Source organism: Micromonospora sp. Mcm103, assembly GCF_024519755.1.
GTDB lineage: Bacteria > Actinomycetota > Actinomycetes > Mycobacteriales > Micromonosporaceae > Micromonospora > Micromonospora aurantiaca.
In genome coordinates this window covers 1-57,671 of record NZ_JALJRJ010000031.1, presented here as the reverse complement: position 1 = coordinate 57,671, position 57,671 = coordinate 1, and the positions used below count along the sequence as shown (strand labels likewise).

Sequence of the window (57,671 nt, the reverse complement as noted above, 5' to 3'; positions counted from 1 at the left end):
GGACCATGTACTCCGGCAGTACCCGGGAGATGGTCTCCCGGATCACCCGCGGATCGAGACGCTGACCCTGCACCGGCACCAGGTAGCCGACCAGACGACCGTCCTCGGCCAACACCGTGACCGCCTCACGCACCCCGGCACAACCGGACAACGCCACGTTGATCTCACCGAGCTCGATCCGGAAACCACGAATCTTCACCTGGTCATCGGCCCGGCCCAGGAACTCCAGCGTCCCGTCAGGACGCCGAAGAGCCAAATCACCACTGCGATACATACGACTACCCGCCGCACCGAACGGATCCGGCACGAACCGCTGCGCCGTCAACCCCGCCCGACCCAGATACCCACGAGCCACACCCGGCCCCGCCACATAGATCTCACCGGTCACCCCGAACGGCACCGCACGCCCACCGGCGTCGAGCAGGTACACCGCCAGATCCGACAACGGCCGACCAATCGCGTTCCCCGCCCCAGGCTCCAGATCCCGCCTGGTCAACCGGTGGTAGGTGGTATGCACCGTCGTCTCGGTGATCCCATACATGTTCACCAACGCGACCCGACCCAACCCGACCCGGTCAACCCACGGCTTGAGCCCGGCCACCTCCAACCGCTCACCCGCGAAGATCACCGCGCGCAGACCCAGCCGCCGCACCCGAGGATCACCCTCAGCCGCCGCGGCCACCACCGAACGAAACGCCGTCGGCGTCTGCGACAACACCGTCACCTGCTGATCAACCAACAAGTCCAGGAAATCCCCCGGCGAACGCGCCACATCCCGCGGCACCACCACCAGACGACCACCGAACGCCAACGCCCCCCACATCTCGAACACCGACACGTCGAACCCATACGAATGAGCCATCGACCACACATCCGACTCGTCGAACGCATAATGCTCCTGCGCCGCGTCCAACAACCGGGTCACATTCCGATGCGTCAACACCACACCCTTGGGCCGACCCGTCGAACCAGACGTGTAAATCGTGTAAACCACATTCTCCGGCGTCGACACCCGCGGCGGATCATCCACCCGACCCTCAACACCCAACTCGTCCAACACAATCAACCGACCATCGAACACCTCCGCCAAACCCGCAGCCAACCCCGCCGACGTCACCACCACCCGAACACCCGCATCACCCACCACAAAACCCAGACGCCCCAACGGCTGCGCCGGATCCAACGGCAAATAACCCGCCCCCGACTTCAACACACCCAACAACGCCGGAACCAAATCAACACCACGCTCCAAATGCACCCCCACCAAATCCTCCGAACCCACCCCCACACCACGCAACAACCACGCCAAACGATTCGCCCGCGCATTCACCTCCCCATACGAAAGCTCCACCCCACCCGCCACCACCGCAACCACATCAGGACTCTCCACCACCCGCGCCTCAAACAACTCGTGCACCAGCACGTCGGTACCGGCCCGCACGACCGGAGGCGCCACCAGCGCGGCCCGATCGGCCGCCGACAGGTACACCGCGCGCGCGTCGCCCTGCTCACCCTCGGCGGCCATGCTCTGCAGCACCGCGCGGTACATCGCGGCGAGGCTGTCCGCGGCCGCGGTCGTCAGGTAGCGCCGGTTGGCAGTCAGAATCAGATAGCCGGCACGGGAGGCGACGGTCAGCGGAAACTCGGTCGGGCTGTCATCCATGCCCGAGCTGGCGTCGACCACCTCGGTGTCAAGCTGCCGGAAGTCCTGGTAGTTGAAGTACACGTCCATGAGCCGGCCGCTGCCCGACCACTCGCGCAGCACGGCCGGCAACGGGAAGCGGCGGTGTCCCCAGAGGTCCACCTCCGCCGCGAACACGTCCCGGACCAGCCGGCCCCAGGTGTCGGCACCCCGGGTGTACGGAAACGGCAGCGTGTTGAGGAACATGCCGTACACCCGGTCGGCGCCGGTCACCTCGGGCCGGACGTCGCAGACCAGGCCGGTATGGAAGACGTCCTCGTCGGTGAGCTGGCTCATCACCTTGAGGTGGGCGGACAGCATGATCGCCTTCATCGAGGTGTCGGTCGCCGCGGCCAGCGCCCGCAGCCCGGACTCCAGGTCGCGCCAGGAGAAGCCGGTCTTGTACGGAGCGGTGACACCCGCCTCCGGGTCGCCCCAGCTCGCCGGCAGCACCAGCGGCGCGTGCGAGTTAACCAGATCGCGCCAGTACTCCCGGTCGCTCTCCGACTCTAGCGCGGCCAGCTCGCCCGCGATCGCGTCGGCGAACCGGACGGGCGGCGGCTCGACGGCGTCCGGCGTCTGCCCGGCGCGCAGCGTCAGGTACGTGGTGACGAACTCCATCAGCAACGAGTGGTAGCTCCACCCCTCGAGGATCGGGTGGCACTCGACGAGGGAGATCCACCAACCGCCGAGGTCGGTGGTGTGCGCATGGAAGCGCATCAGCGCGGGCACGGCGAGGTCGAACGGGTGCGCGCGCTCCCGTACGCCGAACGCCTCCACCTCGGCGCGTACCTCGTCGGCGGCCAGCCCGGTGCAGTCCCAGACGTCGGTGGTCATCTCGGCGCGGGCGTGCACGATCTGCATGGGACGCGAGTACGCGGTCAGTTCGATCGACGTCCGCAGCGCCTCGTGCCGGGCCACGACGAGCCGCCCGGCCTCGGCGAAACTGCCGGGCGAGAACGGCTGGTCGTCGTGGATCCAGTACGCCGACACGTTGTGGTAGTTGTTCTGCTCGTTGTCGGCCAACATCTCGATGGCCATGCCGAGCTGGTTCTGGCCGAGCGGGTAGGCGTCGACGACGCCGTCCGGCAGCAGGGCCCGGTCGGCCTCGTCGATCAGCTCGAACGGCTGGACGGGACGGTCGACCGCGTCCCCGCCCGCCTCGCCGGCGAACTCGACCAGCCGGGCCACCGTCCGGTGCTCGAACACGTCGCGGACGCTGACCTGGTAGCCCGCCTCGCGCAGGGCGCCGACCAGCGCGACCGCGCGCATCGAGTCGCCGCCCAGGTCGAAGAAGCTGTCGGTGATGCCGACCCGCTCGACGCCGAGCACGCTGCGCCACACCGCGGCGACGGCGTCCTCGGTGGCGTCGCGCGGCGCGACGTACTCGCCGGCGGTGCGTAGGTGGGTGCCGTCGGGGGCGGGTAGGGCGCGCTTGTCGAGTTTGCCGTTGGCGGTGACCGGGATCGCGTCGATCTCGACCAGCGCCGCGGGGACCATGTAGTCGGGCAGCGTGCGGGCCAACTGGTCACGGACCACCCGCGAGTCGGGACGGTGACCGGCCATCGGCACGAGGTAACCGACGATGCGTTTGTCGCCAGGGGTGTCCTCGCGGAGCACGGCGACCGCGTCGCGGACCCCCGCGCAGGCGGACAGGGCCGCGCTGATCTCACCGAGCTCGATCCGGAAACCACGGACCTTGACCTGATCATCGGCACGGCCGAGGAATTCCAGCGTGCCGTGCACGGTCCACCGGGCCAGATCACCGCTGCGATACATACGGGTACCGGCCGCACCGAACGGATCCGGCACGAACCGCTGCGCGGTCAACGCCGCCCGACCCAGATACCCACGAGCCACACCCGGACCCGCCACATAGATCTCCCCCGGCACACCCACCGGAACCGGCTCACCACACGGATCGAGCAGATAGACGGCAAGATCCGGCAAAGCCACCCCGGCCGGACTCACCCCCGGCGCCGCCAGATCACCCATCGTCAACCCACGGACCGTCACATGAACCGTGGTCTCGGTGATCCCGTACATGTTCACCAGAGCAACCCGATCCAGAGCCACCCGATCAACCCACGGCCTCAACTCGGCGATCTCCAACTTCTCACCACCGAAGACCACCGAACGCAACGCCAACCGATCGACCCGCTCATCCCCGCCCGCCGCCGCCGAAACCAACGCGCGAAACGCCGTCGGCGTCTGCGACAGGAACGTGACCCGCTCATCAACCAACAACTGCAGGAAATCCTCCGGCGAACGAGCAACCGACCGCGGAACCACCACCACCCGGCCACCGAACGCCAACGCACCCCACATCTCGAAGACCGAGAAATCGAACGCGAACGAATGAGCCATCGACCAGACACCCGACGCGTCGATCCCCAACTCGCCAGCACAGACCCGCATCAAACGCACCACATTCGCATGCGTCACGACACAACCCTTGGGACGACCGGTCGACCCCGACGTGTAAATCGTGTAGAGAACACTATCCGGCGTCGCCACCCGCGGCGGATCATCCACCCGACCCTCAACACCCAACTCGTCCAACACAATCAACCGACCATCGAACACACCCGCCAAACCCGCAGCCAACCCCGCCGACGTCACCACCACCCGAACACCCGCATCACCCACCACAAAACCCAACCGCTCCACCGGATTCGCCGGATCCAACGGCAGATAACCAGCCCCCGACTTCACCACACCCAACAACGCCGGAACCAACTCCGGACCACGCTCCAAATACACACCAACCAAATCCTCAGGACCCACACCAACATCCCGCAACAACCACGCCAAACGATTCGCCCGCGCATTCACCTCCCCATACGACAACCGACTCTCCCCCGCCACCACCGCAACCACATCAGGACTCTCCACCACCCGCGCCTCAAACAACTCATGCGCAAGAACATCCACCTCCGCACCCAACACCGGCGGCACCACCACCACCGCCCGCTCGGCCGCGCTGAGGATCTCGATGCGCGACAGCCGAACCTCCGGGTCGGTCACCGCGGCGGCGAGGACCCGCTGGAACGCCGTGGCGAGCCGCTCCGCGGTCGACCGCTCGAACAGCGCGGTCGCGTACTGCAGGCGGCCGTGGATCGTGCCGTCCGGGCGCTCCTGCATCTGCAGGGTGAGGTCGTACTTCGCGATGCCCTCGTCGTCACCGAACGGCTCGACGGTCAGCTCGGAGAACTGCAGCGTGTCGAGGCGGTACTCGTGCAGGGTGAAGGCGGTCTGGAAGATCGGCGTGCGGGACTGGTCGCGGTCCGGCTGGAGTTCGTCGACCAGCTGGGCGAATGGCACCGCGTGGTGGTCGAACGCGTCCAGTACGGTGGCGCGCCCGCGGCGCAGCAGTTCGGCGAACGTGCTGTCACCCTCGCACCGGGCCCGGATCACCAACGTGTTGATGCAGTAGCCGAACACGCGCTGCAGGTCCGCGTGGGTACGGCCGGAAACCACCGTGCCGACCGCGACGTCGGCGGTGCCGCTGAACCGGGACAGCATCGCCTGGTAGGCGCTGAGCAGCACGGTGAAGGGGGTGGTATCGAACTCGCGGGCCCGCTCGCGAACCCGCTCGGCTAGCTCAGCCGGCACGTCGAACACCACGTCGGCGCCGTCGTGGCCGCGCACCGGCGGACGCGGTCGGTCGATCGGCAGTGCGATCGGCTCCAGGCCGGCGAGCCGGTCCCGCCAGTAGGTGAGCTCCTTCTCGCCGCGCTCGCCGGCCAGCTCACGTCGCTGCCACTGGGCGAAGTCGGCGTACTGCACCGACACCTCGGGCAGGAACGGCGCGGCGCCGCGCAGCAGGGCGTTGTAGGCGGCGCCCAACTCGGCGCCGAACATCCGGGTGGACCACGCGTCGCAGGCGACGTGGTGGAAGACGACCGCGAGCACGTGGTCGTCGTCGCCGAGCCGCAGCAGCGCGCCACGCACCGGCCACTCGGCGGCCAGATCGAACGGCGCCTGCAGCTCGCGGCGGATCAGTGCGAGCGCCTCGTCGTCGCGCAGCTCGGCGGGAACGGCGCGCAGGTCGGTGTCGGGCAGGCCGACCGGCCGCGGCGCGTCGATGACCTGGACCGGCTCGACCCCGCGCAGTTCGATCCGGGTACGCAGCACCTCGTGCCGGGCGCACACGTGCTCCCAGGCGCGGCGCAGCACGTCGGTGTCGAGCGGCCCGCGCAGCCGCATCACCAGCGGCACGAGGTACTCGATGCTGTCCGGCTCCAGCCGGCTGAGGAACCACATCTGCTGCTGACCGTGGCTCAGCGGCAGGGCGGCTTTCCGGTCCGCCCGGGGAATCGCGTTCCGTGGGGCCGTTCCGGGCTGCCCGGCGAGCCGCTTGCGCAGCAGCGCCGCGCGGAGGTCGGCGACATTCGTGGCGGACTGCTCGGTCATGCCTGCGGCTCCTCGGTCATGGTAAGTTCCGCGACGACCTCCGAGTCGGACATCTGGTCGATCTCGTCACGGATCAGGTTTTCGATCAACTGGGCCATCTCGACGACGGTCGGCCCCTCGAACACGGCGCGGACGGGCAGCGTGACGCCGAACTCATCCTGGATGGCGGCGATCAGGCGGATCGCGGTGATCGAGTTGCCGCCGGCGTGGAAGAAGTTCTCCCCGGGGCGGGCCACGATCCCGCACTTCTCCCGCCAGAGCTGCTGGACGAACTCGGCGACCGGCGACAGCGGCTCCTCGTCCGTGCCCGGGGCCGGTGGGGTGGGATCGGGCAGCGCGGTCCGGTCGACCTTGCCGTTGGCGTTGAGCGGGATCGCCGGAATCGCGATGAACGACGCGGGGACCATGAAGTCCGGCAGCAGGCCGGCGCAGTGCTCGCGCAGAACCTCGTCGGCGACCGGGTCCGAGCCGACCGGCACCCAGTACGCGATCAGCCGCTTCGCGCCGCTTCGCTCGTCGACCACGACTCGCGCGTCGGTGATGCCGTCGTGCTCGCGCAGGACCGTCTCGATCTCGCCTGTCTCGACCCGGTAGCCGCGGATCTTGACTTGGTCGTCGACCCGGCCGAGGAATTCGACCACGCCGTCGCCCCGCCAGCGAACGACGTCACCCGAGCGGTACAGGCGGGAACCCCCCGGGCCGCAGGGGTCGGGGACGAACCGGGACGCGGTCAGCGCCGGCCGGTCCACATAGCCGCGGGCGACGCCGACGCCGCCGACGCAGAGTTCACCGAGCGCGCCGACCGGCACCTGGTCCAACCGCTCATCGAGGACCCGCATCACCATGCCCGGCAGCGGGGAGCCGATCGGCACCACGCCCGGGCCCGGGTCGGCCGGGACCTGGTAGGTACTGGTACCCACGCTTGCCTCGGTCGGGCCGTACTCGTTGACCAGACGGCCCGAATCCGAGTAGCGGCCCGCCAGTGCGCCCGGCAGCGCCTCGCCCGCGACGACCGTCACGCCGGCCAGATCCCGTACCTCGTCGACGGAGAGCTGATGGGACAGCACCTCCAGGTGGCCCGGCGTCAGCTTCAGGAACGCGAACGGTCCGGCGGCGGCCAGCCGCGAGCCCAGCTCGGCCAGGTCCAGATCCTGCGGGAGCAGGTGCACCGGCTGCCCGGCCAGCAGTGGCGCCCACACGTTTGGCAGCACCAGGTCGAAGGCGACCGACGAGAACACCGCCCCGCCCGTACCGCCGGCCGTTGTGAGTTCCCGGACCGCCCAGCTCAGATGGTTCGCCAGCCCTCGATGGGTCACCCCGACGCCCTTGGGCCGGCCGGTCGAGCCGGAGGTGTAGATGACGCACGCGAGTTCGTCTGGGTCCAGCTCGACCGGCGCGGCAACCGCCGGCTTCAAGTCGTCGACCACCGTCACCGGGCCGTCGAAGACACCGGCCTGCGACGCGTTGGTCACCAGCGCGGCGGCACCGACCAGCATCGACTGCACGCGTCCCACCGGGAAGCCCGGGTCCACCGGCACGAACGCCGCCCCGGACAGCCACACGCCCAGGAACGCGGCGTGCAGCCACGGGCCGCGCTCGATCAGCACGCCGACCCGGTCACCGCGAGCCACGCCTGCGGCGCGCAGCGACTGGGCCACCGCACCGGCCCGGCTCAGCAGCTCGCCAAAGGTCAGCGCGAAGCCGTCGCCGCGCACGGCGACCGCGTCCGGTGTCCGGGCGCCCTGCTCGACCAGCCGGACGGGCACGATCGCGCCCTCGACCGGCGGCCCGCCGTGGCTCCACCACTCGAGGTCGGCGGCGTCCTTCCCGGTCAACGCCCGCAACGACGCCAGCGGGGTGTCCGGCGCCGCGGCGGCCGCTGCCAGCGCGTGCTCGAAGGTCCTGGCCATCCGCTCGGCGGTGTCCTCGTCGAACAGGCTGCTGGCGTACTCCAGGCCGCCGACCAGCCCGCCGTCGCCGGTCGGGCGCAGCAGCAGGGTCAGGTCGGTGTGGGTGACCCGCCACATCCGTCGGACCGTGTCCAGGTCGTCGTCGACGGTCTCGTTGAAATCCTCGCCATGCAGGTCGAAGGCGGCCTGGTAGAGCGGGGTACGGGACAGGTCGCGGTCCGGGACCAGATGGTCCACCAGCAGATCGAACGGCAGCTCCTGGTGGGCGAAGGCGTCCCGGGTGACGGTCGCGAGCCGGGCCACCGTCTCGGTCACGGTCGACGCGGGGTCGAGCTTGCAGCGCAGCACGAGGTTGTTGAGGAAGAACCCGACCACGCCGTCCAGTTCGGCGCGACCGCGGCCGGCGACCACCGTACCGATCGGGATGTCCCACTGGCCGCTGTAGCGGGCGAGCACCATCGCGTAGACGCCGAGGATCGCGGTGAACCGGGTCGCGCCGATGCCGGCGGCGAGTTCGTCCAGCTTGTGTAGCAGCGCGGCGGGCACGGTGACCCGGACGATTGAGCCCTTGCCGTCTCGAACCGGCGGGCGGGGGTGGTCGGTGGCCAGCGTGAGCGGCTGGTGTCCGTCGAGTACACCCGCCCAGTGGCCCAACTCCGCCTCGACGACCTCGTCGGTGAGCCGGCCGCGCTGCCAGGCGGCGAAGTCGGCGTACTGGACCGGAAGCGCCGGCAGGTCCGGCGCACGACCGGCCATCAGCGCGTCGGCAACCTGCGCGAACTCGCGCTCCAGCACGGCCGCCGACCAGCCGTCGGTGGTGATGTGGTGCATGGCGACCGCCAGCAGCCGCCGTCCGTCGGAGACGTGGAGCACGACCGCGCGCAGCAGCGGCTCGTCTCCGCTCAACGCGATCCCGTGGCCCAGCAGCCCGGCCAGCCGGTCGGGCAGGTCGACCGGCGTGGTGTGCTGCTCGCCGACTTCGATCGTGAGCGCGGGCCGGACGAACTGGCGCGGCTCACCGTCCACCTCACGGTATCGGGTGCGCAGCGCCTCGTGCCGCGCCACCAGGATGTTCAGGGCCTGCTCGGCGAGCGTGCGGCCGGCCCCGGCGGGCAGCCGGAACAGCAGCCCGGCCATCCACTCGGGGCTGGCCGGGTTGAGCCGGTCCATGAACCACAGACGCCGCTGGCCACTGGACAGCGGCACCCCGCCCTCGCGCGCGGCGCGGGGCAACCCGTGGTCGGCCTGCGCGGCGTCGAGCAGCCGGGCCTGGGCGCGCAGGGTCGGGGCGTACAGCAGGGAGCGCAGGTTGAGGTCGGCCCCGGTCCGCGCGCGAAGCTCGGACAGCAGCTTCGTCAGCTGCAGCGAGGTGCCGCCGAGTCGGAAGAAGTCGTCCTCGAGAGTCAGCTCGTGACCGTCCCCGGCGGAGCCGAGCAGGCCCTGCCAGGCGCGCTGGACGAGCCGTTCGGACGGGGTCGTGGGGGCGGTGGCGGTGCGCGACTCGTCCGACCCGATCTCGTCGGGATGCGGCAGCGCACGGCGGTCGACCTTGCCGCTGGCGACCTGCGGGAGCGCGTCGAGGTAAACGAACCGGCCGGGTACGTGCGACTGCGGCAGCCTGTCGAGCAGGTGCGTCCGCAGCGAGGCGTCGAGGTCCTGGTCGGCACCGGTGCGGGGAACGACGTAAGCGACCAGCCGGGCCGCGCCGTCCGCCAGCCGGTACGAGGTGACCGCTGCGGCCACGACGTCCGGGTTGGCGGCGATCGCCGCCTCGATCTCGGCGGGCTCGAGCCGGACCCCGTTGACCTTCACCTGGTCATCGAGCCGGCCCAGGTACTCCAGCATTCCGTCGGGGCGCCACCGTACGCAGTCGCCGGTGCGGTAGACGCGGCCGCCGTCGCCGGCCAGCGCGTCCGGAACGAACTTTTCAGCGGTCAGTGCCGGCTGGCCGAGGTAGCCGCGGGCCAGGCCGACGCCGCCGATCAGCAGCTCGCCCGCGACGCCGACCCCGACGACCCGGCCGCGCTCGTCGACGACCTGGACCCGGGTGCGCGGCAGCGGTCGCCCGATCGGGATCGGCCCGGTCCGCTGCGCCGGGTCGACCCGGGTGGCGAGCGAGTTGATGGTGGTCTCGGTGGGGCCGTAGACGTTCCACACCGCGACGTCGGCGAGCGCGCGCAGTCGCTCGACCGGCTCGGCGTGCAGCTGTTCACCGCCGGAGACGACGAGGCGCAGCGCCGAGCAGTGCTGCCAGCCGTCCTCCTCGACCAGCGTGTGCAGGATCGACGGGACGACCTGCATGACGGTGACCGCGTGCGCGGCGATGACCGTCAGCAGCGTGGCCGGGGCGGTGTCGTTCGCCGGGGCGAGCACGAGCGTGCCACCGCACACCAGCGGGGAGAATGCCTCGAAGGCGTGCGCGTCGTAGACCAGCGAGGTGCGCTGCAGCACCCGGTCGGTCCCGGTGATCCCGACGTCGCGCACCGCCCAGTCGATGAGGTTGGCCAGGCCGCCGTGGGTCACCACCACGCCCTTGGGCATGCCGGTGGAGCCGGAGGTGTGCTCGACGTACGCGGCGTGGTCCGCGCTCAGGTCGACCACCGGCGGCGTGGCCGGGCGCGCCGCCAGCTCGGCGGCGAGTTCCGCCTGGTGGATCGGCTCGGCACCGGCCGTGGTCACCCTGTCCGCGTCGGCGACGTCGCAGAGCACGAGCCGGCAGCCCGACGCGGCGATGATCCCGTCCACCCGGCCCTGCGGGTGGGCCGGGTCGAGCGGCAGGTACGCGGCGCCGGCGCGCCAGATCCCGAGCAGCCCCGAAATCAGGTCGAGGCCCCGGCCGAGCAGCACACCGACGTAGGTGCCGGGCCCGGCGCCCCGCTCCCGCAGGTAGTGGGCGAGCTGGGCGGAGCGGACATCCAGTTCCCGGTAGGTCAGCCGCCGGACGCCGTCGATGACGGCTACGGCGTCCGGCGTGCGCACTGCCTGGGAGCCGATGAGGTCAGGCGTGAGTGCCGTGACGGCCTGGATGCTGTTCGGCGGGATCGCGGGCATGGCAGTGCTGTCTCCTCGGCGGCTGGCTCGGATGTCAGGCGGCGTTGGCCTGCTCGGCCATGCGGCGGCGCAGGCTGGCCGGGCGCATGTCGGTCCACACCGTGTCGATGTGCGCCAGGCATTCCTCCTCGCTGCCGGTGAAGCCCTCGGCGTGCCAGCCCGCGGGTAGGGGACGATCGACCCACCAGATCGAGTACTGCTCCTCGTCGTTGAGCACGACGCGGTGGGTGGCGGGGGTCTGCTCGGACATGTGCAACTCCTTGTTCGACGGATCGCGGAACAGCGGGAAAGTAGGTCGGGTCAGCCCGTCATCGCGACGAGGATGCGGCGGGCGCCGGTGAACGGCCGGCGGCCGTGCGCGACCAGCAGGTTGTCGAAGACCATGACGTCGCCGACCCGCCAGTCGACGTCGATCGCGTTCTCCAGGCCACGGTCGCGCACCTGGATGACGTACTCGTCGGGGATCGTGCTGCCGTCGCCGAACGTGACGTACTGCGGCAGCTCCTCGGGCGGCAGGATCTGGGCCAGCGCCTTGGCGGTCTCGTCGCCCAGCGCCGCCGGGTGCCACTGGTCGGACTGGTTGAACCAGACCTCGGTGCCGGTCGCCGGGTGCCGGGTGGTGGACGGCCGCGGCTGCTCGACGTGCAGGCTGTTGTCCGCCCGCCAGGTCCACTCCGCGCCGGCCGCCTCGAGGTAGTCGTCGACCACCGCCCGGTCGTCGGTCTCGAACGTCTGCTGCCAGCTCTTGCCGAGGCCCTGGCCGCCGTGCAGATTCTGGGTGTAGCGCACCCCGCCGGCGAACGCCTCGCGCACCTCGGGGTCGAGCGATTCGAGCCAGAGCGCGGCGTCCACCAGCGGGGTCGCGCCGCCGGTCGCCGCGGCGATCTGGCAGAAGAACGCGAGCCTGCTGGGCCAGCGGGATGCGTACGACATCTCGTTGTGCATCGAGATCGTGAACTCGGGTGGGTACTCGGTCGAGGTGTAGACGTTCGAGCCCACCTTGGTACGCGGCGAGTTGCCGTTGACGTACGCGAGCCGGTGCGGCAGCAGCCGGTCGAGGACGGCGTCGAATTTCTCGGGCGTCACGCCGAAGCCCCGGAACACCAGGGCCTTCTCTCGGACGAGGAGATCGTCGAGTTCGCCGCCGAGGTCGTCGAGATGGCCGATGAGCGCCTCGGGTGTGGCCGCGACACCGATGTCTTGCGCCGTGATGTCCAGCGGCTTCCAGCTCTGCCCGGCCATCGGAACGGTCCTTCCCCTGTGGTTACTGAGGTCTGGCGCAGCATGCCGACGGCAGCCATACCCGCCCTATACGCGTGACGGGACCCGCCCGGCGGGTCCCGTCACGTGCCTCGGCCGTGCCGATGCGCGAGCGGTTCAGCTCGGGGCGCGGGCCAGGTCGATGGCGAGCAACCGCATCAGCCCGGTCATCCGGAACTGGCTGCCGCCGAGGTCGTCAACGGCGACCTCCTCCACCAACCGGGCCTCGACGAGCATGTCGAGGACCTGCTCGGCTTCCGCCTCGGGGATGCTGCCGGGCAGCCGCAACGAGGTCGCGGTGAAGGCGTCCGGGCCGACGTCCTCGAACATCGACAGGCTGCGCCGGGCGGTGTCCGGCAGCGATCGAAAAGCCGACAGCAGGCGCCCGCGCAGCAGCTCGTCGCCGAGCGACAGTTCGTCGAGACGGCGAGCCGGGTCGGCGAGGCGATGCGCGAGCCGGCGGACCGGCCACAGCGGATGGGCGGCGAGCCGGGTACCGCACACCCGCAGCGCGGCCGGCAGCCCGTCGCAGAACTCGACGACGGCCCGGGCCGCGACCAGGTCGGCGAGGATGCGCTCCTCCCCGCCGATCGCGGCGAGCAGCACGATGCCCTCAGCCAACCCCATCGGCTTGAGGAAGATCGTGTCCCGCCAGCCGGTGACCACCAGATGCGAGCGGCTGATCAGCAACACCGTCGCGGACGCATGGTTGGGCGTGACCGCCGTGAGGTCGGAGTCCGCCCGGACGTCGTCGAGGATTATCAGCACTGGCCGGCGCGCGCTGGCGGCGCGGAACCGCAGGGCCAGTTCCTCGTCGCTCCACGCCGGATCGACCCTCTCCCTCAGCCCGTACAGTAGGCGCTTCAGCACCGCGGAGGCGGGCAGCGAGGCGCCGTTCGCGTCGGTGAGCGAGGCGTAGGCGGTGCCACCGGCGAAGGCGTGGGCGCATCGGTGGGCGGCCCGCACTGCGAGCGCCGTCTTGCCGGTGCCGACCGCACCGGTGAGCACGATCTGCCGGGGTCCGTTGGTCGCGGTCCGGTCGCCGGTAAGCATCTTCTCCAGCGCGGCGAGTTCGTTCGCCCGGCCCACGAAGTAGGCCTCGTCCGGCGGCAGCGTCACCTGGGCGGCCTCGGCGACGACAGCCGACGGCTCCGGCCGCGCCGGGGCCGGGGCCTCTGGCGTGTCGCTGACCAGGACCTCGTCGTAGGCCTGGGCGAGCGCCTCGCCCGGGCTCACTCCGAGCTGGTCTGCGAGCGCGCGTCGTGCCTGGTCGTAGGCCACCAGGGCCTCGGAGCGGCGGCCGGCGCGGTGCAGTGCGAGAACCAGTTGGGCCCGGAACTGCTCGCGCAGCGGGTAACGCGCCACCAGCTCGGTGAGCTCCGGGATGAGCTCGAGGTTGATCCCCAGGCCCAACTCGGCCTCGAACTTGCGCTCGCAAGCCAGCGCGTACGCCTCATCCAGCCAGGGCAGATGCCGCCTGGCCAGCGGCTCGGTCACATTCGCCAGCGCCGGCCCGCGCCAGAGCGACAAGGCACTCTCGAGGTCGTTCGCCGCAGCCGCCCGATGCCCCTCGGCCAGTCTCTCGGCACCCTGTGCGGCCAGGTCCTCGAACGCGAAGAGGTCAACGAACGAGTTGCCGATGTGGAGCGTGTAGCCTGCGTGCTCACGCACGATCTTGACTTCGAAGTCAAGTCTCTTGCGCAACCGCGACACGTAGGTGTAGATCTGCGCGTCGACGGTCGCGGGAGGGTCCCATCCCCACAGCAGAGAACTCAGCTCCACATGTGGGACGACCTTACCCCGCGCCAGCAGAAGCGCGGCGAGGACAGTCGTGATCTTGGAGCCGGGCAACATGACGCGACGTCCGTCACGCCACACCTCCACCGGCCCTAGGACACGAAACTCCAGTTCACTCAAGGTTCCACCTCCGCACTCGGCGTAACGCCGAGGCATAGCCCCCGTATGGCTTTGAGTAGATCCATCCCGACTGCAGGGTCGAGCTCCGACAGATTCGATTCAAACAGCTTCAGAATTACGGATCCGCGTCAAATCACCGACGCATTTCTCGCGCACTCACCCCCGTCTATAACCGCCGGCCAGTAGCGGCGGTCAGCGTCGCCCGTCGATCGATTCGCGTCGCCGAAGAGGCGTTATTCAGCCGGCCTGAGCTGGCCCTTCGACACCTCGCCCGTTCAGCGCCCACACCACCGGTGAAGCCGCATGGTAACTCCTTGTAACCGAACGCCACCATACACCGAGCCGATGTGGTGTAACAGTCCGGAAGGCGATTACCCGAACCGCAGGTCTACAGTGGATGGAACAATCCGGACAGGTCGGGCTGGGCTATCACGGTCACCGGCGGACTGCTTCCCGCTCCTACCTGGGCAGCATGCGCCGGGCAGCGAAGCGACATAGAAAAAATATCGCTACCTGCCACACGATTCCGTCGGTCTGGCCGACCGGCGCCCGCGCGCCCCGAGGACACTTCGGTAGGACCCTATGACCAGCCCTGCCCGCGCTCCGATACGGCTGCTCATGCGCTACATGCGGCCGCACACCGGCGGTCTTCTGGTCGGTGCCGGCCTGATGTTTCTCGGCGGCCTGGTCAACCTTGCCCAGCCGCTCGCGGTCAAGCATCTGCTGGACGGGCTGACCGGCGACGCGTCGTTCGCCGGCCCGGTGATCCTGCTGACCACGCTCCTGGTGGCCGGCGCACTGGTCGGTGCCGGCGGCATGTACCTGCTGGAGGCCACCGCCGAGAGCGTGGTGCTCGACGCCCGCCGCCGCCTGATCGACCGGCTGCTCCACCTCCGCGTCGGCGTGATGGATCGGGCCGAGTCCGGTGACCTGCTGTCCCGGGTCACCGGCGACACCACCCAGCTACGCTCCGCCGCCACCACGAACGTCGTCGATCTCGTCACCGGCGTGTTCCAGATCGGCGGCGCGGTCGTGCTGATGGCCCGCCTCGACCTGGTGCTGCTCGGCGTGGTGACCCTGGTCCTGGTGCTGCTGCTCGGCGTCACCGCGCTGCTCGCCGCGCGGATCCGCGACGTCAGCGAGCGGACCCAGGCGGCGGTGGGTGGGCTCGGCGCGGTGCTGGCCCGCGCGCTCGGCGCGTTTCGGACGGTCAAGGCCAACGGCGCCGAACGGCAGCAGACCGCGGCGGCGCACAGCGCGGCGGTCCAGGCGTGGCGACGCGGTCGGCAGGCGGCGCGCTGGGTCTCCGCGGCAGGGGTCACCACCGGCCTCGCCGTGCAACTGGCGTTCGTCGTCGTGCTCGGCGTCGGCGGGGCCCGAGTCGCCGCCGAGGACCTGACCGTGTCGTCGCTGGTCGCCTTCCTGCTGTACCTGTTCTACCTGGCCGGGCCGGTGTCCCAACTGGCCGGTGGGGTGACCGGACTACAGGCCGGGCTGGCCGCGGTGGCCCGGATCGACGCGGTCGTGCGGATGCCCGCCGAGGACCCGGGCGGGCGCGCCGCGCCGAGCACCGAGGCGATCGGGCCGATGTCGGTGGCGTTCCACGGTGTCTCGTTGCGCCACCGCCCGCAGGACCCGGAGGTGCTGACCGACGTGACCCTGCGGATCCCGGCCACCGGCCTGACCGCCCTGGTCGGCCCGTCCGGGGCCGGCAAGAGCACCCTGCTCTCGCTCGTCGAGCGGTTCCAGGACCCGACTTCCGGTCACCTCGAGGTCGGCGACCGGGACGTACGGCAGTGGCCGCTGCGTGAGCTGCGGGCCCGGATCGGATACGTCGAGCAGGAGGCGCCGGTGCTCTCCGGAACCCTGCGCGACAACCTGCTGCTCGGTGCCGCGGACGCCCCGGACGGCCGGATCGACGAGGTCCTCGAGCAAGCCATGCTGGTTTCCCTCGTCCGCCGGCTGCCCCAGGGCCTCGACACGCGGATCGGCCAGCGCGGGGCGACGCTGTCCGGCGGCGAACGCCAACGCATCGCGATCGCCCGGGCGCTGCTGCGCCGGCCGGGCCTGCTGCTGCTCGACGAGCCGACCGCACACCTGGACGCGGTGAACGAGCAGGCACTGCGCGACCTGGTCGCCGGGGTGGCCCGGACCACGACCGTGCTGATGGCCGCCCACCGGTTGTCCACCGTCCTCGGTGCCGACCGCGTCGTGGTGCTGGAAGCCGGGCGGGTACGCGCGGTCGGCACGCACGAGAGCCTGATCGACCGTGACGACCTGTACCGGCGCCTGGCCGAGACCCAGTTGCTCGTCGGACCTGACGTCCCGCCTGTCGCGGTATCGAGTGGATATAGAGAGCGCCCCGAGACTTGAGCCTCAGGCCCAGGCTCGCCCGATGACCCGCGGTAGGAGCGGCCTGGACCGGTCCGAGTTACCCACCGGGAAGGAGTGCATCGAGATGGCCAAGAAGTCGTACCAGCGCCCGACGCTGACCAGGGGTGGCGCGTTCGCCCAGAAGACCGCCGGCAGCCTCTTCACCAACTGCCGCGAGTCGTACGTCACCCAGAAGCCGAGGGCCATCTGCAGCTGACCCTGCGGACCCGCTGAGCCGAAGGGACGATCATGACGCAGTTGCCAGACCCGGCGTCACAAGTGTCGTGGTTCGTGGTGCTACCGGACAGCGACGCCGGAAAGCCCTTGGCGCGACGTCTGGAGCAGCTCACTGGCGTGCTGCAGACGATCGGCCACGCGTCCGGTCGCCCCTGGCTGGTGGGTCGCTGGCAGCCCGGCGAGGCGGTGACGGCCGAACTCGGCCCGAACCGTCTCGCCGTGCTCGGCGAGCACCGGCTCTCCGCCGAGGACCTGCTCCGGCTCGCGCGTGGCGCGCAGGACCCCGAGCGGCTCTGCGCGAGCGTGCAGGACGAACCGGGCAGCTTCCACGCGATCGCCTCGGCGCCCGGCGGTGTCGCCGTACAGGGGAGCCTCTCCGGCTACCGGCGCGTCTACCACCACCGCGCCGGCGGACCGGCCCTGGTCTCGGACCGCGCCGACGTGCTGGCCGCCCTGACCGGGGCCGAGGTGGACGACGAGGCGCTGGCACTGCGGCTGCTCACCCCGTTCTCGCCGTGGCCGATGTTCTGGCAGCCGGTATGGCGGGGCATTCGCGCCGTGCGGCCGGACGAACGGCTCGTCCTCGACCTCGCGGGAACGCCGCGCGCCCGGCGACGGTGGCAGCCGCCCGAGCCGTCGCTCGACCTCGAGACCGCAGCCGTCGGCCTGCACCAGGCACTCTCCGAGGCCGTCGCGGTCCGGGGCGGCCCCGGCGATGTGATCTCCAGCGACCTGAGCGGCATGGACTCGACCTCGCTCTGCGCGCTCGCCGTGCGGCAAGGCCGCAACGTGGTCGGCCTGACCTGCGTCAGCCCGGACCCGCTCGACGACGACCTGCCCTGGGCCGAGCTGGCCGCGCGCGAACTCGGCAAGGTGACCCATGAGGTGGTCGCCGGCGACGCGAACCCGCTGCCCTACACCGATCTGCACGAGCCCGCCGATCGGTTCGACGAGCCCACCGCGGCGGTCATCTACCGCGCCGGGTTCCTGGCCACCTCACGCCGGGCCGCCGACCACGGCGCCCGGGTACGCCTCACCGGCTTCGGCGGCGACGAACTGCTCACGGCCGACCCGGCCCTGCAGCTCACCCTCCTGCGTACGCATCCCCGCCTCGCCCTTCGCCACCTGCGACTCCTGCGCGCGGCCTATCGCTGGAAGCGTGGCGCCACCCTGCGGGCGGTGCTCGACCGGCGTTCGTACGGCGGCTGGTTCGACTCACTCGCCGACGGGCTCGCCACCGAGGAGGCCGGCTTCAACGGTCCGATGCTGAGCTGGGGGCCACCGGTCGGCCTGGCCCCCTGGACCGCACCCGACGCCCGCGCCACCGTACGCCGGATCCTGCGCGACCACGCCTCGGCGGCGACCCCCCTGCAGGACGACCGCGGGCTGCACGGCCGGCTGGCCGGGCTGTACGCCGGCGCAGCCGCCGGCCGGCATCTGGCCCAGGCGTCCCGGCGGGTCGGGATGACCGCCGCGCTGCCCTACCTGGACGATCAGGTGGTCAAGGTGGCCCTGAGCGTACGCACCGCCGACATCGCCCTACCGCAGCAGTACAAGCCCTTGATCGTCCGGGCGATGCGTGACGTCCTGCCGGAAGCGCTGCGCAGCCGGTCGACCAAGGCCGACACCTCTATCGCCGCGCTGCGGGGTGCCGACCGTCACCGCGCCGCGCTGCTCGACCTGGCGGAACGATCGCGGCTGGCCGAGCGTGGCCTGATCGACGGCGCGGCCCTGCGCGCCGCGCTCGAGACGCCCGGTGATCGCACCTTCTACGACCTCGACCAGACGCTGGCCGCCGAAACCTGGTTGCGCGTCCACGAGAGACCGATTCCCGGAAACGGAGAGCACAATCGATGAGCTGGACCCTGCCCGCCCACGTCTCCTGGACGCCGACCGAGTACGGCGGCGTGCTCCTGGACTCCGCCTCCGGCGAGTACTGGACCTTGAACGCGACCGCCACGACCGCGCTCGCCTCGATCCTGGAGGACGCGCCGATGGCGCAGGTGACCGACCGACTCGCGGCCGAGTTCGACGGCGACCCGGAGGCGATGGCCGCCGACGTACCGGCGTTCCTCGCCGAACTGCAGTCCGCCGGTCTGGTGGTCGCGACATGACCACCGAGCAGGTTCTCGCCCACCGGCCGGGCCGGCTGGGGCAACGGCTCGGGGTGCTGAGCGTGGTGGCCTTCGCGCGGGTGCTGGCCCGGCGCCCGCCGGCGCAGATCTGCTGGGTGTTGCGTCAGGCGAGCCGCGGTGCCCGGCCCGCGACCTTCGCCGAGGCCGCTGCCGCCCGCCGGCACACGGTGGCGAACAGTGCCTTCTGCGCGGGCCCGCTGGGCTGCCTGCCCCGGTCGATCACCACCGCGCTGCTCTGCCGCATGCGCGGCGGTTGGCCGACCTGGGTCGCCGGGGTCCGCCGGCACCCGCCGTTCGGCGCGCATGCATGGGTGGAGGCCCAGGGCACCGCCGTGGACGAGCCGTACCCGCCCGACTTCCACATCCCGCTGTTGACCGTCCCGCCGGCCGAGCGAGGAAGCGCGGGATGACCACCACGCTGCTGTACCTCTCCTGGATCTGCCGTGGCACGCTCGCCATGGTGTTCGCGGTATCGGTGACCGCCAAGACCCGCGGCGCCCCCGCCTTTGCGCGGTTCCGGCACGCCACCCGCACGCTGACCGGCCTACAGGATCGCCGCGCCGACGTGCTCGCGGTACTGGTCGTCGCCGGCGAGACCGCGGTGGCCGCCGGCTCGATTCCGGCGCGGACGGCCCCGTGGGCGGCCGCTACGGCGATCGTGCTGCTGTCGCTGTTCTCCCGGCGGCTGGCCCGGATGCCGGACGCCGGCCCGGTCGTCGCGTGCGGGTGTTTCGGCTCGGCGGCCACCACCCGCCGGGTCGGCCTGGTGCGCAACGCGCTGCTGCTGGTCGTGGCCGCCGTGGGCGCGGGCAGCACGCTCGGGGTCGCCGGAACCGGGGGCACGGACCTGGCCGGGGTGCTGGTCTGCCTCGTCGCGGCGGTGCTGCTCGCGGCGTTCCTGGTCCGGCTGAACGACATCACGTCCCTGTTCCCGGCACGCCTGTGAGGTCCGATGAGCGTACTCGTCACCGTCGTCGTCCTGCTCGCGCTGGTCTGCGCGTTCAACACCGCGCTGAACGTGGCGCTCGTCCGGCGGCTGCGCTACCACGCCGAACTGCTCACCGAGGTGGAGGAGCGTGGGGTGCCCGCGCAGGCGCTGCCGCGCGGCGAGGTCGTGCACGACTTCGTCGGGCCCGACGGGGACACGCTGGTCGCGTTCTTCTCGCCCACTTGCACCCGGTGCCGCAAGGAACGCAAGGGGTTCGGCCGGGTCGCCGCCCGGTGGCCGGGCGGGCCGGACCGGGCCGTCGCCGTGATCTCCGGGCCGACCGCCTCCGCCGACTTCCTGACCGGGCTGGCCCCGGCCGCGCGGGTCGTCGTGGACAGCGACGAGTCGTTACGGCGTGCGTTCGGGATCCGGAGCTTCCCGGCGCTGTTCGTGGTGGCTCCGGACGGGCGACTGGCGTGGACCGGCGTGCACGCCGACGCGGTTCCCGGACTCGCCGAGCCGTGACCCATCCGACCACCTCCCGGCCTGGCCGGCGAAGAGATCTGTAGAGAAATGTGAGAAGAAGATGCCAGGCGAAAGCATTCGTTTCCTGAACCGCGCCGCCGTCGCGGCGTGTCTGTCCAAGCTGGACGCCGCCGAGGTGGTGGCGCGCACCCTGCGTGAGCACGCCCTCGGCCGCACCGAGCTTCCGGCCGAGGGCTACCTCAGCTGGTCCAACAGCGTGGGCGCGTACAGCCGGGCGATCGCGATGCTGGGCGCGGTGCCGTCGGGCGACGCGATGGCCTACGGCATGAAACTGATCAACGCCTCGGTCAGCAACCCCCAGCGCGGCCTGGAACGCGCCGGCGGTCTCAGCTTCGCCTTCGACTCCGAGACCGCACGCCCCAGCGTGGTCGCCGAAGCCGGGCTGCTCAGTGCGGTCCGTACGGCCGCCTACACCGTGGTCAGCCTGCGCCATCTCGGCCCGGAGTCGTTCGACGCGGTCAGCCTGATCGGCGCCGGCACGCTGGCGCGGGTGCACCTGGAGGCGATCGCCGAGGCGTTCCCGGCGGTCCGGCAGGCGTACGTCTTCGACCTCGAACCCGCTCGGGCCCGGGCGTTCCGCGAGGATTTCCGGACCCGACGGCCCGACCTGGAGGTCAGCGTCGTAGCCGGTGCCCGGCAGGCGGCCGGCGCCGCCCCGGTCCTGATCACCGCGACCACCAGCAACGACCCCTACATCCCGGCCGGATGGCCAGCCGCCGGTTCGTTCGTGGCGCACGTGTCGCTCGACGACCTGACCGAGGATGCGTTCCGGTCCGCGGAGGCGATCTTCGTCGACGACGTGGAGCTTGTCCGGGATAACCCACGCCGGGTCATGGGGCGGCTGCTGCAGGAGGGCTCGCTGGCCACGGTCGACGAGCCCGGACGGCCGGACGCCCGAGTGATCGACGGCAGCCTCGGCGAGGTGCTGATCGGCCGGCGCGCCGCGCAGCGCCCGCAGCAGGGATACGTCATCAGCAACCCGTTCGGCATGGCGGTCCTGGACGTCGCGCTGATCCATGCCGTCGCCCAGGTCGCGCGGGCGACGGGCGCCGGGCAACTCCTCGAACTGCTCTGAACCGCATGTCTTCCACGTCCGGCCGTCGTCCCCGACCATCTTCGTGGAGCTACCGTTGATCTTTCAATCCGCGCTGGACCTCCAGTTTCCCGACTTGTTCCTGGAACTGTCCGGCTTCCTGCCGGACAGCCGCCTCTACCTCAAGATCGAGGCGATGAACCCCGCCGGCTCGATCAAGTTCAAGCCGGCCCTGGCCATGGTCGACGACCTGGAGCAGCGAGGGCTGCTACGGCCCGGCAGCCGTGTCATCGAGTCGTCCTCCGGCAACCTCGGCATCGCGCTGGCCATCGTGTGCAACGCCCGCGGATACAGCTTCACCTGTGTCACCGACCTGAACACGGCCCCGGCGACGATCGCCCTGATGCGGGCGTACGGAGCCCGCGTTGTCGTGATCGACGAGCGGGACGCGAACGGCGGGTTCCTGTCGATGCGCTTGGCCCACCTGCAGGAACGGATGGCGGCCGACCCCACGCTGGTCTGGCCCAACCAGTACGCCAACCCGGTTAACACGATGGCCCACTATCACACCACCGCAGCCGAGATCCTCAAGGAGTTTCCGGAGGTCGACGCCGTGTTCGTGGGCGCCGGCACGACCGGAACTCTGACCGGCTGCGCACAGTACTTCGCCCAGCACCGACCGGAGACGAAGGTGTTCGCAGTCGACATCATCGGGTCGACCACCTTCGGCACCCCGCCGGGGCGGCGGCACATCCCGGGGCTGGGCACCAGCCGTACACCCGCGATCGCCTCCCTGCGGCACGTCACCGACCTGGTGATGGTCTCCGAGTACGACACCGTGCAGGCCTGCCGGCTGCTGCGCGACCGCTACTTCCTGCTGGGCGGCGGCTCCACCGGCGCGGTACTCAGCGGGGTGTCCGCGCGCGCCCGGATGCTGCGCCCGGGCTCGGTCGTGGTCGCGATCAGCCCCGACCTCGGCGACCGGTACGCCGGCACCCTGTACGAATCCGGCTGGCTCGCCGAGCGCGGGCTCGACGCGCCCCCGGCGCCCACCGGCAGGTCCGACGTGCCCACGGCCGCCTGTCCCGACCCTGTCTGAGCCGCACCACCTGGAGGGAAGACCCATGTCAATGACCGATGCCTTCACCGGGCTGCCCCCGCGCCGGGCCGCCTGCGGCGTGCTCTCGCTGGCCGATCTCACGCCGGACGTCCTGGGCGCGTTGGCCCGCCGCTCGGTCGATCTGTACCGCGATCCCGCCGCCCACCACGAGCCGCTGCGGGGGCGGCTCGTCGGTGTGGTCTTCACCCGGACGTCGACCCGGACCCGGACCGCTTTCACCGCGGGCATCGAGCGGCTGGGCGGCCGGGCCATCGGGTACGGCCCCGGCGACCTGCAGACCAACACCGGTGAGTCACTCGCCCACACCGCGCGCACGTTGGGCCTGATGCTCGACGGCATCGTCATCCGCACCGCCGGGTCGCTGGCCGACATGCGGCTGCTGTCCGCGGAAAGCGGCCTCCCGGTGATCAACGCGATGGCCGCCGAGGAGCACCCGACCCAGGGAATCTGCGACCTGGCCACGATCCTGCTGCACCGCGGGTCGCTGGACCGGGTGGAGGTGCTCTACATCGGTGAGGGCAACAACACCGCGACCGCGCTCGCCCAGGGCCTGAGCAACTTCGCCGGCACCCGGCTGCATCTGCTGACTCCGGCCGGATTCGGGCTGCCCGAGGACGTGCTGAGGACGACGGCTGCCCGGGCGGCCGGGCATGGGGGGTCCGTCATCCAGACGCACGACGCGGCCTCCGTTCCGGACAGCGTGGAGTTCGTCTACACCACGCGGTGGCAGACCACCGGCACCAGCAAGCCGAACCCGGACTGGCGGGAGGTGTTCCGGCCGTTCCACGTCGACGAGACGTTTCTCGCGCGTACGCCCAAGGCGCTGTTCCTGCACGACCTGCCGGCCCACTGCGGCGAGGAGGTCACCGGAGCCGTCCTGGACGGGACGCGTTCGATCGCGTGGTCGCAGGCACGGATGAAGCTGTACAGCGCGATGGCGGTACTCGAGCACGCGTTCGCCGGCCGGGAATGAGGGGCGCGATGGACGCGGCGGACCTGGGGCCCGACGAACTGGTGGCCCGGGTCGCCGATCTTCTGCGCTCGGCTCATCCACTGCGGATCGGCTCGGCGGTACGCCGGGCCGGCGAGCTCCTCGCGTGCGTGGCACCGCCCCACCGCGCCGCGTTGATGGACCGGGCGATCCACCTGACGCTGACCGACGAGGAGGAGGACTCCGGGCGATCGCACATCGCCACGAGCTGAACATCCGACGGATGCCGCTGACACTGATCTAATAGCGGAAACGGCGGGCGGGGGGCCGGCCCGGCGACAATCGTTCTCTCGCCGCGGGAGCGACCTTTCCTGCCTTCGTCAAGGCCAATTTCGGGACGCGGTTTTCCACCCTTCGAGCAGGCCTTCAGCCGCCGTTCACCGCCGGCTTGCCGATCGACCGCACCGGCGAGCGCAACGAGCGTTCCTGCCGACTACAGTCCATTTGAGGACCGGCCAGCACGGGGGTTGACCACGCTATCCGCACCACCTACCGCAGCAACGTCGATACGTCTTTTTCCTCTGCAATGGCACCGGTGATCACCCCAGGTGTCACTGACGGGTCTTCGACACATTCATGGAGTGTTTCCAGCGCAGACCCGACAACGGCTTGACACAAACGCGGGGGTATTTGAGTTGATGACGCACCTCAGGGTCGTCCTCCCCTGGTTCGCGGTCGGCATGCTCATGGCCCGCAAACTCACCGCCGCGGACAACCCCCACGACGCGATCTTCGCCTCCCGACGAGGCACCTGGCTCTCCCCCAACAACGTCCGCCGTCAGTGGCGCCAGGCCCGCGCCGAAGCCGACCTCGACTGGGTCACCCCGCACACCTTCCGAAAGACCGTCGCCACCCTCATCAAGGAGGAGATCGATACCAAGAGCGCGGCAGCGCAACTCGGGCACTCCAGCGAGGAGGTCACCGACACCTACTACATCGCCAAGCCGGTGCAAGCCCCAGACGTGTCCGGCATCCTCGAACGGCTCGGCAGCCACCCGAGCAGCCAAGGACCGTCGCCAGGAGAGAACAATGCACAACGATGACGAACTTGGTTGCCGCACCGCGTAAACGGGGGGTTTTCGGGGGGCGGTTCAAATCTCCATCGAAGAAAATCAAAGCCCTGACCAGCGTTCCCGCTGGTCAGGGCTTTTTCTTTGTCGGGACGGCCGGATTCGAACCGACGACCCCTTGACCCCCAGTCAAGTGCGCTACCAAGCTGCGCCACGTCCCGATGCCCCCGCCAGGTCTCCCCCGCGGCAGCCGGTACAGCTTAGCGCAGGATCTTCGCACCGTGCGCAGAGGCCCCTCCCGCGCCGCGCGCCACACCCCCTAGAGCATCCTAGGAGGGTGGCGTGCGACAGCGAGCGCGTCAGCCGTGGGCCTTGCCCCGGCCGCCCGGGCCCAGCTTCTTGCGGGGGCGTACCGAGATCTCGATCGGGCTGCCCTCGTAGCCGAACTCCTCGCGGAGCTTGCGCTCGACGAAGCGCTGGTAGCCGGCGTCCAGCGGCCCGGTGGTGAACAGCACGAACCGCGGCGGTGCCGCCCCGGCCTGGGTGGCGAACAGGATGCGTGGCGCGCGTCCGCCGCGTACCGGGTGCGGGGTGGCCTGGACCAGCGCGGTGAGCCACTGGTTGAGCTGCGCGGTGGGGATGCGCGTCTCCCAGCTTGCGAGCGCCTTGCGCAGCGCGGGCGCGAGCTTGTCGACGGCGCGGCCGGTCTTCGCGGACAGGTTCAGCCGGATCGCCCAGGGGATGCGCCGCAGCTCCCGGTCGATCTCCTTGTCCAGGTAGTAGCGGCGGTCACCGTCGACCAGGTCCCACTTGTTGAAGGCGATGACCAGCGCCCGGCCGGACTCGACGACCATGGTGAGGATCCGCTGGTCCTGCTCGCTGATCACCTCGCTGGAGTCGATCAGCACCACGGCGACCTCGGCCGCCTCGATCGCCGAGGCGGTGCGCAGGCTGGCGTAGTACTCGGTGCCGCTGGCCTTGCCGACCCGCTTGCGCAGGCCGGCGGTGTCGACCAGCTGCCACGTCTCGCCGCCGATCTCGACCAGGCTGTCGACCGGGTCGACTGTGGTGCCGGCCACCGAGTCGACCACCGCCCGCTCCTCGCCGGAGAAGCGGTTGAGCAGGCTGGACTTGCCGACGTTGGGGCGGCCGACCAGTGCGACCCGGCGCGGGCCGCGCGGCCGGTTCTCCACGATCTTCGGCGCCTCCGGCAGCGCGTCCAGGATGGCGTCGAGCAGGTCGCCGGAGCCGCGGCCGTGCAGCGCCGAGACCGGGAACGGCTCACCGAGGCCGAGCGACCACAGCGCGGTCGCCTCCATCTCGATGGTGGTGTTGTCGGCCTTGTTCGCGACCAGGATGACCGGCTTCGCGCTGCGGCGCAGCATCTTCACCGCGGCCTCGTCCACGTCGGTCGAGCCGACCATGGCGTCCACCACGAACAGCACCACGTCGGCGGTGACCACCGCGATCTCGGCCTGGGCGGCGATGGCCGCGGCGCGGTCCTTGGCGTCGGGTTCCCAGCCGCCGGTGTCCACCACCGTGAACGCCCGGCCGTTCCACTGCGCGTCGTAGGGCACCCGGTCCCGGGTCACGCCGGGGATGTCCTCCACGACCGCCTGCCGGCGGCCGATGATGCGGTTGACCAGCGTGGACTTGCCGACGTTGGGCCGGCCGACCACTGCCACCACGGGCTGCGGGCCGGTGGGCTCACCGGAGTCGGCCTCCGGCTCGCGCAACTCCACCCAGCCACCGAAATCGTCGTCACTCATGCCACGCCTCGCTCGGTGAGCATGTCCCGCAGGCGCGCCACTACCTCGTCGATGCCCAGCTCGGTGGTGTCCAGCACCACCGCGTCGGGGGCCTGCTGCAGCGGGTTGACCTTGCGGGTCGAGTCGAGCCGGTCCCGGCGGGCCAGGTCGGCGGCGGTCGCCGCGACGTCGGCGGCGTCCTCGGCGCTGCGCCGCTTCGCGCGCGCCGCCTCGGAGGCGGTCAGGTACACCTTCAGGTCCGCGTCCGGCGCGACCACCGAGCCGATGTCCCGGCCTTCGACCACGATCCGGCCCGCGTCCGCGATCACCCGCCGCTGCCGGTCCACCAGCAGCTCGCGTACGGCGGGGACGGCGGCCACCGCGGAGACGGCTCCGGTCACCTCGGCGCCGCGGATCGCGGTGGACACGTCGGTGCCGTCGACTGTCACGGCGTACCCCTGGGGGTCGGTGCCGATGCGGAGGTCGGCCTCGGCGGCGACCTTCGCCACCGACTCGGTGTCGGTGAGTTCCACGCCGGAGCGCAGGACCGCCCAGGTCAACGCCCGGTACATGGCGCCGGTGTCGAGGTAGCGGGCGCCGAGGCCCGTCGCCAGTCGCCGCGACACGGTGGACTTCCCCGAACCGGACGGCCCGTCCACAGCGACCACGCATCGCCCGGCCGGTACGTTTTCCTCCACCGTTGTCCTCCTCAGCCCGTACCTCGCAGGTCGCCCGGTGTCTCAGGCGCCGTTGAGCGGATGGTTCTGTCGTCAATTCTGCCCGCGCCGCGCGGGCGTCCCGCCGGGCCGGCGTGTGCCGGCCCGCGGACCGCGTCGAAGCCTACCGGGAGCCGTACCCCGATCATCGGGGTCAGTCACCCACCGCCTTGAACAGGGCGGCGACCTCCGCGTTTGTGAGCCGCCGCATCCGCCCGGTGCGCAGGTCGCCGAGCTTGATCGGCCCGATCGAGGTACGGATCAGACGGGACACCGGGTGTCCCACCTCGGCCATCAGGCGCCGGACGATGTGCTTGCGCCCCTCGTGCAGGGTCAGCTCCACCTGGGCGGATTTACCGAGCGTGTCGACCAGCTTGAACCCGTCGACCTTCACCGGCCCGTCCTCCAGCTCGATGCCGGCGGTCAGCCGCTTGCCCAGGTTGCGCGGGATCGGCCCGGCTACCTCGGCGAGGTAGGTCTTGAGCACCTCGTACGACGGGTGCATGAGCTTGTGGGCGAGGGTGCCGTCGTTGGTGAGCAGGAGCAGCCCCTCGCTGTCGGCGTCCAGTCGCCCGACGTGGTAGACCCGCTGCTCCAGCCGCGCGCCGATGAAGTCGGCGAGCTCGGTGCGGCCCTTCTCGTCGGCCATCGTGGTGACCACCCCGCGCGGCTTGTTCATCGCCACGTAGACCAGGCGGACGTCGGCCTGCAGCCGCTCCCCGTCGACGACGATCACGTCGCGGGTCGGGTCGGCCTTGTCGCCGAGCTGCGCCACCCGCCCGTTCACGGTGACCCGGCGCCGGAAGATCAGGTCTTCACAGGCGCGCCGGGAACCCACCCCCGCGGCGGCGAGCACCTTCTGGAGGCGCTCGGCGCCCTCGTACACGGGGGCGTCGGGCTTCGGGGCACGGTCATCGCGTCGCATCGGCAAGCTCTTCTACGTCGTCGGGAAGGAACGGGGCGAGCGGCGGCAGGTCGTCCACCGAGTTCAGCCCCAGCTTCTCCAGGAACATGGTGGTGGTCCGGTAGAGGTAGGCGCCGCTGTCCGCTTCGGTGCCGCACTCCTCGACCAGGCCGCGACCCACCAGGGTACGGAGCACCCCGTCGCAGTTGACACCCCGGATGGCCGAGATGCGCGAACGGGTCACCGGCTGCCGGTAGGCGACCACGGCCAGGGTCTCCAGCGCGGCCTGGGTCAGCCGCACGGACTGCCCGTCCAGTACGAACCGTTCCACGTACGTCGCGTATTCCGGCCGGGTGTAGAGACGCCAGCCACCCGCCGCCCGGCGCAGGTCGAACCCGTGCCCGGCCGCGGTGTACCCGGCGGCGATCTCGTCGAGCATCGCGCCGACCCGTTCCGGGGCCTGTTCGAGGACCTCGGCCAGGACCAGCTCGCTGACCGGCTGGTCCACCACGAGCAGGATCGCCTCCAGGGCGCCGCGCAGCTCCGCGTCGTCCAGGACGGGCGCGGGCGCCGGTTCCGGCACGGCTCGCCGCCGTCCCCGCTTAGCGGGTACGCCGTCAGCACCCGCTCCCCCACCCGCCCGCTGCCCAGCGTCGTCCCCGACCCCGCCCTCTCCCGAGATCTTGGTGCGGTCCCGCCCCTCAGAGGGCGCCTCCGTACCAAGATCCGGCGTAGGCGGGACAGCTGGGGAGGACTCCGACGCGGTGTCCGTGATGTCGGGGTCCGGGTGCTCGGCGGGCGCGGCGGAGTCGTCCGGGGCGGGCTTGGGCGGGGCGGGGCGCTCCCACGGGGGCACCCATGCGGCGGCCTGGTCGGCCAGGGAGTCGCGGCGTTCCTGGTCGCTCATCCGTTCACTCCTGCGTCGGTGCGGGTTCGTCCGCCGCCTCGGTGGGCACGGCGGCGTCGGATGCGGTGGCATCGCTCGGCACGGTGTCGGCGGCGGGGACGGACGTGGTCGTGGGTTCGGGGCTGCCGGCGTACTCGTCGACTGTCAGCTCGGCCTCGCCGTCGGCCGGGCCGGTCCAGCGGACTGTCAGGTCCTCCAGCGCCTGCTCCTGCACGAACGCCACCAGACCCTGCCGGTACAGCTCCAGCAGCGCCAGGAACCGGGCCACCACCTCGAGCGTCATCTCGCAGTCGGCACAGAGCAGCGAGAACGTGGCGATACCGGCTCGGCGCAGCCGGTCGGCGATGATGCCGGCGTGTTCCCGGACGCTGACCCGGACCATGTGCACGTGCGCGATGGAGACCTCGGGCACCGGCTTCGGGCTCATCGCCCTGACCGCGAGCGTACGCAGCCGCTCCGGACCGATGCCGAGCACCAGGTCGGGCAGTGCCTCGGCGTACCGCGGTTCGAGGGTGACCGCCCGCGGGTAGCGCCGGCCGCCGACCGCCTCCAGCTCGGCGATGTGCGCGGCGGCCTCCTTGTACGCCTTGTACTGCAGCAGCCGGGCGAACAGCAGGTCCCGCGCCTCCAGCAGCGCCAGGTCCTCCTCGTCCTCGACCTCGGCCGAGGGCAGCAGCCGGGCCGCCTTCAGGTCGAGCAGGGTGGCGGCGACGAGCAGGAACTCGCTCGTCTCGTCCAGGTCCCACTGGTCGCCCATGGCGCGCAGGTACGCGATGAACTCGTCGGTGACCTTGTGCAGCGCGACCTCGGTGACGTCCAGCTTGTGCTTGCTGATCAGCTGGAGCAGCAGGTCGAACGGGCCGGTGAAGTTGTCCAGCCGGACAGTGAAGCCACTCGTCTGCTCGCCGGTGCCCGGGTCGGCGGGCACCACACCGTCGACCTCGGCGGCCAGCTCCGCGGCGACGGCGGGGTCGCCGGGGCCGTGCGGCGGGTCGAGGGGCGGTGCGGTCACCGGGAAACCGTAGACGACGCGGCGGGCGGCCGGCGTGCGCCCTACCGGTCCGCCTGGGCGGCGATGACCTCCCGGGCGAGCTGCCGGTAGTTGCGCGCGCCGGAGGAGGCCGGGTCGAGGGTGGTGATCGGGGCACCGGCCACCGTGGACTCGGGGAACTTCACCGTCTTGGTGATGACGGTCTGGTAGACCTTGTCGCCGAACGCCTCGACCACCCGCTGCAGCACCTGGCGGCAGTGGGTGGTGCGGCTGTCGTACATGGTGGCGAGGATGCCTTCGAGTTCCAGGTCGAAGTTGAGCCGCTCGCGCACCTTGTCGATGGTGTCCAGCAGCAGCGCGACACCGCGCAGGCTGAAGAACTCGCACTCCAGCGGGATGAGCACGCCGTGCGCGACGGTGAGCGCGTTGATCGCCAGCAGGCCCAGCGAGGGCTGGCAGTCGATCAGGATGAAGTCGTACTCCTTGCGGATGGTCCGCAGCACCCGCGCCAGGGCCATCTCGCGGGCGACCTCGTTCACCAGCTGGATCTCGGCGGCGGAGAGGTCGATGTTCGCGGGCAGCAGGTGCAGGCCGGCCACGTCGGTCTTGATGAGGACGTCCTCGGCGGTGACGTCGTCCTGCATCAGCAGGTTGTAGACCGACAGGTCCAGGTTGTGCGGGTTGACGCCCAGCCCGACGGAGAGGGCGCCCTGCGGGTCGAAGTCGACGAGCAGCACCTTGCGGCCGTACTCGGCCAGGGCCGCGCCCAGGTTGATGGTCGTCGTGGTCTTGCCGACGCCACCCTTCTGGTTGGCCATCGCGATGATCCGCGCCGGGCCGTGCCGGTCGGTCGGCATGGGTTCGGGGATCGGCTTGCGCATGGTGTACGCGGCCGGGTCGGCGGGGCCGAGATCGGCACCGAGCGTCGCCTGCTGCTCACGGAGCTCCGACGTCCAGGTCTCGGCACGGTCACCGTTTCCTGCCATGTCCTCGTTGCCCCCTCCCGACGACCACCCGGCGTCGGAGCCGTCCGACGTCCCTCGCGGCGCCGCTGCGCACCCCCGGTCCGTCGCACCTGGAGGCCCGCGCCGATGCCGACTGTACGCCACCGGCCAGCAGCGCGTTCGGTAGCGGGTCGGCGTGTCGGCCGCCCGTCAGCCGGGGCTCGCCACGTCGGCGCTCAGCGGGCGCGCGGATGCGCCGTCGCGTACACCTCGCGCAGCCGCTCCACCGTCACCAGCGTGTAGACCTGGGTGGTGGTCACCGAGGCGTGGCCGAGGAGTTCCTGCACCACGCGTACGTCCGCGCCGCCGTCGAGCAGGTGGGTGGCGTACGAGTGGCGCAGCGTGTGCGGCGAGACCGCGTCGGGACCGTCGACCGGCAGGCCGGCACGTGCGGCGGCGGTACGCAGCACCGCCCAGGCGCCCTGCCGGGTGAGCGGGCCGCCACGCGCGTTCACGAACACCGCGTGGGTGCCGCGCCCGGCGGCGAGCAGCGCCGGGCGGCCCCGGACCAGCCAGGCGCGCAGCGCGTCGGCCGCGTACCCGCCGACCGGGACCAGCCGGATCCGGCCGCCCTTGCCGCGCAGCAGCACGGCGCCGGCGTCCAGGTCCAGATCGTCGACGGCGGCGCCGACCGCCTCGGAGATGCGCGCGCCGGTGCCGTACAGGAATTCCAGCAGCGCCCGGTCGCGCAGCGCGCGGGCGGCGGCGTCGCCGGTGGCGCCGGGCAGGTCGGCGGCCTCCAGCAGCCGCAGGACCGCGTCGACGGGCAGCGCGCGGGGCAGCCGGCGCGGCGGCGCGGCCGGGCGGACGTCGCGGCTGGGGTCGGCGCCGGCGAGGCCCTCACGCAACGCGAAGCGGTGCAGGCCGCGTACCGCGCTGGCCGCGCGGGCGGCGGAGGAGACGGCGAGCGGCGGGTGGTCGTCGTCGCCGGCGCGCAGCCGGGCCAGGTGGGCCTCGACCTGCGCGGGCCCGGCTGCGGCCAGGTCGTCCACCCCGGCGGCGGCCAGTGTGGCGAGGTAGCGGTCCAGATCGCGGCGGTACGAGGCGAGCGTGTTCGCGGACAGCCCGCGTTCGACGGTGAGGTGGTCCAGATAGGTCCGGACCGCACGGCGCAGGGCCGGCGCGGGTTCCGCGCCGGCCGCGCGCACGGCGGCGTCGGTCAGCTCAGCACCTCGTCCAGCGGCAGCACGTCCATGCCGTGCGCCTCGGCGACCGGGCCGTAGACGACCTTGCCGGCGTGGGTGTTCAGACCGAGGGCCAGCGCCGGGTCGTTGCGCAGCGCCTGCTGCCAGCCCTGGTTCGCCAGTTCGAGGGCGTACGGCAGGGTCACGTTCGTCAGCGCGTAGGTGCTGGTGTTCGGCACCGCGCCGGGCATGTTCGCCACGCAGTAGAAGATCGAGTCGTGGACCTTGTAGACCGGGTCGGCGTGCGTGGTCGGGCGCGAGTCCTCGAAGCAGCCGCCCTGGTCGATGGCGATGTCGACGAGCACGCTGCCCGGCTTCATCCGGGAGACCAGTTCGTTGGAGATGAGCTTCGGGGCCTTCGCGCCGGGCACCAGCACCGCGCCGATGACCAGGTCCGCGTCGAGCACGGCCCGCTCGATCTCGTACGCGTTGGAGGCGACGGTCTGCAGGTGGCCCCGGTAGATGGCGTCGGCGGAGCGCAGCCGGGCCACGTTCTTGTCGAGCAGCAGCACCTCGGACTGCAGGCCGAGCGCGATGGCGGCGGCGTTCAGGCCGGACACGCCCGCGCCGATGACCACGGTCTTCGCGGCGTACACACCGGAGACGCCGCCGGGCAGCACGCCCCGACCGCCACCGGTGCGCATCATGTAGAAGGCGCCCACCTGCGGGGCGAGGCGGCCGGCCACCTCGGACATCGGGGCCAGCAGCGGCAGCGAGCGGTCGGGCAGCTCGACCGTCTCGTACGCGATGCCGGTGACCTTCCGGTCGACCAGCGCGTCGGTGCACTCGCGGGACGCGGCCAGGTGCAGGTAGGTGAACAGCACCTGCCCCTCGCGCATCCGGTGGTACTCCTCGGCGATCGGCTCCTTGACCTTCAGCACCAGATCGGCGGTGTCCCACACTTCGTCGGCGGTGGCCAGGATCTTCGCGCCGGCGGCGGCGAACTCGTCGTCGGTGATGCTGGAGCCGACTCCGGCGCCTGCCTCCACGAAGACCTCGTGGCCGTGGCGGGTGAACTCGTTGACGCCGGCGGGCGTGATCGCCACCCGGTACTCGTGGTTCTTGACCTCGCGGGGGATTCCGACCTTCACGATGCAGACACCTTCCTCCGGGGCGGCTCACCCCCGACTGCGCGGCCGCGCCGGCTCCGTTGCCGGCGTGGTCCTCCTGTCCCGCCGGCGGCAGTCTAGGCCCGTGGGAAGCCCACGGACGGCGACACTGTGACATCCGGTGCCCGCTGGTCCTGACGGTGTGTCAGGCATGCCTCGGACTGCCCGGTGGAGACGCCATCCGCCGAGAGGACAAAGTTCGATGACATCTTCCCACCGGCTGGGTGGCGAGGCCGACAGGATGTGAACCGATCACTATTGTGTCCGCTCATGACCACTCCTTATCAGCAGTACCCGCAGGGCGTCTCGGACAAGAGCAAGGTCGTCGCGGGTGTGCTTCAGATCCTGCTCGGCGGCTTCGGCATCGGCCGGTTCTACATGGGCGACACCAAGACCGGTGTCATCCAGCTCATCGTCACGCTCGTGACGTGCGGCTTCGGTGCGATCTGGGGCCTCGTCGACGGCATCCTGATCCTCGTCAACGGCGGTGTCGACGGGCAGGGACGCCCGCTGCGCGACTGACCACCGGCGTACGGAAGGGGCCGCCCGGCGCAGTGCGCATGGCGGCCCCTTCGTCGTCCGTGCCGGATCAGCGCGGCAGCGGCGCCTCCGGGCGGCGCAGCTCGGTGAAGCCGGTGTCGCGGGCGCGGGCGGCGGCGAGCAGCCCGGCCACGCAGGACGCGTTGGTGATCTCGCCGGCCAGCACCATCCGTACCGCCTCGTCCAGGTCCACCCGGACCACCTGGAGGTCGGCCTCCTCGTCGTGCCGGTCGTGCCGCTGGTCGGCCGGCACGTCGGCCAGGTCGCGGGCCAGGAAGACCCGCACCACCTCGTCGGTGAACCCGGGCGAGCTGTGCAGGTCGACGAGCACGTCGACGCGGCCCGCGGTCAGGTCCGCCTCCTCGGCCAGCTCCCGCAGCGCGGCAACTGCCAGATCCTCGCCGCCGACGTCCATCAGCCCGGCGGGCAGCTCCCACAGGTGCCGGCCGACCGGGTGCCGGTACTGGCGGATCAGCACCACCTGACCGGCGTCATCGAGCGCCACCACCGCGACCGCGCCGACGTGCCGCACGTAGTCGCGGCTTGCACTGCCGCCGCCGGGCATGGTGACGTCGTCACTGACCACCGAGAAGATCCGGCCGGACCAGATCTGGCGGCGGCCGGTCACCTCGTACCGGTGCTCGACGCCGCTCACGCCGCCGCCCCGCCCGCTCGCGCGGACCGGCCGCTCACTTCGCCGAGGCCTTCGCGCCACCGCTGCGGCCGGCCTTCTTCGACGCGCCGTCCAGGTCCACCGGCAGCTGGTCGGCCTGCGAGTACGCCACGGCGGCGCCGACGAACGCGGCGAACAGCGGGTGCGGCCGGGTGGGCCGGCTCTTGAGCTCCGGGTGCGCCTGGGTGGCCACGAAGAAGGGGTGCAGGTTGCGGTCCAGCTCGACGAACTCGACCAGCCGCCCGTCCGGCGACGTGCCGGAGATGGTCAGGCCGGCCTTGGTGAGCTGGTCACGGTAGGCGTTGTTCACCTCGTACCGGTGCCGGTGCCGCTCGCTGACCTCGGTGCTGCCGTACGCCTCGGCGACGATCGAACCCTCGGCCAGCTTCGCCGGGTACGCCCCGAGCCGCATGGTGCCGCCCAGGTCGCCGCGCCCGGCGACGATGTCCTCCTGGTCGGCCATGGTGGCGATGACCGGGTGCACGGCCTCCTCGTCGAACTCCAGGGAGTTCGCCCCGTCGAGGTTGGCCAGGTGGCGGGCCACCTCGATGGTCATGCACTGCAGGCCGAGGCAGAGGCCCAGCAGCGGGATGCCGTTCTCCCGCGCGTACCGGGCGGTGCCGACCTTGCCCTCGATGCCGCGGACGCCGAAGCCGCCGGGGATCACGATGCCGTCGACGCCGGACAGCGCGGCGGCGGCGCCCGCCGGGGTCACGCAGTCGTCGCTGGGCACCCACTTGAGCTGCACCCGGGCGCGGTGGCCGAACCCGGCCGCCCGGATCGCCTCGCTGACCGACAGGTACGCGTCGGGCAGGTCGACGTACTTGCCGACGAGCGCGACGGTGATCGTGTGCCGGGGCTGGTGCACCCGCTCCAGCAGGTCGTCCCAGCGGGTCCAGTCCACGTCGCGGAACGACAGGCCGAGCCGGCGCACCACGTACGCGTCGAGGCCCTCGCGGTGCAGCACCTTGGGGATGTCGTAGATGCTCGGCGCGTCCGGCGCGGCGGTGACCGCCTCCCGGTCGACGTCGCAGTACAGCGACAGCTTCTCCTTGACCTTCTCCGGGATCTCCCGGTCGCAGCGCAGCACCAGTGCGTCGGGCTGGATGCCGATGCTGCGCAGCTGCGCCACCGAGTGCTGGGTCGGCTTGGTCTTCAGCTCGCCCGACGGCGCCAGGTACGGCACCAGCGACACGTGCAGGTAGAAGCAGTTGTCCCGGCCCAGGTCGTGGCGGATCTGCCGGATCGACTCCAGGAACGGCAGCGACTCGATGTCGCCGACCGTGCCGCCGACCTCGGTGATCACCACGTCGGGCACCTGGCCGTCGGCGTCCGGGTCGGCCATGCCGCGGATGCGGGCCTTGATCTCGTTGGTGATGTGCGGGATGACCTGCACCGTGTCGCCGAGGTACTCCCCGCGCCGCTCCTTGGCGATCACCGCCGAGTAGATCTGGCCGGTGGTGACGTTCGCCTTGCCGGAGAGGTCCCGGTCGAGGAACCGCTCGTAGTGCCCGACGTCGAGGTCGGTCTCGGCGCCGTCCTCGGTGACGAAGACCTCGCCGTGCTGGAACGGGTTCATCGTCCCGGGGTCGACGTTCAGGTACGGGTCGAGCTTCTGCATCACCACGCGCAGTCCGCGCGCGGTCAGCAGACTCCCGAGGCTGGAGGCGGTGAGGCCCTTACCCAGCGAGGAGGCGACGCCCCCGGTGACGAAAATGTGCCTGGTCGTCCGTGCTGTAGGGGCCAAGGCCTGCTCCCGTGTCGTCCGTAGCGGTCGTGCGAACCGCCGTGCCGATCAGCAGAGTGATCACGCGATCCACGGGATTCCACGGTAACACCATCCGGACCGTGAGCCGGCGTCGCACCCGCTGTCGGCGCACGTGAGGCCGGATCCGGCCCGGGTCCGGGCCTTGATCGACACCAGCTCGCCGATGTGGTGCCTTCCACCGGGCCTCGACCCCGCCACCTCCCCGACCTGGCGGGCGGCAGACCTGGCGGGCCGCGCGGGCGGGGTCAGCCGGCGGGGATCTCCGAGGACGCCGGGGTCGGCTGTGCGGGCACCCGCACGACGGCGTCGGCGCGTGGCCCGTCCGGCGCCTCCGTGCCTGCGGGGCCCTGCCCGTCCGGTCCGGCCGGCTTCCCAGCCTCCCCCGGGTCGCCGGCACCGTCACCGGTCGCACCGTCGCCCGCCGGCCGACCACCGTCCGCACCGTCGCCGGCGGGGGCGTCGCCGGCCGCGCCGCCCCTGGAGGAGTCGTCCGGGCCGCCCGGTGGGACCGCGCCCGTCTCGCCCCCGCCACGGCCGCTGTCGGGCACCGTACGGTCGGTGGAGTGGTCGAGCACCCGTAGCGCCGCCAGGGCCGCCATGGGCACCACGAGAGCCGCCGCCGCGCCGGCCACGTCCAGCGCCGACCCGCCGAGGAGTCCGCCCAGCCCGACGGCCACGGCGGTGCCGGCCATCGCCGCCCGGATCGCCGGGTAGATGCCGAACAGCCGCATCAGCCCGCCCCACGGCTGGAGCAGCGCGAGCCAGACCAGCGCCGCCCCGGCCAGGGCCAGCACGGTGAGCGGGCTGTTCACCAGCGTCTGGATGTTGGAGCTGCTGGACCGGTGCACGGTGAGCCCGCCGGTGCCGTCGCCCACAGCGGCCAGGAACCGGCCCAGGCTGCCCCGCTCGTCCGCCGGACGGCCCAGGTCGACCAGGGCGAAGCCGACGGTGACCGCCAGCGCGGCCATGGTGGCCCAGGCCAGCCGGCTCACGGTGAGCCAGCCGCCGCTGCAGATCGCTGCCGCGACGCTGACGCCGGCGGTGAGCGCGATCGCGCCGATCGAGTCGGCGCCCAGGTACGGGCTGCCCACTATCACCACTGCGAGCCCGCCGACAGTCACCATCACCATCGGCCGCCAGCCCTTGCGGAACCGCTGGGCGAGCCAGCCGCCGCACAGCAGCGCCCCGGCGATGAACACGCCCAGCCCGACGGTGCCGAGCCCGGCGTACCGGCCGCCCTCCAGCGCCGAGTAGCCGACCACGCCGTTGAGCTGCAGGCGGGAGCCGGTGAGCACGTCCACGCCGACGACGAGCGTGGCCAGCCCGGCCACCGCCCCGAGCGGGCCGAGGGTGCGCTCGTGCCCGGGGGTGAACCGGACCGCCGCGGTGCCGCCGACGATGAGCAGCGCGGTCACCGAGGCGTACCAGAGGCCGGCGTGGTCGCCGCGCCACCAGGGCACGGCGTCGGCGAGCAACGCCGCGGGCACGGCGAGCGCGGCGGCGATCAGCATCAGTTCCACCACGGCGACGATGCGCGGGGACACCGGTTCCGGCCCGTGCGGGCCGGCGAGCCGGCGGGCCCGGCGCAGCAGCGGCAGCACCGCCACGGCGAGGGCGAGCTGCGCGGCGGCCAGCAGCGTGAAGAACCAGCCGGCGACGCGGCGCTGGGCGGCGGCCTCCCGGTCCGCGTCGGCCGGCGCCTCGATCGCGGCCCGCAGGTCGTCCGGCCGGTCGTCGACAGTCACCGCGGGGCGGCCGAGGAACGCCCGTTCCGGCATCGGCTTGTCGAGCACGGCGAGCACGGTCGGGGCCAGGTCGATCAGTTGCAGGTAGCCGGACCGGGCGGTGCTGGGCGAGGTCAGCCAGCCGCCCTCCCAGCCGGGGCCGTCGGCGACAGCGACGTGCAGCCGCGCCGGGGAGTCGGTGTCGGACACACCGGCGACCAGCACCAGCGAGCGCGGCGGCCGGGCGGCGAGCACCCGGGCCAGCCGGGCGTCGGCCTGCCGCGCCTGGGCGGCCCGTACCTGCGGGTCGTCGTCGTCGACGGTGCCGACGTCGACGATGCTCAGCACGCAGGAGCCGAGCAGTTCGGCCGGGTCGTCGGGGAGCGTGGGCGCGTACCTGTCGACCCGGCCGAACGGGCGGGCGGCGGCCACCGCGGCGCCCGGCCCGACCGCCACCGAGCAGCGCACCGACTCGGCCAGCGCACCGGGCGTGGCGCCCCACGAGAGCTGCTCCTGGTTGTGCACGACCGCGCTGGCCTGGTCGGGCAGGTTCGCGCCGATGCCGTCGGGCCGTTCGACTGTGACGGCGGTGGCCGGGCAGCCGCCGCTCGGGCGGGCGCCGGGCCAGGCGGCGAAGTTCCCCGCGCCGAGCGTGAGCCAGCCGTCGACCGGGCAGGTGGGGCGGTGCGCGGAGCGCACCGAGAGCGACCCGATCGCGCCCTGCTCGGCCATCCGCCACAGCGTCGGCGTGTTCTCCGGGTCGACGTCGTCCCACCGCAGGCCCGCCGCGCCGACGAGCACCACGTAGTCGGCGTTCGGCCGGGTCGCGCCGTCGTCCGGGCGGGCGGACAGCGCGGTGATACCAAGCACCACCACGACCAGGGTCAGCAGCACCGGGGTCAGTCTGCGCAGCATCAGCGGTTCCCGGTGGAGAGCTGCGGCGTCAGCTCGGCGTAGAGGCCGGCGAGCGCGGCCACGGTGTCCGCCTCGGTGGGCCAGGTCGCGGCCCGGGCCAGGGCGCGCCGGCCCAGGTCGGCCCGGCGGGCGGGGTCGTCGAGCAGGTCGCGCACCGCCGCGTCGACGGCGTCCACGTCGCCCGGCGGCACCAGCACCGCCGCGTCGCCGACCAGGTCCGGCAGACCGCCGACGGCGGTCGCGACCAGCGGTACGCCGGCCCGCAGCGCCTCCTGCGCGAACAACTGGCGGGCCTCCCAGTCGCTCGTCACCACCGCGAGGTCGGCGGCGCCGAGCAGGTCCGCCACGTCGGTGCGGTGCCCGAGCAGCGTCACCGGCGCGCGGGCGGCCGAGATCCGGGCGGCAAGCGGCAGGTACGCCGGACCGCTGCCCGCGACCACCACGAGCGGGGCGGGGGTACGGGTCCGCCAGCGGGCGGCGGCGTCGATCAGCACGTCGTACCGCTTCTGCGGATGCAGCCGGCCCACCGACAGGATCAGCGGGCGGTCGGCGGCGACGCCGAACTCGGCGCGTACCGCGGTGCGGCGGCGGCGCGGCGCGGGCAGCGCCGGCGCGGCGACCGGGGCCAGGCGGGCGTCGGCGGCACCGAGCGCGGCGGCGCGGTCGACCAGGTCGGCGGAGGCGCCCAGGGCGACCCGCACGGACCGGGCGACGACCCGTTCGACCAGCCGGGACACCGCACCGCGCAGGCCACCGGCGAGGACCGCGTTGTGCCAGGTGACCACCAGCGGCGCGGCGGGGCGGGCGAGCGCGGCGACCAGGCCGGCGCGCAGCCCGTGCGCGTGCACCACGTCGACAGGTGTGTCACCGAGCGCGCGGCGCAGCGCGGTGACCGCGCGCGCGTCCCCCGGCGTGGGGCTGGCCGGGATCTCCACCGGCGTGAAGCGGGCCCCGGCGCCGGTGAAGTCGAACTGTTCCTCGGTGGCGGCCGGGCCGCAGACCAGCACGGACGCGCCGGCCTCGGTGAGCCCTCGGGCGATCGAGCGCACGTGCTGCCCGACCCCGCCGGTGCTGGAGGCGAGCACCAGGGCCACCGACCCGGGCCAGCGCGGTGCCGGCGAGGCGTCCGTCATGAGGAAACGGTCTCCCTTCCGTCACCCCGCTCGCCGGGGTGCTGCTGCGCCGGCGGGCCGTCGTCCCCGCCGGCCGGGCGTCGCCGGCGCAGCCGGCGGGTCACGGTCGCGAGCAGCGGCCGCAGGTCGCGGGCGTCGGTCAGCCAGGCGACGGCGAGGAACAGGACACCGACCACGACCCCGGACAGCATGCCCTGCGCGAGGGCCCACGGTGTCGTCGGGGTGCCGTCACCGAGCCCGGCGAGTCCCGCCGCGACGGCCGCCCCGCCCGCTCCGGCGACCACTGCGGCGAGCAGCCCGGCGGCGCCGGCCCGGCCGATCCCGGCGAGCGCCTCGCCGCCGGCGGCCCGCCGGACCGCGGCGATCAGCAGCGCGCCGAGCAGCAGCATGCCGGCCGACGTCGCCAGCGTCACCGCGAGCACCCGGTCGGCCAGCGGCGCCACCTGGGCGGACACCACGGCGAGCGCGGGCACGCTGAGCCAGCCGAGCGCGGTGGCGACGGTGGCCGCGCGGGTCTCGCCGCGGGCGTACAGCGCACGGGTGAGGACCGCGAACAGGCCGTAGCCGACCAGGCCGGGCGCGAACCCGGCGATGCCGGCCGCCGCGGTACGCGCGTCGAGCGGGTCGGCGAAGAAGAAGTGCCCGACCGGGATCGCGGTGCCGACGAGAGCGGCGGCGCCGAGCAGACTGAGCAGCACGACGCCGCGTACCGCCGGGGCCAGCGTCTCCCGGTAGGCGCGCTCGTCGCCGGTGGCCCGGGCCGCGACGAGCGTCGGGTACGCGGCCACCGCGAGCGGCACGGCCAACACCGCCCAGGGCAGGAAGTAGACGGTCTGCGCGAGGTTGTAGACGCTGACGTCGGCGGTCCGGCCGTAGGTGACCTGGTTGAGCGCTACCACCAGCGCGATCTGCTGGGCGGCCACGGTGACCGCACCGGCGACCACCAGCCCGCCGACCCGGGCCCGGGCGTCGGCCGGGAACCGGTAGCCCGGCCGGATCCGCAGCCGCAGCCGGCGCAGCGGAATGAGCAGCGACAGCGAGAGCACCACCACGCCGAGCGTGGTGCCGGCGGACAGCAGCAACTCGCCGCCGCGCCCGGCCTCCCCGATCGTGGCCAGCCGCCCCTCGGCGGCGGTGAACCCGAGGTACACGCCGATGACCGTGACGCTGGACAGCAGCGGCGCGATCACCGGCCAGGCGAAGCGGCGGTGCGCCTGGAGCACGCCGGTCAGCACGATGCCCACGCCGTACAGCGGCAACTGCGGCGCGAACACCCGCAGCATCCGCGCCCCGGACGCCTGCTGGGCCTCACTGAGACCGTTTCCGATCAGGCCGGGCAGCGGATCGGCGAACACCGCCAGCAGCACCGCCAGCGGGACCAGCAGGCTCAGCGTCCAGGTCAGCAGCGCGCCGGTGGTGGCGGCCACCGCGCGCCGGTCACCCGCCTCGACGGCGCCTGCGAGCAGCGGTACGACGAGACTGGCGAGCGCCCCACCGGCGACGATCTCGAAGATGAAGTTCGGGACGTAGTTCGCCACCAGGTAGGCGCCGCCGAGGTCGGTGGGGCCCAGCATCCAGGTGAACACGGCGGTACGGCCGAAGCCGGCGAGCCGGCTGAGGACGGTGAGGACGGCGATGAGGGCGGCCGCCCCGGCGACCCGGCCGGCGGCGGCGAGAGGAGCCGGTTTCGTCACGTCAGTCCGGGAGCCGGCCCAGCTCGTCGAGGTGCCGCAGCCCCGGCGTGGACGCGATGACCTGGGTGAAGCTGACCTTCTCGCTGGCGGCGGTGAGCGCGGCGAGCACGGCCAGCACGCCGGCCCGGCCCAGCGGCCCGGTACGCGCGGCGAGGCTCACCCCGAGCAGCGCGCCGAGCGCGTTGGCGCCGCTGTCGCCCACCATCACGCGCTCGCCGAGATCGTCGCCGACCAGTGCGGCCGAGGCGCCCACGGCGCCCGCGGCGACGCCGCCGTACGGGCCGGTGGTCAGCGGCGCGCCGAGCAGCATGCCGGACTTCAGCGCCCGGCCGGGCCGCAGGTCGAGCAGGTTGACCAGGTTCGCGGTGCCGGCCACCACGCCGGCGCCGAGCAGCACGTCGAGCCCGCGGCCGAACGCCCCGGCCCGCCGGCGGCGCGGATGCGCGGCGACCCGCCGGTCGGCGGCGAGCAGCGCGGCCGCACCCAGCCCGGCCACGCCCACCCCGGCGACCTTGACCATCCCGGCGGTGACCTGACCCTCGCGCAGCGCGGCGAGATGCCCGGCGAACCCCTTGGCGGCCTTCTGTTCGGGGCGCGCGCCGACCACGTCGTCGTAGAGGCCGACAGCGCCCGCGCCGAGCCCGGCGACGAGTGCGGCGGCGCCGGCCGGCGTGCTACCGGCGCCGAGCGCGGCCCCGGTGGCCGCGCCGACGGCCAGGGCCGGACCGGCGGCCAGGGTCACGGTGCGGCCCCGGTAGTTGGTGCGCTCCAGCGCCGGGCCGCCGGGCGACGTACGCGTCTGACGCAGCACGTAGCGTGCGGCCAGCGCGCCCGCGCCCACGGCCAGCAGCCGACCCAGTCTCACGGGACCTCCTCGATCCGGACTTCGAACGCGACGCGGCACGGACCGGGCGGCCCGCAGCGGTCACCGGGGCAGTGTAGGCACCCGGGAGGTGGCGTTGTCGCCCACGCCGTACTGGCCGGTCTTCTTCTCGGTGAGCTGCTGCGCCAGGGCGAGGCTGGTGCCCAGCTGGCCCTGCACGGTGTTGGCGTTGTCGACGGTGGAGATGGTCTGCGACAGCACCGGGTCGCCGCGGACCACGGAGACGAGGTTGCCGCCGGTCGAGCCCATGCCGGCGACCACGAGCGCGCCGGACCGGTCGAACTGCTCGGCGATCTTCACCACCGACTCGTCCTTCTTCGCCGAGTCCTTGTCCACGTACGGCTGGCCGGTGACCATCACCACCGCCTCGGCGGCGGCGGAGATCTTGTCCGCCGGGGTGAGGTACCCGGCGGTGGCGTACTGCTCCAGCACGGCGCGCCGGTCGGCCTCGCTGACCGGCGGGCTCCCGGCCGGGCGGTCCATCAGGACGTTTGCCAGCAGGGCGCTGGAGGTCTCCACGCCGTGCCCGTTGCCGGGCAGGTTGCCGGTGGGGGCGCTGTTCGGCCGGGCCGCGGTGACCGCCAGTTCCAGCAGGTTGTTGTTGCTGTCCGGGTTGACGAACTTGTCCTGCACGTCGATGCGGCCGGTGACGTCGGCGCCGGCGGTCTGGAGCATCTTCACCACGCCCTCGGCCTGGTCGCGGCCGCTGGGCAGGGTGAGCACCAGCACCCGGCGGCCGGTCAGCTTGCCGGGCAGGACGAGCTGGGCCATCTCGGCCGCGAATTCCTCCTCGGTCTCCAGCTGCTTCTGCATGCTGTTGACCGACTGGCGCATCAGCGAGTTGTCCTTGCGCAGGCCGTTGACGTTCTCCCGGAGCGAGTCGGCGACCGGCCCGTTGAGGGCGGCTGTGCCGACCACCAGGCCGATCGCCAGTGCCAGGAACACCGCGGTCAGGGACACCACGTGGTAGCGAAAGTTGATCACGCTTGCAGCCTCTTGATCGTCGGGGAGCTAGAAGAGCTGGCCGAGCTGGAACACGAAATTGTCCCACCATTCGGAGACCACGCCCAGATACGCCTTCCCGACGGTGGAGACCGCCACCGCGGAGGCCATCGCGGCCACCGCCGACAGGACCAGCAGCAGCAGCGACGACCCGGAGATGCTCTGCCGGTAGAGCCGGCTGACGCCCTTGGCGTCGACCAGCTTGCCACCGACCTTCAGCCGGGTCAGGAACGTCGACGCCATGCCGCCGCGCCCCTTGTCGAGGAACTCCACCAGGGTGGCGTGCGTGCCGACCGCCACCAGCAGCGAGGCGCCCTTCTCGTCGGCCAGCAGCATGGCCAGGTCCTCGCTGGTGGCCGCCGCCGGGAAGGTGATCGCCGGTACGCCGAGCCCGTTGACCCGGGCCAGGCCCGGCGCGCGCCCGTCCGGGTAGGCGTGCACGATCACCTCGGCGCCGCAGCGCAGCACGTCGTCGGTGACCGAGTCCATGTCCCCGATGATCATGTCCGGCGTGTAGCCGGCCTCGACCAGCGCGTCGGCGCCGCCGTCCACGCCGATCAGCACCGGCTTGAACTCCCGGATGTACGGGCGCAGCACGTCCAGGTCGGCCTTGTAGTCGTAGCCGCGGACCACGATCAGGCAGTGCCGGCCCTGGATCCGGGTCTGGATCTCCGGTACGCCGACGCCGTCGAGCAGCAGGTCGCGTTCCTGGCGCAGGTAGTCCATCGTGTTGGCGGCGAACGCCTCCAACTGCACCGACAGGCCCTCGCGGGCGTCTGCCATCGCCTTGGCGACCGTTTCGGCGTCCTGCAGCGAGCCGTGCGCGACCGGCTCGTCGCCGACGAAGACGGTGTTGCCCTCGATGCGGACCCGGTCGCCCTCGCGGACCTGCTCGAAGACGCTCTCGCCGAGGTCGTCCAGCAGCGGGATGCCGGCCGAGATCAGCACCTCCGGCCCGAGGTTGGGATAGCGGCCGGAGACCGACGGCTTGGCGTTCAGGACCGCCGCCACACCCACCGCGACGAGCGAGTCGGCCGCCACCCGGTCCAGGTCGACGTGGTCGATGACCGCGATGTCGCCGGGTCGCAGCCGCCCGACCAGCCGTTTCGTCCGCCGGTCGAGGCGCGCGGTGCCGACGATGGAGCCCGGCTCCGGGTTCCGGCTCCGGCGCAGTGTGGGTAGACGCATCGTGACCATCCTGGCATGTGAGGCAGGTTTTGCTGTCGCGACATGCCTGAGCAGGGCCGCCTACCCAGGGAAGCACACCGGAACCCGCGCCGGTGTGCTTGCGCTCACAATCGGGGTATCACGGACGCCTTTCCTTGGCCGCCACGGCCAGGAGCTCCTCGGCATGGGCGATACCCAGATCCGAGTCCGGCAAACCGGCGAGCATCCGGGCCAGTTCCCGGGCACGCTCGGTGTCCTCCACCACGCGCACCCCGCTCGTGGTGACCGCTCCCCCGGTGTCCTTGGCCACCACCAGGTGGCGGTCGGCGAACGCGGCGACCTGCGGCAGGTGCGTGACCACGAGCACCTGGTGACTGCGGGCCAGCCGGGCCAGCCGGCGGCCGATCTCCACCGCGGCCTGGCCGCCGACACCGGCGTCGACCTCGTCGAACACCAGCGTGGGCGGGCCGCCGGAACCGGCGAAGACCACCTCGATGGCGAGCATCACCCGGGACAGCTCACCGCCGGACGCGCCCTTCTGCAACGGCAGCGCCGGCGCGCCCGGGTGCGCCAGCAGCCGCAGCTCCACCTCGTCGGCGCCGTCCGCGCCGACGCCGGTCTCGACGCCGTTGACCGGCAGGCTCGGCTCGGACCGGCCCGCCGGGCGCGGCAGCACCGCCACCTCGATCCGGGCGTGCGGCATCGCCAGCCCGGCCAGCTCGACCGTCACCTCCTCGGCGAAGCGCACCGCCGCCTCCCGCCGGGACGCCGACACCCGCCCGGCCAGGTCGGCCACCTCACCGGCGAGCCGGGTCGCCTCGCGGTCCAGCTCGTCCAGCAGCTCGTCGGAGGTGTCCAGATCGGACAGCCGCGTGCGGGCCCGCTCGGCCCACGCCACCACACCGTCGACGTCGTCGGCGTACTTGCGGGTGAGCGCGCGCAGCGCGGCCCGCCGCTCGTACACGGTCTGCAGGCGGGCCGGGTCGGCGTCCAGCGCGGCCAGGTAGGCCGACAGCTCCGCGGCCACGTCGGTGACGAGCGTGGCCGCCTCCTCCAGCCGGGCGGCCAGCTCACCCAGCGCCGGGTCGGTGCCGGCCTGCGCCTCCAGCGTGCGCCGCGCGGTGCCGAGCAACACCGTCGCGTCCGGCGTCTCGTCGGTCGCCTCGACGCCGCCGGCCACGCACTGCTGCGCCACCTGCGCGGCGGTACGCAACCCCTCGGCGTGCTCCAGCCGCTGCGCCTCGGCCTTCAGCTCGTCGTCCTCCCCCGGCTGCGGATCGACCCGGGTGATCTCGTCCAGGCCCAGCCGCAGCAGGTCGGCCTCCTGGTTGCGCTCGCGGGCGTTACGCCGCCGGTCGGCCAGGTCGTCGACGACGGTGCGCCACCGGGCGTACGTCTCGCGCAGCGCGTCGAGCAGCTTCTCGTGCTCCGGCCCGGCGAACCGGTCGAGCGAGGCGCGCTGCTCGGCCGGGCGCAGCAGCCGCAGCTGGTCGGACTGGCCGTGCACGGCCAGCACCTGCTCGCCGACCTCGCCGAGCGTGGACACCGGCATGGCCCGCCCGCCCAGGTGCGCGCGGGAGCGCCCCTCGATGGTGACGGTGCGGCTGAGCAGCAGCGAGCCGTCCTCGTCGGGCTCGCCACCGGCGTCGAGGATGCGGGCGTGCACCGCCTCGGCCACCCGTCCGCTCAGGCGAAGCCGGCCCTCCACCGCCGCGCGGCCCGGCTGGGCGCGCACCCGGCCGGCGTCGGCACGGCCCCCGAAGAGCAGGCCGAGGCCGGTCACCACCATGGTCTTGCCGGCGCCGGTCTCGCCGGTGATGACGTTCATCCCCGCGGCCAGCGGCAGCGTGGTGTCCTCGATGACGCCCAGTCCGGTGATGCGCAGCTCTTCCAGCACAGCACCCGACAGTAGCCCCGCCGTGTGACAGTTGACCAGCCGGCAGGGCGAGCCGCGGGCACCCGTACAGTTCAGCCCCGTGCTGGAGGAGATCGGCCTGACCCCGGACGAGGAGGAGCTCTACCGCAGCCTGGTACGGGCGAACACGGCCCGGGCCGGTGAGCTCGCGCAGCGGCTGGGACGACCCCGCGCGGAGGTCGTCGCCCGGCTGGACGCCTTGCGGGACAAGGGTCTCGTGCTGCCGACCGGCCCGGAACCGGACGCGCCGCTGCGGCCGCTCGCGCCGGACGTGCCGCTCGGCGAGGCGCTGCTGCGCCGCCAGTCGGCGCTGGAGGAGGCCCGTGCCGCCGTCAGCCGGCTCGCCGAGGACTACCGGGCCGGGATGCGCCGCCACGACGCCGCGCACCTGGTCGAGGTGGTCACCGGCGCGCGGGCACTACGGGAACGGCTGCGCGAGCTGCAGAACGGCGCGCGCGAGGAGGTGCTCTGGTTCTGCCGGGCGAACCCGCTGGCGATGCCCGGCCCGGAGAACGTCGAGGAGTTCGACGCGCTGGCCCGTGGGGTGCGGTACCGGGCCATCTACGAACGGGCGATGCTGCTGGAGCCGGGCGCGCTCGCCGACGTGGAGCGGGGCGTACACGCCGGGGAGCAGGCTCGGGTGCTGGACCGGCTGCCGGTGCGACTGGCCGTGGTGGACGGTCGTACCGCGGTCTGCCCGCTGGTGCCCGACCGTGACGGCGGGGAGCCGACCGCCGCGGTGATCGGCCGCAGCCAGCTGCTGGACGCGCTGCTGGCGCTGTTCGAGAGCCACTGGCTGATGGCGACGCCGCTCGGCACGCCCGCCGACCGGGCCGGCACCGGCTACCAGCCCGACGGCGACGAGGCGCGGCTGCTGTCGCTGTTCGTCGCCGGGGTGCCGGACAAGTCGATCGCGTCACAGCTCGGGGTGAGCCGGCGTACCGTGCAGCGGCGGCTGGCCGACCTGATGGCCGCCGCCGGTGTGGACACCCGGCCCGGGCTGGCGTTCCAGGCCGCGCGGCGCGGCTGGATCTGACCGGGGCCGGGGCGGGACGGCCCCAGGACCGCCCCGCCCCGGCGTCTCACCGCAGCCCGTACGCGTCGATCACGGTCTGCGTCACGGTGCTGCCGGCACGGTCCCGCGCCGAGACGCGCAGCGACACCGTGCCGCGCCCGGCCGGCACCTCGGCGGTGAACCGGGTGCCGGAGCCGCGTACCGGCGCCGTGCGCCAGGTGCGTCCGCCGTCGAACGACACCTCGGCGCGTACCGTCGTGCCGGCCGGCGCGGGCAGCCCGGCCGGGTGGCGCAGCGTCAGCCCGACGGTGTGCTTCCGCCTGCCGGGCACCTCGCCGCGCAGGTCAGCCGGCACCCGGTAGTCGACCTGGAGCAGCGGCAGCGGCCGGGCCGCGTCACCGGACGGGCGGGCCGAGGTGAACTCCCACGCCGTCTCGGTACGGGTCGCCCACCGCCACTGGGCCGACGACCGGGCCGTGGTCACGTCGAGGCGGTAGCGGGCCGGACCGGCAGTGGCCGGCACCGGCGCCCAGCCGGCGGACAGGTCGGCGATCTGCCGGCCGTCCCGGCTGACCCGGCGGGTCACCGTGTCCTGCTCCTCCGACCGGTTGTCCACGCCGGCGTGACCGTCGGCGTCGACGAACTCGGCCACGCGCAGGTCGAGCGTGTCAGCGGTCCGGCTCGGCGCGGCCGCACCGGCCGCCACGGCGGGGCGCACCAGCGGCGTGTGCCACGACTCGGTGGTCCGGTCGGTGGCCGCGTAGCGCCGGGGCCGGTCGGACAGGCCGCCGGTCAGCGTCCCCATGCTGGAGAACATCAGCCGGTGCAGCACCCGGTGCTGCCACCACGAGTCACCGGAGCTGACGTACTCCCGCCGGGTCGTCCCGGTACGCACCATCCGCTGGTCGTCGTTCCAGGAGAACTCCTGCCAGGGCCGCCACCCGAACCGCTGCTCGGTGGCCCAGTCCAGGCCGCCGGTGTCGCCGTAGCGCGCGGTCACCTCGGCCGTGTTGGCGGCGGTGACCCGGTGGAGGATCCGCTCCGGCACCCGGCCCTTCGACACCTGGAACACGTCGTAGAGGTAAGGGCTGTCCACGGTGAGCGTCAGGTCGATGCGGGCCCGGCCGGTACGCGCCGCCGCGAGCAGCCGCTGCCCGTCGTCGTACGCCACCGCCAGCGCCGGTGCCGGGAGCCGCTCCCCGGTCGGGCGCCACACCGTCCACGCGCTCTGGTCCGCCGGCCGCACGATCAGCACCGCCTCCGCACCGGCCGCCGCCGCGGCGGCCACCTGCTCCTCCTCGGACCGGTCGGCGGACGCGGTGAGCAGCGCCGCCGCGCCCCGCACCCCGGCCAGCTCACCTGGTGCGCCGGTGCCGGCGGCGACCAGACGCAGCCGCTGCCGCCCGGCCGGGGCCGGCGACTGGCCCATCAGGTTGACGTCCAGCGCGCCGGACACGCCGCTGACGTCGATGTCGACCATCGGCGCGACGAGCTGCCAGCGCGAGGAGAACTCGAACTCGCCGTGGCGTACCTGCCGGGTCGGGGTGACGTTGAGCTGCTGCACGGTGCTGAACGTCATCACGCCGTGGTCGACCTGCCGGCCGTTGCCGAACACCCGGTGCTGGTAGAAGCTCAGCACGGCCCGCTGCTCGGAGGGCCTCGGCGTCTCGATCCGTACCGGCGTGCCGCGCCGCGGGTCGAGCACCACCGTGAGGTCCCGGTCCACTGTCAGTTCCGGGTCGGTGACCAGGGTGAGCTGCTCGTCCAGCGGCGCGCCGTGCTCGATCAGCGCGTGCAGCAGGTACGGGCCCTCCTCCACCTGGACCTGCCACTCGTCGCCGCCGCCGAGCCAGCCCATCGCGTCCGACTCCGGGTGCTCACCGAACAGCGTCACCACCGGCGACGATCCGGGCCGCCCGGCCGGGTCCAGCGCGCGCAGCGTCACGGTGTGCTGCGGGCCGCTGAGCGTGAGCCCGACCGCGGTACGCACCGTCACACCGTCCGCGCCGGTGGCCACCAGCCAGCCGCCGTGCGGACCCCGGTCCAGCCGGGCCGGGTCGGCGCGCAGCGGCACGTCCACGCCGCCGCCGGCCGGCACGGTCACCGTGGCGGCGTCGAGCGTCAGGCCGTCGGTCTCGGCCGCGCCGCTGTCCAGGTTGCGCAGCTCCAGCGCCAGCCGCAGCGTCTGCGCGGCGGCGGTGCCGTTGACGTAGCGCACCGTCCGGGTCGCGGCCGGCCCGCCCGTGGTCAGCCGGCCGAAGTCGGCGGTGGCCGTGCCGTACACCCGCTGGCGCAGCGCGCGGGCCACGTCGACCCGCCCGGCGCCCTGCTCGAACACCGTCGCGCCGGCGCTCGGCCGGGTGGTGCTGACCAGCGCGTCCTTGAGCTGCGCAGCGGTCCATCCGGGATGCTCCTGCGCCAGGACGGCCGCCGCGCCCGCGACGTGCGGCGTGGCCATCGAGGTGCCCGAGGCGCGGGTGTAGGCGTCGTCCACAGGCGTACCCATTGTGGTGCCGGCGGCGCGGGCCGCGACGATGCCGACGCCCGGCGCGGTGATCTCCGGCTTCAGGCCGTTGTCGCCCAGGCGCGGGCCGCGGCTGGAGAAGTCGGCGAGCACGTCGTCGCGGTCGACCGCGCCGACGGTGAGCGCGGCGGTGGCCGCGCCGGGCGAGCCGACGCTGCGCGGCTCACCGTCGTTGCCGGCGGCGATCACGAACAGCGCGCCGGTTTCGGCGGTCAGGTCGTTCACGGCCTGGCTCATCGGGTCGGTGCCGTCGGTGGGCGCGCCGCCGAGGCTCATGCTGACCACCTTCGCGCCGGAGCGCGCGGCCCACTCCATGCCGGCGATGATGCCGGAGTCGTAGCCGGAGCCGGAGTCGTCGAGCACCTTGCCGACCAGCAGCCGCGCGCCCGGCGCGACGCCCTTGCGCAGCCCCGCGGAGCGCGCGCCGCTGCCGGCGACGGTGGCCGCCACGTGGGTGCCGTGGCCGTGGCCGTCCCGGGCGCTGCCGCCGCCGGTGAAGTCACGCGCCTCGGCGATCCGGCCGGCCAGGTCGGGATGCTCGGCGTCGACGCCGGTGTCGAGCACCGCGACCCGCACCCCGGCGCCGTCGCGTCCGGCCGCCCACGCGGCGGGCGCGCCGATCTGCGGGACGCTGTGCTCCAGCGCCACCCGGGCCCGCCCGTCGAGCCAGACGCGCTCCACGCCCGCGCCGAGCCGGACCGGTCCGGCGCCTGCGGCGCGGGCCTGCGGCGCCTGTCGCAGCGACGTCCACAGCGCGCCCAGGTCGTTCTTGTCGACGCGCAGCGCGGCGCCGTTGATGCTGGACAGCGGACGGGACTCGGCGGCGACGGCGAGGGGGCGCACCCGCCCGGCGGCGGGTTCCCGGTAGCGCACGATCAGCGGCAGCGCCGTGAGGCCCGCGTCGCCGTAGCCCTGCTCGGCCAGTTCCTGCACGTCGAACAGGTCCGGGTCGAGCACGCCCGCCGACACGTACGGCACGACGTCGGCGGGGAGCACCCGCAGCCCGCCGTCGGCCTGCGTGGTCTGGAAGACGATCCGGTCACGGCCCGGCCCGGGGTGGACGGTGGCGGCGATCCGGCCCGGCGCGGCCTGGACCAGCTCGACCTGGTCGCCGGTGATCAGCGTGACGCGGGCGGGCGGCGCGCCCGGGGCGGATGTGCCCGGGGGCGGGCCGGCGGGCCGGGCGGGCGGTACGGCGGACGCCGGTACGGCGAGCCCGACCACCAACGCCCCGGCCGCGCCGGCGGCGAGCCAGCGGGGGAACCGGTGCATGTGACGCTCCTCTACTCCGAGGCCGGCCTCGTGAGGCCCGGCGATCGGAGTCTGCGACGGCGTCCGCCGCCGGGTCACCGGGTACGGGCCGCCGCACCGGCGACATGTCGCCAGGTGGACACGCGCACGACGGAGTGGAGGCCGGGACGCCGGAGACCGCGTCGCCCAGCTCGCGTGCCGCCGCTTCCTCCGGCGGCGGCCCTGCGACCTGTCGGCCCGGCCGGGGTCGACACCCGACCGGACACGGCGTGCCGGTCCGCCCGCCGCGGCCGGCTACGACGCTCCGGCGTCCCGACCGTCGCGGCCCCGACCACCCCCTGGCCGAGCCCCGCGACGCTGGGCCGCATCCGGGAAGCGGCGGGCCTCACCGCCGCGCCCGGACTCACCTCTTCGCGGCCCGTACGCCCACCGTAACGCGCGCGGGGGCCGGGACCGGTGGGCCGAACGGAGAATTCCGCTGAGCCGCTGGTCAGCGACGGTTGCCCCGCCAGCCCTGGACGGGAAGGTCGAACTTGGCCACCAGCCGGTCGGTGAACGGTCGGGCCCGCAGCCGCACGATGCGCACCGGCAGCGTGCCCCGGCGCACCGTCACCCGGGCACCGGGCGGCAGGTCGTAGACGCGCCGCCCGTCGCAGCACAGCACGGCCAGTGTGGTGAACGGGTCGACGGTGATGACGAACGTCGACGTCGGCGCGGTCACCAGCGGGCGGCTGAACAACGCGTGCGCGCTGATCGGCACCAGCAGCAGCGCCTCCACCTCGGGCCAGACCACCGGCCCGCCGCCGGAGAACGCGTACGCCGTCGAGCCGGTCGGGGTCGCGCAGATCACGCCGTCGCAGCCGTACCGGGACAGCGGCCGGCCGTCCACGTCGACGAGCAACTCCAGCATCTGGGCGCGTTCGCCCTTCTCCACGCTGATCTCGTTGAGCGCCCACGACTCGATGGTCGGCCCGCCCTCGAACTCGGCGGTGACGTCGAGGGTGAGCCGTTCGTCCACCGTGTAGTTGCGGTCGACGACGTCACGCACGGCGGTGTCCAGGTCGTCGATCTCCGCCTCGGCGAGGAAGCCGACCTTGCCCAGGTTGATGCCGAGCAACGGCACCTTGGCCGGGCGGGCCAGCTCGGCGGCGCGCAGGAACGTGCCGTCCCCGCCGAGCGCGAACACGATCTCGGCGCCCTCGGCGGCCTCCGGGCCGGTCACCGGCACCACGCCCGGCAGGTCCAGGTCGTCGGCCTCCTCGGCCACCACCCGCACCTCGAACCCGGCGGCGATCAGGTCGGCGGCCACCGCCCGGGCGTGCTCGGTGCTGCGTCGACGGCCGGTGTGCGTGACCAGCAGCGCGGTACGGCTCACCCGGACACCTCCTCGGTCGTGGCCGCCGTCGCGGCGGCGCCCTGCGGACCGGCGGCCACCACCGCGCGGACCCGCTCCGGATCCGCGGCGGGCGCGTCCCCGCGCAACCATACGAAGAACTCGACGTTGCCGCTCGGCCCGGGCAGCGGGCTGGCCGCCACGTCGGCCAGGCCGAGGCCGAGCCCGGCGGCCGCCGCGGCCACGTCCAGCACCGCCTCGGCGCGCAGCGCCGGATCGCGGACCACACCGCCGGCGCCGACGCGCTCCTTGCCGACCTCGAACTGCGGCTTGACCATCAGCGCCAGGTCACCGCCGGGCCCGGTGCACGCCGCAAGCGCCGGCAGCACCAGCCGCAGCGAGATGAACGACAGGTCGGCCACCGTCAGGTCGACCGGGCCGCCGATCGCCTCCGGCGTGAGGGTACGCACGTTCGTGCGCTCGAACACCCGCACCCGCTCGTCGGTACGCAGCGACCAGGCGAGCTGCCCGTAGCCGACGTCCACGGCGACCACCTCGGCGGCACCGGCGCGCAGCAGCACGTCGGTGAAACCGCCAGTCGACGCGCCCGCGTCCAGGCAGCGCCGGCCGGTGACGGTCAGCCCGCCGGGGGCGAACGCGGCGAGCGCGCCGGCCAGCTTGTGGCCGCCCCGGGAGACGTACTCGTCGGCCGGATCCTCGCCGGTGACCAGCAGCGGATCGGCCGGGTCGACCATCGCCGCGGGCTTGCGCGCCCGCACTCCGCGCAGCTGGACGCGACCGGCCTCCACCAGCGCGGCGGCCTGTTCCCGGGAGCGGGCCAGCCCGCGCCGGACCAGTTCGGCGTCCAGCCGGGTACGACGAGCCATCAGGTGTGTCTCCGCCTCTGCTCAGGCCTGGTCGATGGTGGCGAGGGTCTCGCGCAGCGTCTCGTACGCCGCCTCGTACTGGGCGATCTGGTCGGCCGGGGCGAGCGCCTCGGCGTTGGCCATGCCGAGCACCGCGGCGTCCACCGCCGGGTGGCTCGCCTCGCCGGCCTCCTCGACCGGCGCGGGGCGTACCCCCGGGGGCGGTCCGGGCCGCGGACCCGGCGGCGGGCCAGGCCGGGGCGCGGTCACGAGCCGGCCGCCCGGCGCCCGGTGGCCTTCTTCGCCGGTGCGGTTTCCGGGGTACGGGAGACCGTGGCCGGAGGCTTCTTCGCGATCGTCTTCTTCGCCACCGTCTTCTTCGCCACCGCCTTCGTCGGCGTCGTCGCGGGGGCCTTTGCCGGCGTCGTCGCCGGGGCCTTGGCCGGGGTCTCGGCGGCGGGCGACGCGGTGTTCGGCTGCCCGGCCTCCGACGGCCCGGTCTTCGGTGCGGTCGCACCGGACGGCGCGGCGGCTGTCCCGGCCGGTGTTGCGGCGGCGGGCTCGGACGCTCCGGCGGGCGGGGTGTCGCCCGGGCCGAGGTGGCCGCGCGCCTCGCGCAGCTGCCGCTCCAGGTCGTGCACCCGGCGGGTCAGCTCGGCGACCTCGTCGGCGGTGGCCAGGCCGACCGCGCCAAGTGCCCGGTCCACCTCGAAGCGGACCAGCTTGGTCAGCGACTCCCGGTTCGCCAGGCCGGTCGCGACCAGTTCCTCGGCGAGCGTCTGGATCTGGGCGGCGGTCGCACCGCCCTGGCCGACGACGCGCATGACCGCGTCCTGTGCCTTCTTCCGGGGCGCCTCCGTCAGGCCCATGGCCAGCTCTAGGTAGGCGCGCCACGCGTCCTGCATGCCTGAGTCCTTCCGCGGGGCGAGGTGTGCAGGTGCCACGCTACCGGGCACCCCGGACCCCCCATTGCGGTACGGTGCCGGGAAACGGCGTGGTTCGTGGTGAGGAGACGATGTGGCCAGCGTGGACGAGTGCCGGCAGGCGTTGCAGGACCTGGCCGCGCGGCTGGACCGCAACGCCGAGGCACAGGGACGCATCGACCTCGACCGCACGCTGGCCTGCCGGATCACCGACCTCGGCACCGCGTTCCACGGGCGGCTGGAGGGCGGCCGGCTGGTCGACCTGGCCGACGGCGACGACCCGAAGGCGAAGATCGCGCTGAGCACCGGCAGCGACGACCTCGTCGCGCTGGTGCACGGCCGGCTCGACGTCATGGCGGCGGTGGCCTCCCGCCGGGTGTCGATCAAGGCGAACCCGTTCGACCTGATGAAGCTCCGCAAGCTGCTCTGAGCGGCCCGGCGCCTCAGCCGTCGAGACCGAACGCGGCGAGGGCCTCCTCCGCCGCCGGGGACTGCGCCCGCACGCGCGGCCCGGCCCCCGTCGACCAGGCCACCGCGCAGAGCGCCGCGAGGGCCTCCAGTGGCGGTCCCGAACCGTCGAGCACGAGGTCCGCGCCGGCTTCCGTCACCGACCAGCCGCCGTCTGCAGTCCGGCCCGGCACCGCCACCACGGCGGCCGGGTCGAACAGGCCCGCCAGGTCGAACGAGACGTACGCGGGGCGGCGCTCCTCGGGTGCGGCCAGCAGCTCGGCGGCGTCGCTGACCCCGGTGAGCACCAGCAGGCTGTCCAGCCCGGCCCGGCGGGCGCCTTCGATGTCGGTGTCCAGCCGGTCGCCCACCACGAGCGTGCATCCGGTCCCGGCGCGCCGCGCGGCGGTGGTGAACAGCGCCGGCTCCGGCTTGCCCACCACCACGTCGGGGTCGCGGCCGAGCGCGGTCCGCAGCACCGCGACGAGCGAGCCGTTACCCGGCAGCGGGCCGCGCGGGCTGGGCAGCGTGCGGTCGGTGTTGGTGGCGTACCAGGGCGCGCCCGCCCGTACCGCCAGGGACGCCTCGGCCAGGTCGGACCAGCCGACCTGCGGGCCGTAGCCCTGCGCAACAGCGGCGGGCTCCTCGTCGGCGGTGGCGACCGGCCGCAGGCCCACCGCGCGCAGCTCGGCGCGCAGCGCCTCCGCGCCGACCACGAGCACCGGCGCGCCCTCGGGCAGCCGGTCGCGGAGCAGTTCGGCGGTGGCCGCCGCTGAGGTGAGCACCTCCGCCGGCCGGGCCGCGACGCCCATGCCGGTGAGCAGGTCGGCCACCTCGCTGGAGCGGCGGGAGGCGTTGTTCGTCGCGTACGCGACCGCGCGCCCCTCGGCGTGCAGCCGGCTGACCGCCTCGACCGCGCCGGGGATGGGCCGGTCGATCAGGTAGATCACGCCGTCCAGGTCGAAGACGACGAGCGAGTACGCGTCGACGAGCCGCCCCGCCCCGGCGCAGTCGGGTTCTCCCCGATCCGCGCCGGAGGCGGTGTCACCGGCGTACCCGGTCATCGGCGGTCCGCCGCCTCGCCCTCGCCGGCCGCCCGCGCCTGGGTGACCTCGTCGGCCGGGCTGCCGGCGGCCGGTTCCTCGGTCGTGTCGGCGGCGGCCGGGGTGCCGGCGGCGAGCGAGCCGGCCTCGGTGTCGGTCAGCTCGTCGTCGGCCAGGTCGCCTGCGTCCCGGTCCCGGTAGCCGGCCCGGGCCGCGTCACCGCCGTCGCCGCTCAGCCGAGCGTCGTCATCGTCGTCGTCATCGTCATCGTCATCGTCGTCGTCGTCATCGTCGTCGTCGTCATCGTCGTCGTCGTCGTCGTCGTCATCGTCATCGTCATCGTCGTCGTCGTCATCGTCGTCGTCATCGTCGTCGTCATCGTCGTCGTCATCGTCGTCGTCGTCATCGTCGTCGTCATCGTCGTCGTCATCGTCGTCGTCATCGTCGTCGTCATCGTCGTCGTCATCGTCGCCCTCGGCCGACGCCTCGGACGTGTCCGCGTCGTCCTCCGGCTCGTCGTCGCCCTCGATGACCACGCCGTCCAGCTCCAGCAGCCGCTCCGCGGCGTCCGTCTCCCCCTCGGAGTCGACGTCGGCGGCCCGGGAGAACCACTCTCGTGCCTCCTCGCGCCGGTCGACCGCCAGCAGGGCGTCCGCGTACGCGTAGCGCAGCCGCGCCGCCCACGGCTCGGTCGAGTCGCCGGTCAGCTCGCGGACCTGGAGCATCGCCACCGCGGCGTCCTTCTGCCCGAGGTCACCGCGCGCCCCGGCGGCCACGATCAGCAGCTCGATCGCGACAGCCTGGTCGAGCTTGTCCCGGTCCGCGCCGCGGAACAGGTCGATGGCCCGCTCCGGCCGGCCCAGCGCCCGCTCGCAGTCGGCCAGCACGGCCAGGTGGCTCTGCAGGCCGCTCATCCGGTGGTACGTCCGCAGCTCGGCGATGGCGGTCTGCCACTCACCCGCGTGGTACGCGGCCAGCCCGACGGCCTCCCGCACGGCGGCGATCCGCGAGGCGAGCCGGCGGGCCGCCATGGCGTGCGCCAGCGCCAGCGCCGGGTCCTCGTCGATCAGCAGACCGGTCGCGACCAGGTGCCGGGCGACAGTCTCCGCGACCGGCTTGGCGAGGGAGAGCAGCTCCGCCCGGACGGCCGAGTCGAGGTCGCTCGCGACCACGTCGTCGGGCAGCTCCGGCGCCTCACCGGTACGCCCCTCGCCGCGCTCGTCCTGGCGCTCCCGCTGCGGACCGTAGGTGCCACGGCGGTCGTCGCCGCCCGGCCGGTCGCCGTAGCCACGGCGCTCACCGTCCCGCTCGCCCCGGAAGCCACCCGGCCGCCGGTCGTCACGTCGGTCGTCGCGGCGGAAGCCACGGTCGCGGTCGCCACCGCGGAACCCGCCGTCGCGGCGCTCGCCACCGGCATAGCTCTCCCGGCGGTCGCCGCCCTGGTAGCCGCCCTCACGGCGGTCACCGCTACGGAAGCCACCCTCACGGGCGCCGCCCTCGCGACGATCGCCGCCGCGGAAGCCACCCTCACGGTCGCCACCACGGAAGCCACCCTCGCGGGCGCCGCCTTCACGACGGTCACCGCCACGGAAGCCACCCTCACGGGCGCCGCCTTCACGACGATCGCCGCCACGGAAACCACCCTCACGGTCGCCACCACGGAAACCGCCCTCACGACGGTCAC

The 57,671-nt window shown here is 73.1% G+C and carries 44 protein-coding genes, 1 tRNA gene and 1 pseudogene (1 of these 46 running past the window's edge); 16 read left to right on the top strand and 30 right to left on the bottom strand.

Annotation, left to right across the window (positions count from 1 at the left end; all coding sequences use genetic code 11):
- The 5 genes from OC439_RS28250 to OC439_RS28230 form a co-directional block, all read right to left on the bottom strand.
- The coding region annotated (locus OC439_RS28250) for a non-ribosomal peptide synthetase (RefSeq protein WP_262016084.1) crosses the window boundary (this coding region is incomplete at its 3' end): on the bottom strand, positions 1-6,097 show 6,097 of its 7,844 nt. The annotated region extends 1,747 nt beyond the left edge of the window.
- On the bottom strand, positions 6,094-11,058 hold the full coding sequence (locus OC439_RS28245; protein ID WP_262016083.1) for a non-ribosomal peptide synthetase: 4,965 nt from the start codon (positions 11,056-11,058) through the stop codon (positions 6,094-6,096). The genes OC439_RS28245 and OC439_RS28250, both read right to left, overlap by 4 nt.
- A gap of 34 nt (positions 11,059-11,092) precedes the next feature.
- Positions 11,093-11,308: an MbtH family protein gene (locus OC439_RS28240; RefSeq protein WP_262016082.1), complete on the bottom strand. Its 216-nt coding sequence runs from the start codon at positions 11,306-11,308 to the stop codon at positions 11,093-11,095.
- Between the two features lie 50 nt (positions 11,309-11,358).
- Positions 11,359-12,300 (bottom strand): TauD/TfdA family dioxygenase, encoded by a 942-nt coding sequence (locus OC439_RS28235; RefSeq protein WP_262016081.1) that lies wholly within the window; start codon positions 12,298-12,300, stop codon positions 11,359-11,361.
- Positions 12,301-12,435: 135 nt separating this feature from the next.
- Positions 12,436-14,235, bottom strand: a complete 1,800-nt coding sequence (locus OC439_RS28230; RefSeq protein ID WP_262016080.1) for a BTAD domain-containing putative transcriptional regulator — start codon at positions 14,233-14,235, stop codon at positions 12,436-12,438.
- Positions 14,236-14,817: 582 nt separating this feature from the next.
- Between OC439_RS28230 and OC439_RS28225 the strand changes: the two genes are divergently transcribed.
- The 12 genes from OC439_RS28225 (at position 14,818) to OC439_RS28170 (ending at position 24,641) form a co-directional block, all read left to right on the top strand.
- Positions 14,818-16,608 carry an ABC transporter ATP-binding protein gene (locus tag OC439_RS28225; protein ID WP_262016079.1) on the top strand — a complete coding sequence of 597 codons (1,791 nt, stop codon included), beginning with the start codon at positions 14,818-14,820 and terminating at the stop codon, positions 16,606-16,608.
- Between the two features lie 22 nt (positions 16,609-16,630).
- Positions 16,631-16,825: a keywimysin-related RiPP gene (locus OC439_RS28220; protein ID WP_262016078.1), complete on the top strand. Its 195-nt coding sequence runs from the start codon at positions 16,631-16,633 to the stop codon at positions 16,823-16,825.
- 137 nt (positions 16,826-16,962) lie between these two features.
- Entirely contained in the window at positions 16,963-18,702 is a 1,740-nt protein-coding gene (locus OC439_RS28215; protein WP_262016077.1) for an asparagine synthase-related protein, read from the top strand.
- A complete protein-coding gene (locus OC439_RS28210) occupies positions 18,699-18,959 on the top strand; it encodes a lasso peptide biosynthesis PqqD family chaperone (RefSeq protein WP_262016076.1) in 261 nt (86 codons plus the stop codon). The genes OC439_RS28215 and OC439_RS28210 overlap by 4 nt, the downstream gene beginning before the upstream one ends.
- A complete protein-coding gene (locus tag OC439_RS28205; RefSeq protein WP_262016075.1) occupies positions 18,956-19,390 on the top strand; it encodes a lasso peptide biosynthesis B2 protein in 435 nt (144 codons plus the stop codon). Before OC439_RS28210 ends, OC439_RS28205 begins: the two co-directional genes overlap by 4 nt.
- Positions 19,387-19,926 carry a MauE/DoxX family redox-associated membrane protein gene (locus OC439_RS28200; RefSeq protein WP_262016074.1) on the top strand — a complete coding sequence of 180 codons (540 nt, stop codon included), beginning with the start codon at positions 19,387-19,389 and terminating at the stop codon, positions 19,924-19,926. Before OC439_RS28205 ends, OC439_RS28200 begins: the two co-directional genes overlap by 4 nt.
- Positions 19,927-19,932: 6 nt before the next feature.
- Positions 19,933-20,433, top strand: a complete 501-nt coding sequence (locus OC439_RS28195) for a TlpA family protein disulfide reductase (RefSeq protein ID WP_262016073.1) — start codon at positions 19,933-19,935, stop codon at positions 20,431-20,433.
- Positions 20,434-20,494: 61 nt separating this feature from the next.
- A complete protein-coding gene (locus OC439_RS28190; RefSeq protein WP_262016072.1) occupies positions 20,495-21,529 on the top strand; it encodes a hypothetical protein in 1,035 nt (344 codons plus the stop codon).
- Between the two features lie 55 nt (positions 21,530-21,584).
- Positions 21,585-22,586 carry a 2,3-diaminopropionate biosynthesis protein SbnA gene (sbnA, locus tag OC439_RS28185; protein WP_262016071.1) on the top strand — a complete coding sequence of 334 codons (1,002 nt, stop codon included), beginning with the start codon at positions 21,585-21,587 and terminating at the stop codon, positions 22,584-22,586.
- A 25-nt stretch (positions 22,587-22,611) separates the two neighbouring features.
- Positions 22,612-23,580, top strand: a complete 969-nt coding sequence (locus OC439_RS28180) for an ornithine carbamoyltransferase (protein WP_262016070.1) — start codon at positions 22,612-22,614, stop codon at positions 23,578-23,580.
- 8 nt (positions 23,581-23,588) lie between these two features.
- On the top strand, positions 23,589-23,810 hold the full coding sequence (locus OC439_RS28175; protein ID WP_262016069.1) for a hypothetical protein: 222 nt from the start codon (positions 23,589-23,591) through the stop codon (positions 23,808-23,810).
- A 426-nt stretch (positions 23,811-24,236) separates the two neighbouring features.
- Positions 24,237-24,641: a tyrosine-type recombinase/integrase gene (locus OC439_RS28170; protein ID WP_262016068.1), complete on the top strand. Its 405-nt coding sequence runs from the start codon at positions 24,237-24,239 to the stop codon at positions 24,639-24,641.
- 114 nt (positions 24,642-24,755) lie between these two features.
- Here OC439_RS28170 and OC439_RS28165 read toward each other — a convergent pair.
- The 9 genes from OC439_RS28165 to ald all read right to left on the bottom strand — a co-directional run bounded on the left by OC439_RS28165 (position 24,756) and on the right by ald (position 33,153).
- Positions 24,756-24,829: transfer RNA gene (locus OC439_RS28165), tRNA-Pro, on the bottom strand.
- 138 nt (positions 24,830-24,967) lie between these two features.
- Complete coding sequence (gene der, locus OC439_RS28160) at positions 24,968-26,377, bottom strand: ribosome biogenesis GTPase Der (RefSeq protein WP_262016067.1); 1,410 nt, start codon at positions 26,375-26,377, stop codon at positions 24,968-24,970.
- Positions 26,374-27,054, bottom strand: coding sequence for a (d)CMP kinase (gene cmk / locus OC439_RS28155; RefSeq protein WP_262016066.1), 681 nt, complete (start codon positions 27,052-27,054; stop codon positions 26,374-26,376). Before cmk ends, der begins: the two co-directional genes overlap by 4 nt.
- Before the next feature lie 172 nt (positions 27,055-27,226).
- Complete coding sequence (locus OC439_RS28150) at positions 27,227-27,997, bottom strand: pseudouridine synthase (protein ID WP_194799866.1); 771 nt, start codon at positions 27,995-27,997, stop codon at positions 27,227-27,229.
- Positions 27,984-28,883: an SMC-Scp complex subunit ScpB gene (gene scpB / locus OC439_RS28145; RefSeq protein ID WP_262016065.1), complete on the bottom strand. Its 900-nt coding sequence runs from the start codon at positions 28,881-28,883 to the stop codon at positions 27,984-27,986. The genes OC439_RS28150 and scpB overlap by 14 nt, the downstream gene beginning before the upstream one ends.
- A 4-nt stretch (positions 28,884-28,887) precedes the next feature.
- Complete coding sequence (locus OC439_RS28140) at positions 28,888-29,895, bottom strand: segregation and condensation protein A (RefSeq protein WP_262016064.1); 1,008 nt, start codon at positions 29,893-29,895, stop codon at positions 28,888-28,890.
- A gap of 41 nt (positions 29,896-29,936) precedes the next feature.
- A complete protein-coding gene (locus OC439_RS28135; protein WP_013285595.1) occupies positions 29,937-30,860 on the bottom strand; it encodes a ParA family protein in 924 nt (307 codons plus the stop codon).
- A gap of 194 nt (positions 30,861-31,054) precedes the next feature.
- A complete protein-coding gene (locus OC439_RS28130) occupies positions 31,055-32,026 on the bottom strand; it encodes a site-specific tyrosine recombinase XerD (RefSeq protein ID WP_262016063.1) in 972 nt (323 codons plus the stop codon).
- Between the two features lie 11 nt (positions 32,027-32,037).
- Positions 32,038-33,153, bottom strand: a complete 1,116-nt coding sequence (ald, locus tag OC439_RS28125; RefSeq protein WP_030274367.1) for an alanine dehydrogenase — start codon at positions 33,151-33,153, stop codon at positions 32,038-32,040.
- Between the two features lie 186 nt (positions 33,154-33,339).
- Here ald and OC439_RS28120 point away from each other — a divergent pair, with 186 nt between their 5' ends.
- A complete protein-coding gene (locus tag OC439_RS28120; RefSeq protein WP_410054965.1) occupies positions 33,340-33,693 on the top strand; it encodes a TM2 domain-containing protein in 354 nt (117 codons plus the stop codon).
- 67 nt (positions 33,694-33,760) lie between these two features.
- On the opposite strand, the gene OC439_RS28115 is transcribed toward OC439_RS28120, so the two are convergent.
- From OC439_RS28115 to recN, 9 genes are all read right to left on the bottom strand, one after another.
- Positions 33,761-34,366 (bottom strand): NUDIX domain-containing protein, encoded by a 606-nt coding sequence (locus OC439_RS28115; RefSeq protein ID WP_262016062.1) that lies wholly within the window; start codon positions 34,364-34,366, stop codon positions 33,761-33,763.
- Positions 34,367-34,400: 34 nt separating this feature from the next.
- Positions 34,401-36,131, bottom strand: coding sequence for a CTP synthase (locus tag OC439_RS28110; RefSeq protein WP_262016061.1), 1,731 nt, complete (start codon positions 36,129-36,131; stop codon positions 34,401-34,403).
- A gap of 266 nt (positions 36,132-36,397) precedes the next feature.
- A complete protein-coding gene (locus tag OC439_RS28105) occupies positions 36,398-38,791 on the bottom strand; it encodes a hypothetical protein (protein ID WP_262016060.1) in 2,394 nt (797 codons plus the stop codon).
- The gene (locus OC439_RS28100) at positions 38,791-39,924 is read right to left on the bottom strand and encodes a glycosyltransferase family 4 protein (protein WP_262016059.1); all 1,134 of its coding nucleotides are present in this window, start codon (positions 39,922-39,924) and stop codon (positions 38,791-38,793) included. The genes OC439_RS28105 and OC439_RS28100 overlap by 1 nt, the downstream gene beginning before the upstream one ends.
- Positions 39,921-41,618, bottom strand: a complete 1,698-nt coding sequence (gene murJ / locus OC439_RS28095; protein ID WP_262016058.1) for a murein biosynthesis integral membrane protein MurJ — start codon at positions 41,616-41,618, stop codon at positions 39,921-39,923. Before murJ ends, OC439_RS28100 begins: the two co-directional genes overlap by 4 nt.
- 1 nt (position 41,619) lies before the next feature.
- On the bottom strand, positions 41,620-42,483 hold the full coding sequence (locus OC439_RS28090; protein ID WP_262016057.1) for a hypothetical protein: 864 nt from the start codon (positions 42,481-42,483) through the stop codon (positions 41,620-41,622).
- A 60-nt stretch (positions 42,484-42,543) separates the two neighbouring features.
- Entirely contained in the window at positions 42,544-43,485 is a 942-nt protein-coding gene (locus OC439_RS28085) for a copper transporter (RefSeq protein ID WP_262016056.1), read from the bottom strand.
- A 27-nt stretch (positions 43,486-43,512) separates the two neighbouring features.
- Entirely contained in the window at positions 43,513-44,691 is a 1,179-nt protein-coding gene (gene steA / locus OC439_RS28080; protein ID WP_194799853.1) for a putative cytokinetic ring protein SteA, read from the bottom strand.
- Between the two features lie 118 nt (positions 44,692-44,809).
- On the bottom strand, positions 44,810-46,567 hold the full coding sequence (recN, locus tag OC439_RS28075; RefSeq protein WP_013285583.1) for a DNA repair protein RecN: 1,758 nt from the start codon (positions 46,565-46,567) through the stop codon (positions 44,810-44,812).
- A gap of 79 nt (positions 46,568-46,646) precedes the next feature.
- On the opposite strand from recN, the gene OC439_RS28070 reads away from it, so the two are divergent.
- Positions 46,647-47,621: a helix-turn-helix domain-containing protein gene (locus tag OC439_RS28070; protein WP_262016055.1), complete on the top strand. Its 975-nt coding sequence runs from the start codon at positions 46,647-46,649 to the stop codon at positions 47,619-47,621.
- A gap of 46 nt (positions 47,622-47,667) precedes the next feature.
- Here the strand turns inward: OC439_RS28070 and OC439_RS28065 are convergent, their stop codons facing one another.
- The 5 genes from OC439_RS28065 to OC439_RS28045 all read right to left on the bottom strand — a co-directional run bounded on the left by OC439_RS28065 (position 47,668) and on the right by OC439_RS28045 (position 54,479).
- Entirely contained in the window at positions 47,668-51,396 is a 3,729-nt protein-coding gene (locus tag OC439_RS28065; RefSeq protein ID WP_262016054.1) for a S8 family serine peptidase, read from the bottom strand.
- Positions 51,397-51,865: 469 nt separating this feature from the next.
- A complete protein-coding gene (locus OC439_RS28060; protein WP_013285580.1) occupies positions 51,866-52,750 on the bottom strand; it encodes an NAD kinase in 885 nt (294 codons plus the stop codon).
- Positions 52,747-53,595 (bottom strand): TlyA family RNA methyltransferase, encoded by an 849-nt coding sequence (locus OC439_RS28055; RefSeq protein WP_194799849.1) that lies wholly within the window; start codon positions 53,593-53,595, stop codon positions 52,747-52,749. The genes OC439_RS28060 and OC439_RS28055 overlap by 4 nt, the downstream gene beginning before the upstream one ends.
- Before the next feature lie 21 nt (positions 53,596-53,616).
- Positions 53,617-53,844 (bottom strand): hypothetical protein, encoded by a 228-nt coding sequence (locus tag OC439_RS28050; protein WP_262016053.1) that lies wholly within the window; start codon positions 53,842-53,844, stop codon positions 53,617-53,619.
- The gene (locus tag OC439_RS28045; RefSeq protein WP_262016052.1) at positions 53,841-54,479 is read right to left on the bottom strand and encodes a phasin family protein; all 639 of its coding nucleotides are present in this window, start codon (positions 54,477-54,479) and stop codon (positions 53,841-53,843) included. Before OC439_RS28045 ends, OC439_RS28050 begins: the two co-directional genes overlap by 4 nt.
- A 112-nt stretch (positions 54,480-54,591) precedes the next feature.
- Here OC439_RS28045 and OC439_RS28040 point away from each other — a divergent pair, with 112 nt between their 5' ends.
- Positions 54,592-54,927: an SCP2 sterol-binding domain-containing protein gene (locus OC439_RS28040; protein WP_194799846.1), complete on the top strand. Its 336-nt coding sequence runs from the start codon at positions 54,592-54,594 to the stop codon at positions 54,925-54,927.
- Positions 54,928-54,940: 13 nt separating this feature from the next.
- On the opposite strand, the gene OC439_RS28035 is transcribed toward OC439_RS28040, so the two are convergent.
- The gene (locus tag OC439_RS28035) at positions 54,941-56,008 is read right to left on the bottom strand and encodes an HAD-IIA family hydrolase (protein WP_262016051.1); all 1,068 of its coding nucleotides are present in this window, start codon (positions 56,006-56,008) and stop codon (positions 54,941-54,943) included.
- 481 nt (positions 56,009-56,489) lie between these two features.
- Positions 56,490-57,018, bottom strand: a pseudogene (locus tag OC439_RS30405) (Replicase polyprotein 1ab); the annotation flags it as partial.
- Between the two features lie 57 nt (positions 57,019-57,075).
- Between OC439_RS30405 and OC439_RS28025 the strand changes: the two are divergent.
- Positions 57,076-57,671, top strand: a 596-nt coding sequence (locus OC439_RS28025; RefSeq protein WP_262016050.1) for a hypothetical protein, incomplete at its 3' end; no start/stop codon positions are given.

What these genes read in the sequence shown, in the direction of transcription:
- OC439_RS28245 (WP_262016083.1), bottom strand. Translation starts at nt 11,058, where the DNA reads ATGCCCGCGATCCCGCCGAACAGCATCCAGGCCGTCACGGCACTCACG.
- steA (WP_194799853.1), bottom strand. Translation starts at nt 44,691, where the DNA reads ATGCGTCTACCCACACTGCGCCGGAGCCGGAACCCGGAGCCGGGCTCC.
- OC439_RS28235 (WP_262016081.1), bottom strand. Translation starts at nt 12,300, where the DNA reads ATGGCCGGGCAGAGCTGGAAGCCGCTGGACATCACGGCGCAAGACATC.
- OC439_RS28065 (WP_262016054.1), bottom strand. Translation starts at nt 51,396, where the DNA reads ATGCACCGGTTCCCCCGCTGGCTCGCCGCCGGCGCGGCCGGGGCGTTG.
- OC439_RS28225 (WP_262016079.1), top strand. Translation starts at nt 14,818, where the DNA reads ATGACCAGCCCTGCCCGCGCTCCGATACGGCTGCTCATGCGCTACATG.
- scpB (WP_262016065.1), bottom strand. Translation starts at nt 28,883, where the DNA reads ATGAGCGACCAGGAACGCCGCGACTCCCTGGCCGACCAGGCCGCCGCA.
- OC439_RS28055 (WP_194799849.1), bottom strand. Translation starts at nt 53,595, where the DNA reads ATGGCTCGTCGTACCCGGCTGGACGCCGAACTGGTCCGGCGCGGGCTG.
- OC439_RS28150 (WP_194799866.1), bottom strand. Translation starts at nt 27,997, where the DNA reads ATGCGACGCGATGACCGTGCCCCGAAGCCCGACGCCCCCGTGTACGAG.
- OC439_RS28175 (WP_262016069.1), top strand. Translation starts at nt 23,589, where the DNA reads ATGGACGCGGCGGACCTGGGGCCCGACGAACTGGTGGCCCGGGTCGCC.
- OC439_RS28135 (WP_013285595.1), bottom strand. Translation starts at nt 30,860, where the DNA reads ATGGCAGGAAACGGTGACCGTGCCGAGACCTGGACGTCGGAGCTCCGT.
- OC439_RS28220 (WP_262016078.1), top strand. Translation starts at nt 16,631, where the DNA reads ATGACCCGCGGTAGGAGCGGCCTGGACCGGTCCGAGTTACCCACCGGG.
- OC439_RS28035 (WP_262016051.1), bottom strand. Translation starts at nt 56,008, where the DNA reads ATGACCGGGTACGCCGGTGACACCGCCTCCGGCGCGGATCGGGGAGAA.
- OC439_RS28200 (WP_262016074.1), top strand. Translation starts at nt 19,387, where the DNA reads ATGACCACCACGCTGCTGTACCTCTCCTGGATCTGCCGTGGCACGCTC.
- OC439_RS28195 (WP_262016073.1), top strand. Translation starts at nt 19,933, where the DNA reads ATGAGCGTACTCGTCACCGTCGTCGTCCTGCTCGCGCTGGTCTGCGCG.
- OC439_RS28105 (WP_262016060.1), bottom strand. Translation starts at nt 38,791, where the DNA reads ATGCTGCGCAGACTGACCCCGGTGCTGCTGACCCTGGTCGTGGTGGTG.
- OC439_RS28170 (WP_262016068.1), top strand. Translation starts at nt 24,237, where the DNA reads ATGACGCACCTCAGGGTCGTCCTCCCCTGGTTCGCGGTCGGCATGCTC.
- OC439_RS28205 (WP_262016075.1), top strand. Translation starts at nt 18,956, where the DNA reads ATGACCACCGAGCAGGTTCTCGCCCACCGGCCGGGCCGGCTGGGGCAA.
- OC439_RS28045 (WP_262016052.1), bottom strand. Translation starts at nt 54,479, where the DNA reads ATGCAGGACGCGTGGCGCGCCTACCTAGAGCTGGCCATGGGCCTGACG.
- OC439_RS28100 (WP_262016059.1), bottom strand. Translation starts at nt 39,924, where the DNA reads ATGACGGACGCCTCGCCGGCACCGCGCTGGCCCGGGTCGGTGGCCCTG.
- OC439_RS28240 (WP_262016082.1), bottom strand. Translation starts at nt 11,308, where the DNA reads ATGTCCGAGCAGACCCCCGCCACCCACCGCGTCGTGCTCAACGACGAG.
- OC439_RS28210 (WP_262016076.1), top strand. Translation starts at nt 18,699, where the DNA reads ATGAGCTGGACCCTGCCCGCCCACGTCTCCTGGACGCCGACCGAGTAC.
- OC439_RS28190 (WP_262016072.1), top strand. Translation starts at nt 20,495, where the DNA reads ATGCCAGGCGAAAGCATTCGTTTCCTGAACCGCGCCGCCGTCGCGGCG.
- der (WP_262016067.1), bottom strand. Translation starts at nt 26,377, where the DNA reads ATGAGTGACGACGATTTCGGTGGCTGGGTGGAGTTGCGCGAGCCGGAG.
- OC439_RS28180 (WP_262016070.1), top strand. Translation starts at nt 22,612, where the DNA reads ATGTCAATGACCGATGCCTTCACCGGGCTGCCCCCGCGCCGGGCCGCC.